This is a genomic window from Enterobacter cloacae complex sp. GYL001 (assembly GCF_049237125.1).
GTDB lineage: Bacteria > Pseudomonadota > Gammaproteobacteria > Enterobacterales > Enterobacteriaceae > Enterobacter > Enterobacter hormaechei_C.
Genome location: NZ_JBMKGW010000011.1, coordinates 57,126 through 114,054 on the forward strand (window position 1 = coordinate 57,126; position 56,929 = coordinate 114,054).

Annotated in this window: 53 protein-coding genes and 4 tRNA genes (1 of these 57 running past the window's edge); 26 read left to right on the forward strand and 31 right to left on the reverse strand. The window is 54.9% G+C overall.

The genetic code is table 11. The annotated features are described in order from the left end of the window. Together dapF and lptM are read right to left on the reverse strand one after the other, a co-directional pair. A protein-coding gene (dapF, locus tag ACOTWU_RS17960) for a diaminopimelate epimerase (protein ID WP_040117068.1) crosses the window boundary here: on the reverse strand, positions 1 to 214 show its 5' end (the start). Its footprint begins 611 nt before the window's first position; only the first 214 of its 825 coding nucleotides appear in the window; it begins with the start codon at positions 212 to 214; its stop codon lies off the left edge, out of view. Positions 215 to 249: 35 nt separating this feature from the next. Then, complete coding sequence (lptM, locus tag ACOTWU_RS17965; protein ID WP_003860815.1) at positions 250 to 453, reverse strand: LPS translocon maturation chaperone LptM; 204 nt, start codon at positions 451 to 453, stop codon at positions 250 to 252. A 135-nt stretch (positions 454 to 588) separates the two neighbouring features. Here lptM and cyaY point away from each other — a divergent pair, with 135 nt between their 5' ends. Further along, a complete protein-coding gene (cyaY, locus tag ACOTWU_RS17970) occupies positions 589 to 909 on the forward strand; it encodes an iron donor protein CyaY (protein WP_006812374.1) in 321 nt (106 codons plus the stop codon). A 91-nt stretch (positions 910 to 1,000) separates the two neighbouring features. On the opposite strand, the gene cyaA is transcribed toward cyaY, so the two are convergent. After that, on the reverse strand, positions 1,001 to 3,544 hold the full coding sequence (gene cyaA / locus ACOTWU_RS17975) for a class I adenylate cyclase (protein ID WP_017383591.1): 2,544 nt from the start codon (positions 3,542 to 3,544) through the stop codon (positions 1,001 to 1,003). 350 nt (positions 3,545 to 3,894) lie between these two features. Between cyaA and hemC the strand changes: the two genes are divergently transcribed. The 4 genes from hemC to hemY are packed head-to-tail and all read left to right on the forward strand — an operon-like array spanning position 3,895 to position 7,989. Next, positions 3,895 to 4,836, forward strand: a complete 942-nt coding sequence (hemC, locus tag ACOTWU_RS17980) for a hydroxymethylbilane synthase (protein ID WP_017383592.1) — start codon at positions 3,895 to 3,897, stop codon at positions 4,834 to 4,836. Next, a complete protein-coding gene (gene hemD, locus ACOTWU_RS17985; RefSeq protein ID WP_017383593.1) occupies positions 4,833 to 5,573 on the forward strand; it encodes a uroporphyrinogen-III synthase in 741 nt (246 codons plus the stop codon). The genes hemC and hemD overlap by 4 nt, the downstream gene beginning before the upstream one ends. 20 nt (positions 5,574 to 5,593) lie before the next feature. Next, positions 5,594 to 6,787, forward strand: a complete 1,194-nt coding sequence (gene hemX / locus ACOTWU_RS17990) for a uroporphyrinogen-III C-methyltransferase (RefSeq protein ID WP_040117067.1) — start codon at positions 5,594 to 5,596, stop codon at positions 6,785 to 6,787. Positions 6,788 to 6,789: 2 nt separating this feature from the next. After that, complete coding sequence (gene hemY / locus ACOTWU_RS17995; protein ID WP_026080629.1) at positions 6,790 to 7,989, forward strand: protoheme IX biogenesis protein HemY; 1,200 nt, start codon at positions 6,790 to 6,792, stop codon at positions 7,987 to 7,989. Between the two features lie 537 nt (positions 7,990 to 8,526). Here the strand turns inward: hemY and ACOTWU_RS18000 are convergent. The 17 genes from ACOTWU_RS18000 to trxA form a co-directional block, all read right to left on the reverse strand. Then, positions 8,527 to 8,603 (reverse strand) — tRNA-Pro (locus tag ACOTWU_RS18000). A gap of 44 nt (positions 8,604 to 8,647) precedes the next feature. Then, positions 8,648 to 8,734, reverse strand: a tRNA-Leu gene (locus ACOTWU_RS18005). A 21-nt stretch (positions 8,735 to 8,755) separates the two neighbouring features. Then, positions 8,756 to 8,831: transfer RNA gene (locus ACOTWU_RS18010), tRNA-His, on the reverse strand. Between the two features lie 67 nt (positions 8,832 to 8,898). Continuing rightward, positions 8,899 to 8,975: transfer RNA gene (locus ACOTWU_RS18015), tRNA-Arg, on the reverse strand. Between the two features lie 102 nt (positions 8,976 to 9,077). Further along, positions 9,078 to 10,463 (reverse strand): bifunctional threonine/serine APC transporter ThrP, encoded by a 1,386-nt coding sequence (thrP, locus tag ACOTWU_RS18020; RefSeq protein ID WP_017693946.1) that lies wholly within the window; start codon positions 10,461 to 10,463, stop codon positions 9,078 to 9,080. A gap of 197 nt (positions 10,464 to 10,660) precedes the next feature. Continuing rightward, positions 10,661 to 11,401, reverse strand: a complete 741-nt coding sequence (gene wecG, locus ACOTWU_RS18025; protein WP_015570015.1) for a lipopolysaccharide N-acetylmannosaminouronosyltransferase — start codon at positions 11,399 to 11,401, stop codon at positions 10,661 to 10,663. Between the two features lie 12 nt (positions 11,402 to 11,413). After that, positions 11,414 to 12,766: an ECA oligosaccharide polymerase gene (gene wzyE, locus ACOTWU_RS18030; protein WP_017693948.1), complete on the reverse strand. Its 1,353-nt coding sequence runs from the start codon at positions 12,764 to 12,766 to the stop codon at positions 11,414 to 11,416. Further along, the gene (locus tag ACOTWU_RS18035) at positions 12,763 to 13,842 is read right to left on the reverse strand and encodes a TDP-N-acetylfucosamine:lipid II N-acetylfucosaminyltransferase (RefSeq protein ID WP_040117065.1); all 1,080 of its coding nucleotides are present in this window, start codon (positions 13,840 to 13,842) and stop codon (positions 12,763 to 12,765) included. Before ACOTWU_RS18035 ends, wzyE begins: the two co-directional genes overlap by 4 nt. After that, the gene (wzxE, locus tag ACOTWU_RS18040) at positions 13,839 to 15,089 is read right to left on the reverse strand and encodes a lipid III flippase WzxE (RefSeq protein ID WP_023302897.1); all 1,251 of its coding nucleotides are present in this window, start codon (positions 15,087 to 15,089) and stop codon (positions 13,839 to 13,841) included. The genes ACOTWU_RS18035 and wzxE overlap by 4 nt, the downstream gene beginning before the upstream one ends. Before the next feature lies 1 nt (position 15,090). Beyond that, positions 15,091 to 16,221, reverse strand: a complete 1,131-nt coding sequence (rffA, locus tag ACOTWU_RS18045; RefSeq protein ID WP_126499011.1) for a dTDP-4-amino-4,6-dideoxygalactose transaminase — start codon at positions 16,219 to 16,221, stop codon at positions 15,091 to 15,093. Between the two features lie 4 nt (positions 16,222 to 16,225). After that, positions 16,226 to 16,903: a dTDP-4-amino-4,6-dideoxy-D-galactose acyltransferase gene (rffC, locus tag ACOTWU_RS18050; RefSeq protein ID WP_045341205.1), complete on the reverse strand. Its 678-nt coding sequence runs from the start codon at positions 16,901 to 16,903 to the stop codon at positions 16,226 to 16,228. After that, positions 16,900 to 18,162: a UDP-N-acetyl-D-mannosamine dehydrogenase gene (gene wecC / locus ACOTWU_RS18055; RefSeq protein ID WP_126499010.1), complete on the reverse strand. Its 1,263-nt coding sequence runs from the start codon at positions 18,160 to 18,162 to the stop codon at positions 16,900 to 16,902. Before wecC ends, rffC begins: the two co-directional genes overlap by 4 nt. Next, a complete protein-coding gene (wecB, locus tag ACOTWU_RS18060) occupies positions 18,159 to 19,289 on the reverse strand; it encodes a non-hydrolyzing UDP-N-acetylglucosamine 2-epimerase (protein WP_045343866.1) in 1,131 nt (376 codons plus the stop codon). The genes wecC and wecB overlap by 4 nt, the downstream gene beginning before the upstream one ends. Before the next feature lie 56 nt (positions 19,290 to 19,345). After that, positions 19,346 to 20,392, reverse strand: a complete 1,047-nt coding sequence (gene wzzE / locus ACOTWU_RS18065) for an ECA polysaccharide chain length modulation protein (RefSeq protein WP_017693953.1) — start codon at positions 20,390 to 20,392, stop codon at positions 19,346 to 19,348. 13 nt (positions 20,393 to 20,405) lie between these two features. After that, the gene (gene wecA, locus ACOTWU_RS18070) at positions 20,406 to 21,509 is read right to left on the reverse strand and encodes a UDP-N-acetylglucosamine--undecaprenyl-phosphate N-acetylglucosaminephosphotransferase (RefSeq protein ID WP_001050933.1); all 1,104 of its coding nucleotides are present in this window, start codon (positions 21,507 to 21,509) and stop codon (positions 20,406 to 20,408) included. 242 nt (positions 21,510 to 21,751) lie between these two features. Next, positions 21,752 to 23,011 carry a transcription termination factor Rho gene (gene rho / locus ACOTWU_RS18075; RefSeq protein ID WP_001054528.1) on the reverse strand — a complete coding sequence of 420 codons (1,260 nt, stop codon included), beginning with the start codon at positions 23,009 to 23,011 and terminating at the stop codon, positions 21,752 to 21,754. A gap of 341 nt (positions 23,012 to 23,352) precedes the next feature. Further along, on the reverse strand, positions 23,353 to 23,682 hold the full coding sequence (gene trxA, locus ACOTWU_RS18080) for a thioredoxin TrxA (RefSeq protein WP_006812392.1): 330 nt from the start codon (positions 23,680 to 23,682) through the stop codon (positions 23,353 to 23,355). Between the two features lie 144 nt (positions 23,683 to 23,826). Here trxA and rhlB point away from each other — a divergent pair, with 144 nt between their 5' ends. Further along, positions 23,827 to 25,095 (forward strand): ATP-dependent RNA helicase RhlB, encoded by a 1,269-nt coding sequence (rhlB, locus tag ACOTWU_RS18085; protein WP_006812393.1) that lies wholly within the window; start codon positions 23,827 to 23,829, stop codon positions 25,093 to 25,095. Between the two features lie 5 nt (positions 25,096 to 25,100). Then, the gene (gppA, locus tag ACOTWU_RS18090) at positions 25,101 to 26,585 is read left to right on the forward strand and encodes a guanosine-5'-triphosphate,3'-diphosphate diphosphatase (protein ID WP_126499009.1); all 1,485 of its coding nucleotides are present in this window, start codon (positions 25,101 to 25,103) and stop codon (positions 26,583 to 26,585) included. Positions 26,586 to 26,636: 51 nt separating this feature from the next. Here gppA and rep read toward each other — a convergent pair whose 3' ends face one another. After that, positions 26,637 to 28,661 carry a DNA helicase Rep gene (rep, locus tag ACOTWU_RS18095; protein ID WP_015570023.1) on the reverse strand — a complete coding sequence of 675 codons (2,025 nt, stop codon included), beginning with the start codon at positions 28,659 to 28,661 and terminating at the stop codon, positions 26,637 to 26,639. Positions 28,662 to 28,746: 85 nt separating this feature from the next. Here rep and ppiC point away from each other — a divergent pair, with 85 nt between their 5' ends. Beyond that, on the forward strand, positions 28,747 to 29,028 hold the full coding sequence (gene ppiC / locus ACOTWU_RS18100) for a peptidylprolyl isomerase PpiC (RefSeq protein WP_006812396.1): 282 nt from the start codon (positions 28,747 to 28,749) through the stop codon (positions 29,026 to 29,028). A gap of 54 nt (positions 29,029 to 29,082) precedes the next feature. Here the strand turns inward: ppiC and cysE are convergent, their stop codons facing one another. The 5 genes from cysE to ACOTWU_RS18125 all read right to left on the reverse strand — a co-directional run bounded on the left by cysE (position 29,083) and on the right by ACOTWU_RS18125 (position 32,192). Next, the gene (cysE, locus tag ACOTWU_RS18105; RefSeq protein WP_022646641.1) at positions 29,083 to 29,904 is read right to left on the reverse strand and encodes a serine O-acetyltransferase; all 822 of its coding nucleotides are present in this window, start codon (positions 29,902 to 29,904) and stop codon (positions 29,083 to 29,085) included. A 75-nt stretch (positions 29,905 to 29,979) separates the two neighbouring features. Beyond that, positions 29,980 to 30,999 carry an NAD(P)H-dependent glycerol-3-phosphate dehydrogenase gene (gene gpsA / locus ACOTWU_RS18110; RefSeq protein ID WP_006812398.1) on the reverse strand — a complete coding sequence of 340 codons (1,020 nt, stop codon included), beginning with the start codon at positions 30,997 to 30,999 and terminating at the stop codon, positions 29,980 to 29,982. Continuing rightward, a complete protein-coding gene (gene secB, locus ACOTWU_RS18115; RefSeq protein WP_014168079.1) occupies positions 30,999 to 31,466 on the reverse strand; it encodes a protein-export chaperone SecB in 468 nt (155 codons plus the stop codon). Before secB ends, gpsA begins: the two co-directional genes overlap by 1 nt. Before the next feature lie 31 nt (positions 31,467 to 31,497). Then, on the reverse strand, positions 31,498 to 31,749 hold the full coding sequence (grxC, locus tag ACOTWU_RS18120) for a glutaredoxin 3 (protein ID WP_003860837.1): 252 nt from the start codon (positions 31,747 to 31,749) through the stop codon (positions 31,498 to 31,500). Positions 31,750 to 31,760: 11 nt separating this feature from the next. After that, entirely contained in the window at positions 31,761 to 32,192 is a 432-nt protein-coding gene (locus tag ACOTWU_RS18125) for a rhodanese-like domain-containing protein (protein WP_017383604.1), read from the reverse strand. A gap of 248 nt (positions 32,193 to 32,440) precedes the next feature. On the opposite strand from ACOTWU_RS18125, the gene gpmM reads away from it, so the two are divergent. The 3 genes from gpmM to ACOTWU_RS18140 are packed head-to-tail and all read left to right on the forward strand — an operon-like array spanning position 32,441 to position 36,214. Beyond that, the gene (gene gpmM, locus ACOTWU_RS18130) at positions 32,441 to 33,985 is read left to right on the forward strand and encodes a 2,3-bisphosphoglycerate-independent phosphoglycerate mutase (protein ID WP_126499007.1); all 1,545 of its coding nucleotides are present in this window, start codon (positions 32,441 to 32,443) and stop codon (positions 33,983 to 33,985) included. A 33-nt stretch (positions 33,986 to 34,018) separates the two neighbouring features. Next, on the forward strand, positions 34,019 to 35,278 hold the full coding sequence (envC, locus tag ACOTWU_RS18135; RefSeq protein WP_026094345.1) for a murein hydrolase activator EnvC: 1,260 nt from the start codon (positions 34,019 to 34,021) through the stop codon (positions 35,276 to 35,278). A 3-nt stretch (positions 35,279 to 35,281) separates the two neighbouring features. Next, positions 35,282 to 36,214 carry a divergent polysaccharide deacetylase family protein gene (locus ACOTWU_RS18140; RefSeq protein WP_045142438.1) on the forward strand — a complete coding sequence of 311 codons (933 nt, stop codon included), beginning with the start codon at positions 35,282 to 35,284 and terminating at the stop codon, positions 36,212 to 36,214. Positions 36,215 to 36,225: 11 nt separating this feature from the next. Here ACOTWU_RS18140 and ACOTWU_RS18145 read toward each other — a convergent pair whose 3' ends face one another. Continuing rightward, the gene (locus tag ACOTWU_RS18145; protein WP_126499005.1) at positions 36,226 to 37,026 is read right to left on the reverse strand and encodes a glycosyltransferase family 2 protein; all 801 of its coding nucleotides are present in this window, start codon (positions 37,024 to 37,026) and stop codon (positions 36,226 to 36,228) included. 206 nt (positions 37,027 to 37,232) lie between these two features. On the opposite strand from ACOTWU_RS18145, the gene ACOTWU_RS18150 reads away from it, so the two are divergent. Beyond that, positions 37,233 to 38,438, forward strand: coding sequence for a glycosyltransferase (locus tag ACOTWU_RS18150; protein WP_047737347.1), 1,206 nt, complete (start codon positions 37,233 to 37,235; stop codon positions 38,436 to 38,438). 15 nt (positions 38,439 to 38,453) lie between these two features. After that, positions 38,454 to 39,368: a hypothetical protein gene (locus ACOTWU_RS18155; RefSeq protein ID WP_015570028.1), complete on the forward strand. Its 915-nt coding sequence runs from the start codon at positions 38,454 to 38,456 to the stop codon at positions 39,366 to 39,368. 26 nt (positions 39,369 to 39,394) lie between these two features. Here ACOTWU_RS18155 and tdh read toward each other — a convergent pair whose 3' ends face one another. Both tdh and kbl read right to left on the reverse strand, forming a co-directional pair. Further along, positions 39,395 to 40,423 (reverse strand): L-threonine 3-dehydrogenase, encoded by a 1,029-nt coding sequence (tdh, locus tag ACOTWU_RS18160; RefSeq protein WP_017383610.1) that lies wholly within the window; start codon positions 40,421 to 40,423, stop codon positions 39,395 to 39,397. A gap of 9 nt (positions 40,424 to 40,432) precedes the next feature. Further along, complete coding sequence (kbl, locus tag ACOTWU_RS18165; RefSeq protein ID WP_015570030.1) at positions 40,433 to 41,629, reverse strand: glycine C-acetyltransferase; 1,197 nt, start codon at positions 41,627 to 41,629, stop codon at positions 40,433 to 40,435. A gap of 213 nt (positions 41,630 to 41,842) precedes the next feature. Here kbl and rfaD point away from each other — a divergent pair, with 213 nt between their 5' ends. The 6 genes from rfaD to ACOTWU_RS18195 are packed head-to-tail and all read left to right on the forward strand — an operon-like array spanning position 41,843 to position 48,028. Then, on the forward strand, positions 41,843 to 42,775 hold the full coding sequence (gene rfaD, locus ACOTWU_RS18170; protein ID WP_003860858.1) for an ADP-glyceromanno-heptose 6-epimerase: 933 nt from the start codon (positions 41,843 to 41,845) through the stop codon (positions 42,773 to 42,775). Positions 42,776 to 42,777: 2 nt separating this feature from the next. Next, complete coding sequence (rfaF, locus tag ACOTWU_RS18175) at positions 42,778 to 43,824, forward strand: ADP-heptose--LPS heptosyltransferase RfaF (protein ID WP_015570031.1); 1,047 nt, start codon at positions 42,778 to 42,780, stop codon at positions 43,822 to 43,824. 3 nt (positions 43,825 to 43,827) lie between these two features. Continuing rightward, on the forward strand, positions 43,828 to 44,811 hold the full coding sequence (gene rfaC / locus ACOTWU_RS18180) for a lipopolysaccharide heptosyltransferase RfaC (RefSeq protein WP_039269342.1): 984 nt from the start codon (positions 43,828 to 43,830) through the stop codon (positions 44,809 to 44,811). A gap of 3 nt (positions 44,812 to 44,814) precedes the next feature. Next, complete coding sequence (locus tag ACOTWU_RS18185) at positions 44,815 to 45,924, forward strand: glycosyltransferase family 9 protein (RefSeq protein ID WP_017693958.1); 1,110 nt, start codon at positions 44,815 to 44,817, stop codon at positions 45,922 to 45,924. 5 nt (positions 45,925 to 45,929) lie between these two features. After that, positions 45,930 to 46,829, forward strand: coding sequence for a glycosyltransferase family 2 protein (locus ACOTWU_RS18190; protein ID WP_045338664.1), 900 nt, complete (start codon positions 45,930 to 45,932; stop codon positions 46,827 to 46,829). Then, positions 46,817 to 48,028: an O-antigen ligase family protein gene (locus tag ACOTWU_RS18195; RefSeq protein ID WP_015570034.1), complete on the forward strand. Its 1,212-nt coding sequence runs from the start codon at positions 46,817 to 46,819 to the stop codon at positions 48,026 to 48,028. The genes ACOTWU_RS18190 and ACOTWU_RS18195 overlap by 13 nt, the downstream gene beginning before the upstream one ends. 26 nt (positions 48,029 to 48,054) lie before the next feature. Here ACOTWU_RS18195 and ACOTWU_RS18200 read toward each other — a convergent pair whose 3' ends face one another. Next, positions 48,055 to 49,008 carry a polysaccharide deacetylase family protein gene (locus tag ACOTWU_RS18200; protein ID WP_023302886.1) on the reverse strand — a complete coding sequence of 318 codons (954 nt, stop codon included), beginning with the start codon at positions 49,006 to 49,008 and terminating at the stop codon, positions 48,055 to 48,057. 150 nt (positions 49,009 to 49,158) lie between these two features. On the opposite strand from ACOTWU_RS18200, the gene rfaQ reads away from it, so the two are divergent. The 7 genes from rfaQ (at position 49,159) to coaD (ending at position 56,051) form a co-directional block, all read left to right on the forward strand. After that, a complete protein-coding gene (gene rfaQ, locus ACOTWU_RS18205; protein ID WP_060460063.1) occupies positions 49,159 to 50,229 on the forward strand; it encodes a putative lipopolysaccharide heptosyltransferase III in 1,071 nt (356 codons plus the stop codon). After that, positions 50,226 to 51,353 carry a glycosyltransferase family 4 protein gene (locus ACOTWU_RS18210; protein WP_015570036.1) on the forward strand — a complete coding sequence of 376 codons (1,128 nt, stop codon included), beginning with the start codon at positions 50,226 to 50,228 and terminating at the stop codon, positions 51,351 to 51,353. The genes rfaQ and ACOTWU_RS18210 overlap by 4 nt, the downstream gene beginning before the upstream one ends. A gap of 2 nt (positions 51,354 to 51,355) precedes the next feature. Next, positions 51,356 to 52,456, forward strand: a complete 1,101-nt coding sequence (locus tag ACOTWU_RS18215) for a glycosyltransferase (RefSeq protein ID WP_040117054.1) — start codon at positions 51,356 to 51,358, stop codon at positions 52,454 to 52,456. 11 nt (positions 52,457 to 52,467) lie between these two features. Continuing rightward, entirely contained in the window at positions 52,468 to 53,457 is a 990-nt protein-coding gene (locus ACOTWU_RS18220; protein ID WP_015570038.1) for a glycosyltransferase, read from the forward strand. 66 nt (positions 53,458 to 53,523) lie between these two features. Beyond that, positions 53,524 to 54,798 carry a lipid IV(A) 3-deoxy-D-manno-octulosonic acid transferase gene (waaA, locus tag ACOTWU_RS18225; protein ID WP_003860874.1) on the forward strand — a complete coding sequence of 425 codons (1,275 nt, stop codon included), beginning with the start codon at positions 53,524 to 53,526 and terminating at the stop codon, positions 54,796 to 54,798. Beyond that, complete coding sequence (locus ACOTWU_RS18230) at positions 54,798 to 55,568, forward strand: glycosyltransferase family 2 protein (protein ID WP_015570039.1); 771 nt, start codon at positions 54,798 to 54,800, stop codon at positions 55,566 to 55,568. The genes waaA and ACOTWU_RS18230 overlap by 1 nt, the downstream gene beginning before the upstream one ends. 3 nt (positions 55,569 to 55,571) lie before the next feature. Next, positions 55,572 to 56,051, forward strand: coding sequence for a pantetheine-phosphate adenylyltransferase (coaD, locus tag ACOTWU_RS18235; protein ID WP_015570040.1), 480 nt, complete (start codon positions 55,572 to 55,574; stop codon positions 56,049 to 56,051). A 2-nt stretch (positions 56,052 to 56,053) separates the two neighbouring features. Here coaD and mutM read toward each other — a convergent pair whose 3' ends face one another. Then, the gene (gene mutM / locus ACOTWU_RS18240; protein ID WP_003860879.1) at positions 56,054 to 56,863 is read right to left on the reverse strand and encodes a bifunctional DNA-formamidopyrimidine glycosylase/DNA-(apurinic or apyrimidinic site) lyase; all 810 of its coding nucleotides are present in this window, start codon (positions 56,861 to 56,863) and stop codon (positions 56,054 to 56,056) included. Between the last annotated feature and the right edge of the window lie 66 nt (positions 56,864 to 56,929).

The window sequence follows — 56,929 nt, forward strand, 5'->3', positions numbered from 1 at the left end:
GGGAAACTTCGCTGCCGTCGGCGTTAAAAATGCGGTAGTGAAAGTCCAGGTCAGGATCGTAAGGCGGCTCCACCACCAGCAGCTGGTCAAACCCCACGCCCACGTGTCGATCCGCCAGACGACGGATCAGTTCCGGGGAGAAAAAGACATTCTGCGTTACCGCGTCGACGACCATAAAGTCGTTGCCAAGGCCATGCATTTTAGAGAACTGCATCATTTGCTCCATTGCGCGGGTACAGAACGTAATTGTCAAAGATTGACCTGAGTCGGGCCGCCGTTATTGCCGCGATCGTTGGTATCCGGCGTAGATGACTCGATACCACTTTGCACCGGTTTTGTCGGCGGTGGTGCGTTTTTATCCTCTGGCGGGAAGTACAGTGGTCCCTTCAGTCCACAGCCGGTCAGGCTAAACAGAGTGACAAGAACGACAAGCGTTCGGAAGACGTTTTTCATGTAGAGGTTGCCCGTAAGTTCAAATCTGTTTCTATCATCGCAGGAGAAGACACAAAAGCAAGAGTTTGCGGCTTTCCTGCAACGGGAATTATTTAGCGTTATACTGCCGCCATCACGAAAAACAGGAATAAAACCATGAACGACAGTGAATTTCATCGCCTTGCCGATACCCTGTGGATGACCATCGAAGAGCGTATCGACGACTGGGACGGCGACAGCGATATCGATTGTGAAATCAACGGCGGGATCCTGACCTTAAGCTTCGAAAACGGCAGCAAGATTATTATTAACCGTCAGGAGCCGCTTCACCAGGTGTGGCTGGCGGCGAAACAGGGCGGTTATCACTTTGATCTGAAAGGTGACGAGTGGGTCTGCGATCGCAGCGGCGAAACGTTCTGGGATCTGCTGGAACAGGCGGCGACGGCGCAGGCGGGCGAGGCAGTGAGTTTCAGGTAGTTGCGTTGCCCGGTGGCGGCTACGCCTTACCGGGCCTACAACGGCTCGGACCGTAGGCCGGGTAAGCGTTAGCGCCACCCGGCGAAAAGCCTCAGGAAAAATACTGCTGCAACAGCGGCGCAGTTTCCTGGTTAGCGGGCGCCGCAGGGGTAATCGCCTGCGTACGGAACGGGATCACCTGCGCTCGCCCATCCACATTCACAATCTGGTAGAACTGCGGCAGGTTGAAGTTGATAAAGCTTGAGCCGTAGGTAAAGCGATCGTGCGAGGACGAATAGAAGCGGCTGACGTCGCGCACCAGCTCCTCTTTGCTGCCTTCGCAGTGGTGATACACCTCGGCACGGTTGGTTTCATCCAGAATGTAGATGTTAAACCCGGCGTTATCGCCCGACTCTTCGAAGAAGAACTGAATAATCCCTTCACTCGCAAAGCCATCCACCACCTGCGGCAGCTTAACGTGGTTGGTTTCCACCTGAACCGACAAGCCATGCAGTTTGTTGTGTGAAATCGCGCCGTAGAATTCAATGGCGTTCTCCAGCTTCTGCACCGACACGTTCAGGCGCTCAAAGAACAGCCCCCAGGTCTGGCCGGAGACGCGCAACGCTTTAAAGCGCCCGGTTTCCTGTCGGGTGCTGGAGAGACGCAGTTCGATGCACTCAGACACCAGTTGCTGAACGCGGGTACGAATCAGGCCGCGCAGGTGCTGGCTGTAGCAGAACACCTCCACGCTGTCCGGCGGCGCGGCGTCCTGGTGCATCTTGCCGAGGATCGTTTTCAGCGCCTCGATCATCGCCTGCTCGCCGTTAAAGTGTAGGGTACGCACTTCGTTCCACGAGTTGCGGTACAGCAGATCCACGCTGCCCACCAGGCAGTTTTGCTGCTCGCCAAAGCTAAAGACGTCCAGCTTGCGGAAGTCAAAGTGAACCACCTGATTGCGGAAGGCCGCCGTCGGGTCGTATTCCAGGTTGACGATGATCGCCAGATGGCGAATCTCACACGGGCTGTAGAGCGCTTTTGGCGTCGGCGCAGGCAGACGCAGCGGGAAGTGGTGCGAGACATCCGCCACCATCTCCTGCAATTTGGCTAAATCGACCACCTCGTTGCCTTTGATAAACAACCGGGTACGTGAGGTGAGAAGGCCGTTAAACCAGGCCCAGGCCACCAGCTTGTTCAGGTAGCGGTTATACTCCAGCGGCTGATGGCTGATGATCGAATCCATGCTTGGCGCACGGTTGTACAGATACCACCCGGTGCGGTTCGCGCGGCCCGGCGGCACGTAGATAAAGGTCAGATTCGGTTCAGACAGGTCAGGCGAAATCTGTGGGTTAACCAGCGTTACCTTGCCCGGCAACGCTTCAAACGCGGCGTACAGTTTGCGGGTCAGCACCCCGATATCCTGTGGGCTGGCAGAAACGCTAAGGTTGTTACGGCGGGCAAAGCGGATCAGGTTGCGGTAGCTCTGCATCATCGCATCAAGCAGTTCGTTGTGCGCCTCACGCACCTGATCGATCTTCCAGTTGGCGCGGTTGTCGAGCATGGCGAGACGCTCTTCGTCCCATCCCCACTCTTTGACTAACTGGCTGACGACTTCACGACGCCAGCCCACGCAGGCGCGTTCGCGGCTCAGTTTTTCACAGACTTTGAGATAGAAACATCGACGCACCAGGTCAAGACGCGTGGCGTCCTCAATGGCTGTCAGGTATTCGGTGACGCGTTCCAGCATCATGCAGTAGGCATCAAGCCCGTAGGAGACGATCTCCCCGTCGTGCAGACGCTGTTTAATATCTTTCGCCAGCAGGCGCGGCGTGGGGTATTCCCAGGAGTAGGCTTCCAGCAGCAGGGTTTTCAGCACCGCTTTGTACGGTGAATCAATGCTCTTATAAAGCTGCCAGAGGCTTGCGCCAAAGTACTCTTCGGCGGACAGGGAGCTCAGGCCGCCCAGATCCAGCCACTCGTTTGGCGTCAGAACGCCCTGCGAGTAAAGCGACATGACGTAGTCGTCATAATTCTCTTCTTCATCGCACGGCACCATATTCCACAGAATACGTTTCCCGGCCAGGCGAACGGCAGTACGGTAAAACTCATCCAGCAACAGGATGTGCTGAGTCGAGCCGCAGTCTTCACCACCCAGACTGCCGCTTTCGTTATGGCGGAAACGATTTTCATCAATCAGGAAGAAGCTCACTTCCACGCCGAGCGACGCCGCCCAGCTCTCCAGCAGGCTGCATTTACGCTGCAACAGCTGGCGCTCTTCATTGTCGAGCCAGGACTGATGGCAGACCCAGATATCCAGGTCAGAAGAGCAACTTTGCCCAACCGATGACGTGCTGCCCATGGAGTAAACCCCGGTAATCGGCAGCTCGCCTTTCGGCGAATCCTGCGGCGGCATACCACGGTAGAGTTCAAGTTCAGTCAGGTAGTGCTGTTGGGTTTCATCAGGCGTGAAGAGGCAAATGCCCTGGGGAACGTTACCATCAAGGTAACCCGGCATCAGCGGATGGTGATAGTGCAACAATGTTGGCAGTAGACTGTATACCTGCTGGAAAGCAGGGCCCATGGCAGCAAGCGCGCGATCCACACGCAATTGATTGATGGCATCCAGTCTCTGTTTCAGAGTCTCAATATAGAGGTACAAGACGTATCGCCTGATGTTTCCGGGTGTCGCACGCCAGTCAGAACACAAAAAGCAGCGGACCCGCAGTATTTCAAAAAATAACCGTTACCCTTTTTTCGCCTTTTGCTTTTCTGGTGGTACAGACGAAAAAATGGTCTAAAACGTGATCAATTTAACACCTTGCCGGTTGACCGTAAAGAAAGATGCGCTACATACAAGTGTAGCACCGTTCTTGACGTGTAAATTCCTGAATACGGCGATGGCTGACGAGTACGCCGCCCTGTCCCTCTCACTCTTCATCAACCGTAAAACTGCCATCCGAGTGTCAACAATGTTAGGATGGTTAGCGATTGATAATGACGGTAACAAGCATGTTAGACAATGTTTTGAGAATTGCCACACGCCAAAGTCCTCTTGCACTCTGGCAGGCACATTATGTTAAGCAGCGCCTGGAAGCCTGCCACACCGGATTACGCGTTGAGCTGGTGCCAATGGTCACGCGTGGCGATGTCATTCTGGATACGCCGCTGGCTAAAGTGGGCGGAAAAGGTCTGTTTGTCAAAGAGCTGGAGCTGGCATTGCTTGAAAACCGCGCCGATATCGCCGTGCATTCGATGAAGGATGTGCCCGTTGAGTTCCCGGAAGGGCTGGGGCTGGTGACCATCTGCGAGCGCGAGGATCCGCGCGATGCGTTTGTCTCTAATCGCTATGACTCGCTCGATGCGTTGCCGGCAGGCAGCGTGGTCGGCACGTCAAGTTTACGCCGCCAGTGTCAGCTGGCTGAACGTCGCCCGGATCTGGTGATCCGTTCGCTGCGCGGGAACGTCGGCACACGCCTTGGCAAGCTGGATAACGGCGACTACGATGCCATTATTCTTGCGGTTGCGGGCCTGAAACGCCTGGGGCTGGAAGAACGCATTCGCGTCGCGTTGCCGCCGGAGCTGTCGCTGCCCGCCGTCGGCCAGGGTGCCGTCGGCATTGAGTGTCGTCTGGTTGATGCGCGCACTCAGGCACTGCTCGCGCCGCTGAATCATGACGATACCGCCGTTCGCGTAAAAGCCGAGCGCGCGATGAATACTCGCCTCGAAGGAGGCTGTCAGGTGCCAATTGGCAGCTATGCTGAATTAACTGACGGTGAGCTGTGGTTGCGTGCGCTGGTTGGCGCGCCGGACGGCTCACAGATGGTTCGCGGTGAACGTCGCGGCAAGCCGCAAGATGCCGAGGCACTTGGCGTATCGCTGGCGGAAGAGCTGCTGAATAACGGCGCGCGTGAAATTCTGGCTGAGGTCTATAACGGAGAGCCCCCTGCATGAGCATACTTGTCACCCGCCCTTCTCCCGCAGGAGAGCAGTTAGTGAGCCGTCTGCGCGCACTGGGGCAGGTGGCCTGGAGTTTTCCGCTGATTGAATTCTCCCCCGGTCGCGAGCTGCCTGAGCTCGCTGACCAGATGCGTCTCTTGCAGGAAGGCGATCTGCTCTTTGCGCTGTCGCAGCATGCCGTGGAGTTTGCCCATGCGCAGCTGCAACAGCATGCCGTTAGCTGGCCTCACGCCCCCCGCTATTTCGCCATCGGGCGCACCACGGCGCTGGCCTTACATACCGCGAGCGGAATCGATGTTCGTTACCCGTTAGATCGGGAAATCAGCGAAGTCTTGCTACAATTACCTGAATTACAAACCATTGCCGGAAAGCGCGCGCTCATTTTGCGCGGCAACGGTGGCCGCGAACTGCTGGGCGAAACGCTGCGCGAACGCGGCGCAGACGTGACGTTTGTGGAGTGTTATCAGCGCTGTGCGAAACACTATGATGGCGCGGAAGAAGCAATGCGCTGGCACGCCCGCGGTATTAATACGCTGGTGGTCACCAGCGGTGAAATGTTACAACAGCTTTGGTCGCTGATTCCGCTTTGGTATCGCGAAAACTGGTTACTCCGCTGTCGGCTTCTGGTCGTCAGTGAGCGTCTGGCGAACCACGCCCGGGAACTGGGCTGGCAGGATATTCGGATCGCTGAAAACGCCGACAACGATGCGCTGCTGCGCGCATTACAATAACTCTCAAATGGGAAGCCATAATGACGGAACACGAAAAATCCTCCGCCGTGGTTGAAGAGACCAGGGAGACTGTGGACACCACGTCACAGCCAGAGACGACAGACACAACCGTTGAGAAGAAAAACGGCAGCAACAAAACCAGCCTCACGCTGAGCGTGATTGCCATCGCGATTGCGCTGGCCGCAGGCGTGGGACTCTACGGACTGGTGAAGAAACAAGGCACCAACCAGACGGCCATCAGCGACGCGCTGGTTAACCAAATCACTGCCCTACAGAAAGCGCAGGAGACGCAAAAAGCTGAGCTGGAAGGCGTGATCAAACAGCAGGCTGCCGCCCTCGCCGACGCGAACAGCAAACGTGAAGAGTTGACCAAACAGCTGAGCGAAGTGCAGGAAAAAGTCGCCACAATTTCGGGAACCGATGCCAAAACCTGGCTACTTTCACAGGCCGATTTTCTGGTGAAACTGGCCGGGCGCAAGCTCTGGAGCGATCAGGATGTCACCACCGCCGCCGCGCTGCTGAAAAGCGCCGACGCAAGCCTGGCGGACATGAACGATCCGAGCCTCATCAACGCTCGCCGCGCTATTACGGAAGATATCGCCAGCCTGTCCGCGGTTTCTCAGGTCGATTACGATGGTATCATCCTTAAGGTAAATCAGCTCTCCAACCAGATTGATAACCTTCAGCTGGCCGATAACAACGACGATGACTCCCCGATGGATTCTGACGGCACCGAGCTGTCCAGCTCCCTGAGCGAATGGCGTATCAACCTGCAAAAGAGCTGGCAGAACTTTATGGACAGCTTTATTACCATTCGCCGCCGCGATGAAACTGCCGTGCCGCTGCTGGCGCCGAACCAGGACGTCTATCTGCGCGAAAACATTCGTTCCCGCCTGCTGGTGGCTGCCCAGGCCGTACCGCGTCACCAGGAAGAGACCTACAAACAGGCGCTGGATAACGTTTCAACCTGGGTACGTGCTTACTACGATACCAATGACGCAACCACGACCGCGTTCCTTGAGGATATCGACAAGCTGAGCCAGCAAAACATCACCATGAACGTGCCGGACAAGCTGGAAAGCCAGCCGATTCTGGAGAAGCTCATGCAGACGCGCGTGCGTAACCTGCTGGCCCAGCCGGGCGTTCCGGCAGAGCGTCCGGCTGAAGCACCTGCCGCCGCGCCAGCGCCTGAAAGCGCGCCGCAAGGAGAGTAATGATGCTAAAAGTCTTCTTACTCTTCATCCTGCTGATCGCCGGGATTGTACTGGGGCCGATGCTCGCGGGTCACCAGGGTTATGTATTGATCCAGACCGATAACTACAATATCGAAACCAGCGTAACGGGGCTGGTGATTATCCTGATCCTGGGTGTGGTCGTTCTGCTGGCAGTGGAGTGGCTCCTGCGTCGTATTTTCCGTACCGGCGTACATACGCGCGGCTGGTTCGTTGGCCGTAAGCGCCGTCGCGCCCGCAAGCAGACCGAGCAAGCGTTGCTGAAGCTGGCCGAAGGCGACTATCAGCAGGTTGAAAAGCTGATGTCGAAAAATGCCGACCATGCAGAACAGCCGGTTGTTAACTATCTGCTGGCCGCTGAGGCGGCGCAACAGCGTGGCGATGAGGCCCGCGCCAATCAGCATCTTGAACGCGCATCTGAGCTCTCTACTAAGGATCCGATTCCGGTTGAGATCACCCGCGTTCGTCTGCAACTGGCGCGCAATGAAAACCATGCCGCCCGTCACGGCGTTGACCGTCTGCTGGAAATTACCCCTCGTCACCCGGAAGTGCTGCGTCTGGCTGAGCAGGCATATATTCGGACCGGTGCCTGGGGCTCGCTGCTGGACATTATCCCTTCCATGGCGAAAGCCGACGTGGGCGATGATGAACATCGTGATGAACTTCAGCGTCTGGCCTGGATTGGCCTGATGGATCAGGCGCGCGCCGATCTCGGCAGCGACGGCCTGAAAACCTGGTGGAAAAACCAGAGCCGCAAAACGCGCCAGCAGGTTCCTCTTCAGGTGGCGATGGCAGAACATCTGATTGAGTGTGACGACCATGACACCGCGCAGGAGATCCTCCTCGACGGTCTCAAGCGACAGTATGATGACCGCCTGGTGATGGTCATCCCGCGTCTGAAAACCAACAATCCGGAACAAATTGAAAAAGCACTGCGCCAGCAGATCAAAACCGTGGGCGATCGTCCGCTGCTGTGGAGTACGCTGGGCCAGTCTCTGATGAAACACGGCGAGTGGCAGGAGGCGAGTCTCGCCTTCCGCGCCGCGCTGAAGCAACGTCCGGACGCATTTGATTACGCCTGGCTTGCTGATTCGCTGGACAAGCAGCATAAGCCGGAAGAGGCCGCAGCTATGCGCCGTGATGGGCTGTTATTGACGTTGCAAAATAACGGAACGCAGCAGTAATTAACAGGAGGCCAGATGGCCTCCTTTTTTATGCCCATAAAAAAACGCCTGCTATAAAAGCAGGCGTTAAAACAGGTCTGTAAGACAACATATTTGGTGCTTCACTCAACGTTGTGTCCATGGTGTCTGATGAGGCCGAAGCGACATCTGTCAGTGGACGATAAGCACCGTAAACGGCTCTGCGTCATTCCTGAGTTTATGAGGCCTTAAGGCGAACATAAGAGATGGAATGAGCATCTACACGCATATTATTGCATGTAATGTGCCAGGTTTACACGCAGAACTTTTACATCGCGCAACATTTTAAGATAAAAGGAAATTATGCTGTTAAGAACCGCCTGAAGCCATACAACATCGCGCTGAAGGCGGCGATATGTCGTCACCAGGAGACAGGTTAAGAAGTAAAATAATAAATTCTTTAATATTAACGGGTTATATGTCGCTGAATCGCGACAAGGATATAGAGTGTTGTCGGGGAAAGGCTACAGGATAAAAAACGCAGAAAACAAAAAACCCCGCCGAAGCGGGGTTCAAAATTGGTCGGCGAGAGAGGATTCGAACCTCCGACCCACTGGTCCCAAACCAGTTGCGCTACCAAGCTGCGCTACTCGCCGATGTACTGCTTTTTTGAATTTTTAGTTCAACTCATTAAAAGTCGTGGTGCGAGGGGGGGGACTTAAACCCCCACGTCCGTAAGAACACTAACACCTGAAGCTAGCGCGTCTACCAATTCCGCCACCTTCGCAATTCACAACTCTTTCAATAATGGGGTGGCTAATGGGATTCGAACCCACGACAACTGGAATCACAATCCAGGGCTCTACCAACTGAGCTATAGCCACCACTGTATTCTTTCACGCGGTTCTGACTACTTCTCAGACCACCGCAGCTCTAGCGCCGGGACTAAAATGGCGCGCCCGACAGGATTCGAACCTGAGACCTCTGCCTCCGGAGGGCAGCGCTCTATCCAGCTGAGCTACGGGCGCTTAGCGCCGTTGCGGGGCTGGATATTACGTACCTCCGTCCCCGCTGTCTAGTGCTTTTTTGAAAAAAATGCGCGTTTGGTTATGGTTTGCACATTTTGCCGCTTATTCCTCCACTTTATGGGCGGAGCCACGGCGGCCCAGGCCAAAAAGTTTATATGCAGCTGTGACGGCAGCCAGGAAGATCATCCCGACAAACAGCGACATGCGGGTATCTTCATTAAAGTACATTCCAATTAATACGCAAATCAGGAACGCCATCGTCAAATAGTTCGCATACGGGAACAGAATGGAGCGGAACGGATGGCTGGCGATCGCTTTTTTGTGCGCCTGTCGGAAACGCAGCTGGCTAATCAAAATGACAAACCACGGTACCATTCCCGGCAGCACGCTGGCGCTATAGACGTAAACAAACACGCGCTGCGGATTCGGGATGATGTAGTTCAGGCAAGAGCCAATCAGCAGAATCACAATCGACACCGCTACGCCCGCCACCGGTACACCCACGCGGGAGACTTTACCCATCACCGCCGGCAGCTGTTTGTTTTGCGAGAGCGCGTAAAGCATACGCCCGCAGCTGTACATCCCGCTGTTACAGCCGGAGAGCGCCGCCGTCAGCACCACAAAGTTGATAATGGCGGCCGCCGCCGTGATGCCAATCTTAGCGAAGGTTAAAACAAACGGGCTGCCGGTGGTGCCGATCTCGTTCCATGGGAAAATGGTCACGATAACGAAGATCGCGCCCACATAGAAAATCAGGATACGCCACAGCACCTTGCCTACCGCGCTACGCAGCGTGACCTGCGGGTTTTTCGCCTCACCTGCGGTAATGCCGATCAGCTCAACGCCCTGATAAGAGGCGACAACGATACAGAGTGCGGTCAGGAAGCCTTTCCAGCCGCCGGCAAAGAAGCCGCCGTGTCCGGTCAGGTTACCGAAACCAATCGCGTGCCCGCCGTTACCGAAACCAAAGAAGATGACACCCAGACCCACAACAATCATCACGATAATGGTGGTGACTTTGATCATCGCAAACCAGAACTCGATTTCACCGTAAAGGCGAACGGCGGCAAGGTTCGCCAGCGCCACAAGCCCTACGGCGATGAGCGCGGGTATCCACTGGGCCATCTCCGGGAACCAGAACTGCACGTAGACCCCGATGGCGGTGATCTCCGAAATCCCGACGGCCATCCACATAAACCAGTACGACCAGGCCGTGAGATAGCCAAAGAACGGGCTCATATAACGGTGGGCGTAAACGGCGAAAGAGCCCGTTACCGGCTCCAGAAACAACATTTCGCCCATTGAGCGCATGATGAAGAAGACGAACAGCCCGGCAATAATATACGCCAGCAGGACGGAAGGCCCCGCCCATTTCAGCGTGCTTGCCGAGCCCATAAACAGGCCAACGCCGATAGTCCCGCCCAGCGCGATCAATTCAATATGTCGAGCTTCCAGCCCACGCTGAAGCTCCGGTTTTTTCTCTGCCATAAATCCTCGGTTGTGTTTGCTGTTTCCCGACTTATTGCCGGGTATTGTTTTGAGGGGTACTGAAATACGGAGCGAATGGTTTCTTAAATTCTGGCAAATGGCAAACAATGCATTAAAAAAATGAATGCATTGTACAGAAATCCAGCAGTTTTACAGGGGGGGTTGCAGCGCGAACAGCAGATCGCGCTGCATATTGATTACATTTTCCCGGTGTAGTGCCAGGCGAGGTAGCGCAGCAGACGAATCTGTCGTTTGATACGCGTCGGTTGAGAGAGCAGGCGGTAGAGCCACTCCAGCCCCAGGTTTTGCCAGACTTTGGGCGCCCGCTTAACGTGGCCAGTAAAGACGTCGTAGGTGCCGCCGACGCCCATATAGAGCGCATCCGGGCTGACCAGACGGCAATCGCGCATCAGAATTTCCTGCCGCGGCGACCCCATGGCGACAGTGACAATTTTCGCCCCGCTGTCGCGCACGCGCTCATATAACGCCTGGCGATCTTCCGGCCTGAAATAGCCATCCTGGCTGCCCACGATGTTAACATTCCACTGGCTACGCAGCTTTTGTTCGGTCTGCGCCAGCACCTCTGGTTTGCCGCCAATCAAAAATACCGGCGTGCCTTCAGCGCCTGCGCGTTCCATAAGTCGCTCCCAAAGGTCAGCACCCGCCACGCGAGACACATTAGCGTCAGGAAACTTTTTACGAATTGAACGCACCACGCTAATACCGTCGGCATATTTAAACTCCGCGGCTTCAATCAGGCTTTTCACTTCCGCATTATCTTCAACCGCCAGCATTTTTTCTGCGTTGATGGCCACCAGCGTGCCCGATTTCATCTGCCCGTCCGCGAACAGGAAATCCAGCGCGTGTTGCATGTCACGCCAGCCAATAAGCTGTAGCCCACGCAGCGCATAACGCGGGGCTGAAGTTGTATCCGTCATGATAATCCCTACTCAGACTTGCGACAGCGTTGTGCTGCCCTGTGGCTCACGTCTGTGCACAAGCCCTGCACTGTCAAACAACCAGTACAGCAGTTTTGCCAGCAGCAGACAGAGACCGAAAACGACCATAAAAAACACCACGCGTGAGACGAACGAATCCAGCCCCTCGCGCGCCAGAACGATCATATTGAAAATGGCACCGAAACAGAAACTGTGCAAAACAGCGGCTTTGTAGCGGTTGGTCTCTTCATTACCCAGCGTATATAGCCAGTCGAACCATTTTATTATCAGCCCGACCGCGATCGCGCCCGGCAGGATAAACCACGTTCCGCCCATCACTACCAGCGAGCCAATCAGGGTTGGGGAAATCGCCAGGCCCGAATGGTTGTTCAGCACTTCCCAGGTAAAGTAGTTCGCCGTGTTCAGGACAATACCGGGACGGTCAGGCCACAGCCACGTTGGTATAAAGACATAGAAATCGCGAACAATCGGCGCCAGCCCCTGGAATTCGATTTTGTCGTAGTTTTGCAGCAACAATGCCAGGTTTTCCCAGGGCGAGAAGGTGTCGCGCGTCAGATACAGGAAGGTATAAAACGCTTCGTCGCCCGCCACGTTCAGTCCGTAGCGCTTCAGCGCCAGCCAGAACATCCCCACAATGCCAAAGACGCCTGCCGCCGCCAGCATCCACAGCGAGATCCAACCGCGAATAATGCCGATAAACAGGAAAATCGCGAAGGCGATAATGATGTTGGCGCGGGTGCCGCCGACGATCATGTAGGTCAGAATGCCAAATGCGACGGTGCTGACCAGGAAGAACAGCCAGGCTTTGCTGTCCTGACGCAGGAAAAAGACCACCAGCATCGCCGGAATGAAGAAATAGAAGAAACGCTTGAGCGCGACGCCGGAGACTTCGGCGGAGAAAATCTGGCTATAGGACTGCAACTTAAACAGTAAAAAGCCGTTATGCATGAAGAAAATCGCCACGCTGACGAGGGCGATGGTCATCAGCATAACCCACGTCAGATGGGTTTCTACCCGGTTCATGGTAAACAGCGGACGACGGGGTGTGGTGTCTTTCGCCGCGCGCAGGCGCGTTTTGTAGGTGACGTAATACACCGCGTAGAAGCAGGTCGCAGAGAGCAGCGCCTGCAACAAGATTTCCGGCGGAGCGACGCCAACATCAAAGCGGAACACAAGAATGCTGGTCAGCGGGAAGCCAAAGAAAAAGGTCAGCAAAAACAGCAGCGAGAAGAATACGTTGAAGTTAAAACGTACGCGCCGGAATTCAAACCAGGTGAGCGTGGCGATAAACAGCGTACTCAGCAGCCAGACCACCAGCAAGCCGCTAAATTGCAACTGGCTCATGCGTTGTCTCCTGAAGCAATACGCAGCGCGCGGTGCCACGGCGTGAGATAGTTCGGGCTGAAAAAGTCGATGCTATTTTTATCCACCAGCGTGAGCTGACGCTGCGCTTCCCGTACCACCTCGACATTAAGCGTGTCAGAGGTAAACAGCACCGGAATATGCTGTTCGGCCATGTCCTGCCAGAACGGGTTTTCGCGGTTGAGCACGCACGGTACGCCCGCCTGAATCAGCAGACACAGCGTACCAATCCCCTGCTGACGGGCAAAGATGAAATAGCCCAGATCGCATTTTCGCAGCAGCGCGAGATAGTCATCAAATTCCAGCTTATCGCTGAGAATGTGCAGATTTTCCGCGCTAAACAGCGCAAGCCCCTGCTGGCGAACTTCATCGATGTAGGCGTCGTTATTGGCGGGATAACCCATCGGCACCACCACGTTCACCGTATCGCCAAACTGCTGATGCACCGCCCGCAGCGCCGCGACATGCTCGTTACTGCGATCGCCGGAATTTCCCACCAGGATAGTCAGTTTGCCCTCACGAACCGCGTCATTCGCCAGGGTATTCAGCGCCGGATCCATACGGGTCGGAAAATAGAGCAGTTCCCCGCGAACCTTCGGGTGCTGTTTAGCAAAATAGTTGAGGTCGCCACGGGTAGCAAAAACGCAGCCCACGCGCGCCTGCGCCAGACGACGCAGCGGATAGAAAAGACGGAACTTCCAGCCACGGGAGACTTCGTAGAGATCCGCTCCCCAGATATGCCAGCTGAACTGGGAAGGTTTTATCCCGCCGCTTAACAGCGCCAGCCACAGGCCGGTATTGAACTGTCCGTGGAAGAAGAAACGCTGGCTTCGGTCCGCTTTGGCTTTCGCGACAACGGCTTTGGTCAGGGCCGCTTTGTCTGGCCAGAAGGTGATGTGCAATGCCGGACACGCCGCGCTCAGGCCGTTATCGCGTCCAACGACCATAAACTCGCGCGCATCGGGCGTGCCGGATGCCAGTTCATCGTTGAAGAACCGCAGAACGGTCTGGTTATGATGCGGGATATCCGATCCCAGTATGTGTATCAGTGCAGTCATGCGCGTTTACGCCAAAGTAAAAATACGCCGCAACAGGCAGCGAAATAAACGATATAAGTTGCCATATAGGCCTGAGCCGCCCCCAGCGCACCGTGGGTGGGGATCAGCCAGTGAGAAAATGCCGTCAGCAGCGTAAACTGGCCGATCTCTGCCAGGATATACAACCGCAGCGAAGCCTTCGCAATCACCAGATAGCCGAAAACGTATGCCCCCACTTTCAGCACATCGCCGACCAGTTGCCAGGCAAACAGATCGCGCATGGCGGTAAACTTCGCCGAAAACAGCAGCCAGATGGCGAAATCACGCAGTAACCAGACGGTAAAGCTGGCGATCGCAACCGCCGGCAACACAAAACGCAGGGAGCGAAAAATCTCGCGGGTAATATCCTGCCTGGAAGTCAGGCGCGATAAGGTTGGCAGTAAATAGACGCTAAAGGAAGCCGTAATAAATTGGAGGTAAGCATCTGAAATGCTGCTCACGCCCTGCCAGATCCCCACTTCATCCCAGCTGTAATGCGCTGCCAGCAGGTTTCGCATCATCACGTAGGCAACGGGAAGCGTTACCGAAGTGATGAGCGCCATCAGGGTAAACTTTCCTAGCTGCCCCGCCAGCATCTTGTCCCACTGCGGTTTCAGGTAATTCAGCGGGACATTGCCTCTGCGCATCAGCATAAACGCTGCCGGAATGACAACGAGCGCAGGCACCAGCGCCAGCCCCAGCAGCGCGCCTTCATAGCCGCCCAGCCGATAGCAAAAGTAGTAGGCGATAACGCCGATGATGCTGCCGAGGATCAGCGCCAGCGCATTCCCGGCGGCATCACGGAAGCCTTTCATCAGCGCCAGCAGCAGGTTTGCCCAGGCGATCCCCATCTGAACGAGCGCAACCAGGCGCACCAGCCCCTGATAATGCGTGTGTCCGAACAGCCCCTGGCTGATGGGTGCCGCCGCCAGCAAAAAGACGACGGCCAGCAACGTAGAGAAGCCCAGCACCATAGCAGAGGAGGTGCCCACCACCGTGCGGAGCTTTTCGGCATCGTCATGATGCTGCGCGACGTATTTGGTGACGCCATTGAATATCCCGGCTCCCGCCAGCACGCCAAGCACCGTGACCAGCTGGCGGAAGTTCCCTGCCAGCCCAACGCCTGACGGACCAAATGAGACGGCCAGCAGCTTGACGACCAGTAACCCGGCGCCAATTTTTACAAGCGTGGACGCTGCCGTCCACACCGACGCTTTTGCCAGAGACATATCAGGCGAAATAACTCAGAAGCGAATTGATCACCGTACGCTGGTTCACCGGCGCGAGGTTGTAGAACAGGGGCAGGCGGAGCAGACGTTCGCTCTCTTTGGTGGTGTAGCGGTCTTCACCGGCAAACATCCCGAAGGCTTCGCCAGCCGGGCTGGAGTGCAGCGGAATATAGTGGAATACCGCCATAATTTCCGCCTCTTTCAGCCAGGCAATCAGCTTGCTGCGATCGTCGTTATCGCGCTGCTTGATGTAGAACATGTGAGCGTTGTGGATGCAGTCTGCCGGAATAGTCGGCAGTTCAATACGTCCGGCTTTTGCCAGCGGCTCCAGCGCGTCGTAGTAGGTTTGCCACAGGGAGAGGCGTTGCAGATTGATGCGCTCTGCCGCTTCCAGCTGCGCCCAGAGATACGCGGCCTGCAAATCCGCCATCAGGTAGCTTGAGCCGATATCGCGCCAGGTGTACTTATCCACCTGACCGCGGAAGAACTGGCTGCGGTTGGTCCCTTTTTCACGGATCACTTCCGCACGCTCCACCAGGGCACGATCGTTAATCAGCGTCGCGCCGCCTTCGCCGCCTGCGGTGTAGTTTTTGGTTTCGTGGAAGCTAAAGCAGCCGATATGACCAATGGTGCCCAGCGCGCGCCCTTTGTAGGTGGACATCACGCCCTGCGCGGCGTCTTCCACCACAAACAGGTTGTGCTTTTTAGCGATGGCCATGATGGTGTCCATCTCACAGGCCACGCCCGCGTAATGCACCGGCACAATCGCCCGCGTTTTATCGGTGACCGCCGCTTCAATCAGCGTTTCGTCGATGTTCATAGTATCCGGACGGATATCCACAAACACGATTTTCGCCCCGCGCAGGACAAACGCGTTCGCCGTGGAGACGAAGGTGTAGCTCGGCATGATCACTTCATCGCCGGGCTGGATATCCAGCAACAGCGCCGCCATCTCAAGCGATGCGGTACAGGACGGCGTCAGCAGTACCTTGGCACTGTGAAAACGTTGCTCCATCCACTGCTGGCAGCGGCGGGTAAAACCGCCGTCACCACAGAGCTTGCCGCTGCCCATAGCAGACTGCATGTAATCAAGTTCAGTGCCCACAACGGGAGGCGCGTTAAATGGAATCATCTTGTCACCTGTATAACCAGTAGGCGGTGGCGTCGATGCTGGCACCACTCGCAATATAACGTTTAAGCGCAGCGGTGTTGCCCATCTGGGTTGCGACCCGCAGCGTCGATACCTGTTGTTGCTCCGCCCAGTGCAGCGCCGCCTGCATGAGTTTCTCGCCCATGCCGCGCCCGGCTAACAAACCGATGCGCGCCTCGTGCTCGTTGAGCCTGCGAAGCGAAACAAAACCCTGAATCTGCCCCCCGGCAGTACGGAACACCAGACAGACGTGGTCAAACGTGCCTTTGACCGCATTCTCTATCCACTGGGCATAAAAGCGGCCGCAGTCATCGGGCGCATACCAGGGCGCCCGGAAACGGCTCTGAGCGAAGGCCAGCGCCGCCATCTTGCGCAGCGCGGGGATATCCTGCTCCGTTGCAATTTCCGCGCCCGGTGAGGCGTGGAGAGCCACGGTAACAGAGAGATCAACCTCACCCTCGACCAGCCGGAATCCGTGCTGCTGGAGGGCGTCCAGCAGATCGGCGCGGTCCGCCGGGATCTTAGCCTGTACGCGCTGCCAGGCGCTGAAGTCTGCTTCCTGCAACGCAGGGGCATTGTCGCGCAGACGCACTATCGCTGAGGGACGCGCAAAGAATGCGCTTTCCCACTCAAGGGACTCCAGCACGCCGTTGAGGATACTCAACGCCACACGCCTTTGGTATCAACAACATACTGCTGACGTACGGCATCACCGGAAACCGCTTTGAACGCATTGTGATCCACCAGCAGCACCAGCACATCCGCCGTCGCCAGCGCGTCATCCAGGGCGGTAAGGGTGCAGTGACCGGCAAGTTTTGCCGGCAGCGCATGAATATTCGGCTCAACCACCAGCGTTTCACCGCTGTGCCAGGCAGCGATCATTTTGGCAATTTCCATCGCCGGGCTTTCGCGCAGATCGTCAATATTCGGTTTGAATGCCAGACCAAAGCAGGCAATTTTCAGCTCACTGGCGCGTTTGCCGCTGTCGGCCAGGCAATCCGCGACCGTGGCTTTGACCTGGTTGATGACCCAGTGCGGTTTGTGGTCGTTTACTTCGCGCGCGGTGCGAATCAGGCGTGCCTGTTCCGGGTTCTGCGCCACGATAAACCACGGATCGACCGCGATGCAGTGCCCACCCACTCCCGGCCCCGGCTGAAGGATGTTCACGCGGGGGTGACGGTTGGCAAGGCGAATAAGTTCCCAGACGTTAATCCCCTGATCGGCGCAAATCAATGACAGTTCATTCGCAAACGCGATGTTAACGTCGCGGAAGCTATTTTCGGTCAGTTTGCACATCTCGGCGGTGCGGGAGTTGGTCACCACACATTCGCCTTCAAGGAAAATTTTATACAGCTCGCTGGCGCGCGCGGAGCAGACTGGCGTCATGCCGCCAATCACGCGGTCATTTTTAATCAGTTCCACCATCACCTGGCCGGGCAGTACGCGCTCAGGACAGTAGGCGATATTGATATCGGCCTCGTCGCCCGCCTGCTGCGGGAAGCTGAGATCGGGACGCGCCTCGGCCAGCCACTGCGCCATCTGCTCGGTAGCCCCAACAGGTGAAGTGGACTCAAGGATAACCAGCGCCCCTTTCTTCAGCACAGGCGCAATGGATTTTGCCGCCGCCTCGACGTAAACCATGTCAGGCTCATGATCGCCTTTAAAGGGCGTTGGAACCGCAATCAGGTACGCATCGGCTTCTACCGGCGTGGTGCTGGCGCGCAGGAAGCCACCATCCACCGCCTTTTTCACCACACGATCGAGATCGGGCTCCACGATATGAATTTCGCCACGGTTGATGGTTTCCACCGCGTGCGCGTTGATATCTACGCCAACGACCTGCTTTTGACGAGAGGCAAAGGCCGCCGCAGTAGGCAGCCCGATATAGCCAAGACCAACAACAGAGATGGTAGAAAAACTCATAGCGTTACCCGATTGTGTTTAAGTGCGTGCAAAATACGACCACAAGCCTGCCCGTCACCGTACGGATTGTGGGCCCGGCTCATCGCCTGATACTCTTCATCGTCATGCAGTAAGCGCGTGACCTCTTCGACAATACGACGCGGATCCGTTCCCACCAGACGCACGGTACCGGCAGTAACCGCTTCCGGGCGTTCGGTGGTTTCACGCATCACCAGTACCGGCTTACCGAGGGAGGGCGCCTCTTCCTGAATGCCGCCAGAATCGGTCAGGATCAGCCAGGCGTGGTTCATCAGCCAGACAAATGGCAAATAGTCCTGCGGCTCGATCAGAAGCACGTTTTCCACGTGGCCCAGGATACGGTTGACCGGTTCGCTGACGTTCGGGTTGAGGTGCACCGGATAGACAATCTGCACATCATCGTTCTGCGCGGCGATTTCAGCCAGCGCGTGGCAAATTTGCTCAAAGCCACGGCCAAAGCTTTCGCGGCGGTGGCCCGTCACCAGAATCGTTTTCTTGCCGTTGTTCAGGAACGGATAGCGCGCAGCAAGTTCTGCCTGAAGCTCGCTGTTAGCCAGCACGCGGTCACGCACCCAAATCAGCGCATCAATGACCGTATTGCCGGTGACGAAGATCTTGCTGTCGCTGATATTTTCGCGCAGCAGGTTTTGGCGTGAGTTCTCGGTTGGCGCAAAATGGTACATCGCCAGGTGACCGGTGAGCGTACGGTTGGCCTCTTCCGGCCACGGGGAATAGAGATTGCCGGTACGCAGACCCGCTTCTATATGACCAACGGGGATACGCTGATAGAACGCGGCCAGGCTGGTCGCCACGGTGGTGGTGGTGTCGCCGTGCACCAGCACCACATCCGGCTTGAACGACTCCAGAATAGGCTTTAATTCTTGCAGAATACGGCAGGTGATTTCCGTCAGTCCCTGTCCCGGTTTCATTATATTGAGATCGTAATCCGGGACGATAGAAAAGAGGGTTAAGACCTGATCGAGCATCTCACGGTGCTGGGCAGTCACGCACACTTTCGCTTCAATATCAGGATCTCTGGCCAGCGCATGAACCAGAGGCGCCATCTTGATGGCCTCCGGCCTGGTGCCAAATACGGTTAGTACTTTCACATCGATTCTCTTCGATTAGACGATGAAGGCCGCAGCCTTCATCGTAGACGGCGTTCTTAGTTTGTGCGGCGACGCAATAACGCTACGCCAGCGCCAGTCAGTGCGCCCACAATCCCCCACATGATCATCAGGAATGCGCGACGCGGACTATCGCGTTTTACAGGCTCTTCAGGCGTTCTTAAATAACGATAGGTCTGAAAACGCGGGTCCAGCGTTGGACCGACGTTGAGCGTATTGAGCATGGCGCGGTTTTGGTCGTAATCAAGGTCAAAGTCAGGGCCAACGGCCTGGATATTTTCCAGACGTGCCTGAAGCATTGGGCGACCAAGAAGGAACATTTCTGAATCCGGGAGTTCGTCAGCCGGAACATCCGTTTCGCTACGGGAAATATTGTGCTGTTCCGCAATCTTCAGCGCCTGCTCAATATTATGTACGCGACGGGCGAAGATAGCCTTAGCGACCTCTTCCTGACGTTTGACCTGCGCTTTCATCTGAATAGTACGCGCAGCCCAGGCGCCTTTCAGCTCGTCATTCAGATGACTGGCCGCGCGCTGGCTGGCAAAAGCAACGTACTGACGCAACAGGTTATTGGCGTCCGGCGCCGTTTCCGCAATCAGCTTCACGCTGTCGCTAACGTTACGGAGTACATCGCCAGGCATAAACTGAATGTTATTAATCAGGTCATCCAGCAGCGCGGCATCCGCTTTGCTGTTACCGACCATACGCTGCTTGTAGTAGTCCGTCTGGGACCAGAAATCGCGACGTGTATCCCACGACGCCAGCTGCATCACAAACTCTTTGTAGGATTCATCCATCACCGAAGCCTGATCCGGGGTCGCCAGATTGGCCTTGATATCAAGATTACGCAGGAATTGCTGCTGGGAGTAGTAGCCTCCAAGCATATTCACCGTTGGTCGGTCTGTGATCGCCGTGGCGCTCCACTCTTGTTTTGCAAAGAAGGTGTAGGCAAGCGCTAACAGCGCGAACCCCAGGGCAATCCCCACAATCCACAGTTTGCCCTGCCATAACACGCGAAACAAACCACGAATATCCAGCTCGTTCTCAGTGCCCACTGATTTCGCTCCCGCCAACGGTTGAGTCATCATAGTCCCGGTTTTACTTAGTTAATGTTGTGTTTTTGCCACTGTTCCGACGCATCCTGCGTTTTAAACGTTTAATAAAACGCGCGACTTTCCATGCACGCTTGATGCAGTAACCGTACATGAAAAATGCTAGCAAGAATAATACCAACATTACCCATTCAGGAATGAAATGTGCGTATTCCGCGGCTACGCCAATCGCAGCCAGAATAGCAGCCGCAAGCGTAATCAACACAAATGCCTGACGAGACGTGAAGCCGGCGCGCATAATCAGGTGATGAATATGCTGCCGATCGGGAGAAAACGGGCTCATCCCTTTACGCAGACGGCGGTACATTATAGCGACCATGTCCATCAGCGGGATGGCGATAATCCAGAGAGCCGTTACCGGGCTGATAGGGTGCGTTTTACCCTGCGTGGTTTCCAGCAGGACCCAGATAACCGTAAAGCCAATCAGGGTACTGCCCGCATCGCCCATAAAGACTTTATAGCGACGCCCTAACACACCCAGATTCAGGCAGATGTAAGGCAGGATGGCGGCAATCATGGCAAAGCACCACATTGACAGGCTGTACTGGCCGTCAAACCATAAGATGATGCCGATAGCGCCAAACGAAACAGAGGACAGCCCACCGAGCAGACCGTCTATACCGTCAACCATGTTAAAGGCGTTGATAGCCGCCCACACGGCAAACAGCGTCAGGAAGAAGCCGAATGGCCCAAGCACCAGCTCCCAGGGACCAAACACGTAGCCCAGGCTTCTTAGATAGAGGCCGCCTACCACCATCATAATGATGCCAATGGCCGCCTGTACCGTCGCGCGGAACTTCACGCTGATATCAAAACGATCATCAAGGGCGCCGACCAGTACCAGCACACCGGCACATGCCAGGTAGAGTGCGGCATGGGGGATATAGTAATCCGCGATCCCGAATGTGAAACAGATGCCTGCGTATACCGAAATGCCGCCCACCAGCGGAATAAGCCCCTGATGACGTTTACGGAAGTTCGGTTTGTCCACTAACCCAATTCTTTTTGCTACCTTGCGCGCAATGAACAAAAAACAGGTTGTGAATAAAAAAATACTGATCAGCTCAGTTACAGCAGTGAGTAGATTCACAATGGATTGCTCTCAACAAATGTTAGTCCCGGAAGTATAACCATGAAGCCTCTGCCTCAGAAGGATTAAAGATGGCTCATCACAACTCCCTTTGTATGTTTTTCAATCAATTATTTCTTTGACTGTGCAAACCTTCTTATTGTCGCACCGACCGGTCAAAATTGGGAGTGTGTGGTAATAGCGTATAGTCCATAAATAAAAAACGCCACGTAAAAACGTGGCGTTTACTGGGATTATTTGCGTTACGAGCGTTTCATCATGTCGAAGAAATCGTCGTTCGTTTTGGTCATCGCCAGTTTGTTAATGAGGAATTCCATTGCGTCGATTTCGCCCATTGGATGGATGATTTTACGCAGGATCCACATTTTCTGAAGCTCTTCCTGAGTGGTAAGCAGCTCTTCTTTACGGGTACCGGAACGGTTGTAGTCGATCGCCGGGAAGACGCGTTTTTCTGCGATTTTACGAGAAAGGTGCAGTTCCATGTTGCCTGTACCTTTAAACTCTTCGTAGATAACTTCGTCCATTTTGGAGCCGGTATCGATCAGCGCCGTCGCGATAATGGTCAGGCTACCGCCCTCTTCCACGTTACGCGCCGCACCGAAGAAACGCTTCGGACGATGCAGGGCGTTAGCATCCACACCACCGGTCAGTACTTTACCGGAAGCCGGCACCACGGTGTTGTAGGCACGCGCCAGACGGGTAATGGAGTCGAGCAGGATGATCACGTCTTTCTTGTGCTCAACCAGGCGTTTCGCCTTCTCGATGACCATTTCCGCAACCTGAACGTGGCGAGAAGCAGGCTCGTCGAAGGTAGACGCAACCACTTCCCCTTTCACCAGACGCTGCATCTCGGTTACTTCTTCCGGACGTTCGTCAATCAGCAGCACCATCAGCACACAGTCTGGATGGTTGTAAGCAATGCTCTGCGCGATGTTTTGCAGCAGCATGGTTTTACCGGCTTTTGGCGGCGCCACAATCAGACCACGCTGGCCACGACCAATTGGCGATGCCAGATCCAGCACACGAGCGGTTAAGTCTTCAGTAGACCCGTTACCACGCTCCATGCGCAGACGAGAGTTAGCGTGCAGCGGCGTTAAGTTCTCGAACAGGATCTTATTGCGGGAGTTTTCCGGTTTGTCGTAGTTAACTTCGTTAACCTTCAACAGCGCAAAGTAGCGTTCACCCTCTTTTGGAGGACGAATCTTACCTGAAATGGTGTCACCAGTGCGGAGGTTGAAACGGCGGATTTGGCTAGGGGATACGTAGATGTCGTCAGGGCCGGCGAGGTAGGAGCTGTCTGCGGAGCGGAGGAAACCAAATCCGTCTTGCAGTATCTCCAGCACACCGTCGCCAAAGATATCTTCGCCACTCTTAGCGTGCTGCTTCAGGATGGCGAAAATGATGTCCTGCTTGCGCATACGAGCCTGGTTTTCCAGTCCCATATTTTCGCCGAGAGTGATCAGCTCAGAAACCGGCGTATTCTTTAATTCGGTAAGATTCATAATGGTGTGGGTTCTTAAACTCGGGGTGATTCTCGAACTTAATGTTGTGAATGGTATGGCAGGGTCATCCATGCCTGTTTAGCGGCCATCACCTCATGTCTGTTCGCTGTCTGGTCACAGGGAAAGAACGCAGAACTGAAACGACAAGACGGATTGAGTGACAAGCCCGGAATCTAGCAACTTCACGCACTGTTTAAGTTAACAACGGGAAGTATCGGGTAAAACAAGATTCAAACAACAAGATATGTTTAAAACGTAGTCATAGCTAACTTAGCACGACTAAAGCCGGGCGTCCAGAGCTCGCCGTTAATTAGGCGTTCTGGACGCTCAGCTGAGAAACCTTACGCCAGGTTAGCGTCCAGGAACTCTTTCAGTTGACCTTTGGACAGTGCGCCCACTTTGGTCGCCGCCACGTCACCGTTCTTGAACAGCAGCAGGGTCGGGATGCCACGGATACCGTATTTTGGCGCGGTGCCCGGGTTCTGGTCGATGTTCAGCTTGGCAACGGTCAGTTTGCCCTGATATTCGTCAGCGATTTCATCCAGAATCGGAGCGATCATTTTGCAAGGACCACACCATTCAGCCCAGAAATCAACGAGGATCAGCCCGTCAGCTTTAAGTACGTCCGTGTCAAAACTGTCGTCAGTCAGGTGAATAATTTTATCGCTCATATATAACTCCACAGGAATAAGCCTGGTACGTTGGTTTTGTCTCCACCAACGACGTGTTGATGTCGCATTAACCAACTAAAGGTTGACTTTATTTCACCGGATACGCTTTCGTAAAGCAATAGTAAGCTGATATTCTACCACACTATGAGCAAAACACATTTAACAGAACAGAAGTTTTCCGACTTCGCCCTGCACCCAAAGGTGATCGAAGCCCTTGAAACTAAAGGGTTTCATAACTGCACGCCCATTCAGGCTCTCGCCCTGCCGCTAACGCTGGCCGGTCGCGACGTTGCAGGGCAGGCGCAAACCGGTACTGGCAAAACGATGGCGTTTTTAACGTCAACGTTTCATTATTTACTTTCTCACCCGGCGATTGCAGACCGCAAAGTTAACCAGCCGCGCGCGCTAATTATGGCCCCGACGCGAGAACTGGCGGTACAGATCCACGCAGACGCTGAGCCCCTGGCGCAAGCCACCGGCCTGAAACTTGGCCTGGCCTATGGCGGCGACGGCTACGATAAACAGCTGAAAGTGCTGGAAAGCGGCGTCGATATCCTGATTGGGACCACCGGCCGTCTTATCGACTACGCCAAACAGAACCATATCAACCTCGGCGCAATCCAGGTCGTGGTACTTGATGAAGCAGACCGCATGTACGATCTGGGTTTCATTAAAGACATCCGCTGGCTGTTCCGCCGTATGCCTGCGGCAAACCAGCGTCTGAACATGCTGTTCTCCGCTACCCTGTCATACCGCGTACGTGAACTCGCATTCGAGCAGATGAACAATGCGGAATATGTGGAAGTAGAACCGGAGCAGAAAACCGGGCACCGCATTAAAGAAGAGCTCTTCTATCCTTCTAATGAAGAGAAAATGCGCCTGCTGCAAACCCTGATCGAAGAAGAGTGGCCGGATCGCGCAATTATCTTCGCGAACACCAAACACCGCTGTGAAGATATCTGGGGTCACCTGGCGGCAGATGGGCACCGTGTGGGCCTGCTGACCGGCGACGTGGCGCAGAAAAAACGCCTGCGCATTCTCGACGAATTTACTCGTGGCGACCTTGATATTCTGGTCGCGACCGACGTGGCGGCCCGTGGCCTGCACATTCCAGCCGTGACGCACGTCTTTAACTATGACCTGCCAGATGACTGTGAAGACTATGTACACCGTATCGGACGTACCGGTCGTGCCGGCGCAAGCGGTCACTCCATCAGCCTTGCGTGTGAAGAGTATGCGCTGAATCTTCCGGCCATTGAGACCTACATCGGTCACTCTATTCCACAGAGCAAATACAATCCGGACGCGCTGTTGAGCGAGCTGCCGCCACCTAAGCGCCTTACCCGTCCACGCTCCGGCAATGGTCCGCGTCGTTCCGGCGGTGCACCGCGTAATCGTCGTCGTTCAGGTTAAAAAATATGCTCAGCTCCACCTCGCTTTATGCGGCAATTGATCTCGGTTCGAATAGTTTTCATATGCTGGTTGTGCGCGAGGTGGCGGGAAGCATACAAACGCTGACGCGCATTAAGCGCAAGGTCCGCCTCGCGGCGGGCCTGAGCAGCGATAATCACCTCTCCCCGGAAGCCATGGAACGTGGCTGGCAGTGTCTGCGTCTGTTTGCAGAACGTTTGCAGGATATCCCGCTCAGTCAAGTTCGCGTTGTTGCCACGGCGACCCTTCGTCTGGCGGTTAACGCTGGCGATTTCATTGCCAGAGCACAGGAAATTCTGGGCTGCCCGGTGCAGGTCATCAGCGGTGAAGAAGAAGCGCGTCTGATTTATCAGGGTGTGGCGCATACGACCGGCGGCGACGATCGTCGTCTGGTGGTCGATATCGGTGGTGCCAGTACCGAACTGGTCACGGGCACAGGCGCGCAGGCGACGTCGCTCTTCAGCCTGTCGATGGGCTGTGTGACCTGGCTGGAACGCTACTTTACCGATCGAAACCTTGCCAAAGAGAATTTTGACGAGGCGGAAAACGCGGCGCGTGCGGTCCTGCGCCCGGTCATGGACGAACTGCGCTATCACGGCTGGAAAGTGTGTGTCGGCGCGTCCGGAACCGTTCAGGCGTTGCAGGAAATCATGATGGCACAGGGAATGGACGAGCGGATCACGCTTGCCAAACTCCAGCAGCTTAAACAGCGCGCCATCCAGTGTGGTCGTCTGGAAGAGCTTGAAATAGAAGGGCTGACGCTCGAACGCGCGCTGGTTTTCCCCAGTGGGCTCGCCATTCTGATCGCCATTTTTACTGAACTCAATATCCAGTGTATGACCCTGGCAGGCGGTGCGCTGCGCGAAGGTCTGGTCTACGGAATGCTGCACCAGTCGGTCGATCAGGACATCCGTAGCCGTACGCTGCGTAACGTTCAGCGCCGCTTTATTGTTGATATCGACCAGGCACACAGAGTGAGTCAACTGGCGTCACTGTTTGCCGATCAGGTGAAAAAAAGCTGGGATATTGAACCGTTAAGCCGCGATCTGCTGCTAAGCGCCTGTGCGCTACATGAAATTGGTCTCAGCGTGGAGTACAAGCAGGCACCGCTGCACGCGGCCTGGCTGGTGCGTAATCTCGATTTACCGGGCTATACGCCCGCCCAGAAGAAGCTGCTGGCCACCCTGCTGCTAAATCAGACTAACGCCGTCGATCTCTCTTCCCTTCACCAGCAGAACGCTGTACCGCCGCGCGTGGCGGAGCATCTGTGTCGTCTGCTTCGCCTGGCGATCCTGTTTGCCAGTCGGCGTCGTGATGATTTGCTGCCAGCCATTACGCTGGCGGCAGACGATGAGAAACTGACGCTGACGCTACCGGAAAACTGGCTTGAGGATCATCCGCTTGGGGCGGAACTGATTGAGCAGGAGTACCAGTGGCAGAGCTATGTGCACTGGGCGCTTGATGTGAAGTGACCCTTTGAAGCGTGCCGGGTGGCGGCTTCGCCTTACCCGGCCTGCAAATAGTTATCCCTTCTCTTTGGCTTTTGCCAGCATCGCGCGAATGTTTGCCACGTTTGCCTGCCCTTTGTGCATACGCTCTTCAGCGGTAATGACTTTACGCTCCTGCTCCCAGATAAGATCGTCCTGAGGCAACTCCAGCAGAAAACGGCTCGGCTCCGGGCGCACCAGCTCACCATACTGGCGGCGCTCTTTGCACAGCGTAAACGTCAGCTCTTTCTGCGCACGAGTGATCCCCACGTAGGCCAGACGGCGCTCTTCGTCGACGTTATCTTCATCAATGCTGCTCTGGTGCGGCAATAGGCCCTCTTCCATCCCCACCAGATAGACATAGGGGAACTCCAGCCCTTTCGAGGCATGTAACGTCATCAGCTGAACCTGATCGGCCTCTTCTTCGCTTTCGCCGCGCTCCATCATATCGCGCAGCGTGAAGCGGGTGACCACCTGCGTCAGGGTCATGGGCTCGTCAATCTCAGATCCTTCAAGCATTTCGGTCATCCAGCTGAAGAGCTGGTTAACGTTTTTCATCCGCATCTCGGCTGCTTTCGGGCTGGCAGAGGTTTCATACAACCAGGATTCGTAATCAATGCCGTGGATCAGATCGCGTACTGCCGCCACAGGCTCGCGCTCTGCCAGACGCTGCACCTCACCCAGCCAGTGGGTAAAGCGGGTTAAGGCGTCATAGCCGCGCCCGGTCAGGGTCTGGCTCAGCCCCATATCGAAGCTGGCGGTGAACAGGCTTTTGTTGCGGGTCATCGCCCATTCACCCAGTTTTTGCAGCGTCGCAGAGCCAATCTCGCGTTTCGGCGTATTCACGATGCGCAGGAAAGCGCTGTCGTCATCCGGGTTGGTCAGCACGCGCAGATAGGCCAGCAGATCCTTGATTTCGGGACGCGAAAAGAACGACGTACCGCCGGAGATTTTGTAGGGGATGCGGTTCTGCATCAGCATCTTTTCAAAGACGCGCGACTGGTGGTTTCCGCGATAGAGGATCGCGTAATCCTTGTATTCAGTTTTGTTGACGAAGTGATGGGCAATCAGCTCGCCCGTTACGCGCTCCGCTTCGTGCTCTTCGTTGTTGGCGCTGAGCACTTTCAGCTCGGTACCGTAACCCAGTTCGGAGAACAGGCGCTTCTCAAAGACGTGCGGGTTATTGGCAATCAGGATGTTCGCCGCTTTCAGGATGCGACCGGACGAACGGTAGTTCTGCTCCAGCTTAATCACCTGCAACGCCGGGAAATCTTTGCTCAGCAGCACCAGGTTTTGTGGTCGCGCGCCGCGCCAGGAGTAAATCGACTGGTCGTCGTCGCCTACCACAGTGAAACGCGCGCGTTGCCCTACCAGCAGCTTCACCAGCTCGTACTGGCTGGTGTTGGTATCCTGGTATTCATCCACCAGCAGGTAACGAATTTTGTTCTGCCAGCGCTCGCGTACCTCTTCATTCCGCTGAAGCAGCAGCGTCGGCAGCAGGATCAGATCGTCGAAATCCAGGACGTTGCAGGCTTTCATATGCGCGTCGTACAGTCCGTAGCAGTGGGCAAAGATGCGGTCGCGCTCGCCTTTGGCGCTTGCCGCTGCCTGGGCCGGCGTCATCAGATCGTTTTTCCAGTTCGAGATCGTCGAGATCAGCTGTTGCAACAGCACTTTGTCATCTTCGATCAGCCCTTCCGTCAGCTCTTTAAGCAGCGCCACCTGGTCGGTGTCATCGAAGAGAGAAAAGTTGGACTTCATGCCCAGCGCCGCGTATTCGCGCTTGATAATATCCAGACCCAGCGTGTGGAAGGTGGAGATCATCAGCCCGCGCGCCTCTTTACGGCCCAGCGTCTGGCCGACGCGCTCTTTCATCTCACGCGCCGCTTTGTTGGTAAAGGTGACCGCCGCGATATGGCGCGCCTGGTATCCACAACCCCGAATTAAGTGGGCGATTTTGTTGGTGATCACGCGTGTTTTACCGGATCCCGCTCCTGCCAGCACCAGGCAGGGTCCGGTGACGAATTCGACAGCTTGTTGTTGTCCGGGGTTTAAACGCATAAATGATCACTCAATGAAAGTCGGGAGAGGAGGAAAAACGCGTGGTAGTATACCGATCGTAAACTAGTCGACTCAAGGCACGATCATGGCAAAAACAGCAGCAGCACTGCATATCCTTGTTAAAGAAGAGAAACTGGCACAGGATCTGCTCGAACAGATTAAAAACGGCGCCGACTTCGGCAAACTGGCGAAGAAACACTCGATTTGCCCGTCAGGCAAACGCGGTGGTGACTTAGGCGAGTTCCGCCAGGGCCAGATGGTCCCGGCGTTTGATAAAGTGGTCTTCTCCTGCCCGGTGCTGGAGCCAACTGGCCCTCTGCACACACAATTCGGCTATCACATTATCAAAGTGTTATACCGCAACTAATCAAAAGCCCGGTGCATTGACTCACCGGGCTTTTTTATTTAGGTGTTCCGGCGTTCAGATACCGTCGCCGTATTCGAAGGTGTGATGAATACCGTTGAAGTGCTGATCCATATCCATCGACGGCTTATCGCTGTCTGGCTTACCGACGATGCGCGCCGGGACGCCAGCGGCGGTGGTGTGCGGCGGTACAGGCTGGAGCACAACCGACCCCGCGCCAATCTTCGCGCCGCGTCCGACTTCAATATTGCCGAGGATTTTAGCGCCCGCGCCAATCATCACCCCTTCACGAATTTTCGGATGGCGATCGCCGCTGGTTTTACCGGTACCGCCCAGCGTAACGGATTGCAGGATCGACACGTCATCTTCGATCACCGCCGTTTCACCAACAACAATGCCGGTGGCGTGATCGAGCATGATCCCGCGGCCAATTTTCGCCGCCGGGTGAATATCGACCTGGAAGGTCACGGAAACCTGGTTTTGCAGGAAGATGGCCAGCGCGCGGCGTCCCTCATTCCATAACCAGTGGCCGATGCGGTACGCCTGTAAGGCGTGGAAGCCTTTGAGATACAGCAGCGGCGTGGAGTATTTATCCACCGCCGGGTCTCGCGTGCGCACAGCCTGGATGTCGCAGGCGGCAGAAGCAATCATCTCCGGATCTGCGGCGTAGGCCTCTTCCACCACCTCGCGAATCGCAATAGCAGGCATGATAGGGGAAGCCAGTTTATTGGCGAGCATATAGCTCAGGGCGCTGCCGAGATTTTCGTGCTTAAGTAGCGTCGCGTGATAGAAACTGGCCAGCATGGGCTCACAGTCGGCCAACGCTCGGGCTTCGGCTTTAATATTATTCCAGACGATATCCAGTTCTTCACACGGCATTGCTTGCTCCAGACGATAGTTAATGACCAGCCAGTTCTGCGCTGGCTGGGTCATTCAGGTGACGATACTTCCCGGCTAATTGCTGCTGCGCTCGTCCTTGCGCGCACGACCTAATAAGGTCAATGCTGCCTCGCGCGCATTTTTTCCGCAATACAATACCTGATAAATTTCCTCGGTTATTGGCATTTCAACACCGAAACGGTGCGCCAGTTCGCGAACTTCTTTGGTATTGCGATAGCCTTCAACCACCTGACCAATCTTCTCCTGCGCGCTTTTTACATCGCTGCCCTGTCCGAGCATCATGCCAAAGCGGCGGTTACGGGACTGGTTATCGGTGCAGGTCAGCACCAGGTCGCCCAGCCCTGCCATTCCCATAAAGGTGGCCGGATCGGCACCCAGCGCTTCGCCCAGGCGGGACATTTCGGTCAGGCCACGGGTGATCAGCGCAGTACGCGCATTCGCGCCGAAACCGATGCCGTCAGACATCCCGGCCCCGATGGCAATGACGTTCTTCACCGCGCCGCCCAGCTGCACGCCGATAAAATCGGGGTTGCTGTACACGCGGAAGCTTTTGCCGCAGTGCAGCAGTTGCTGAAGATCGTCGGAAAATGCCTGGTCGGTGGACGCCAGCGAAATCGCCGTCGGCAAGCCCGCAGCCAGCTCTTTGGCAAACGTCGGCCCGGAGATCACCGCCAGCGGGATCGCTGTTCCCAGCGCTTCGCGGGCAACGTCCTGCAACAGACGTCCGGTTTCCGCTTCCAGCCCCTTCGTCGCCCACACAATACGCGCATCCGCACGCATCAGCGGCTTAATCTGACGCAAGACTTCGCCAAACACATGGCTTGGCACCACAATCAAAATATTGCGGCTGGCCGCCAGCGCGGTCGCGAGGTCGCTTTCCAGATACAGGGAGTCAGGGAACGGAACGTCCGGGAGAAACGCCACATTGCAGCGGTCGTGTTGCAACGTCGCGATATGTTTTGGATCGTGGCCCCACAGGACCACGTCGTGACCATTTCTTGCCAGGGTGATGGCAAGAGCGGTGCCGTAAGAGCCGGCACCGATCACAGTCATTGACGCATTAACAGTGCTCATCAGGCATCCTGATGTTGTTCGGTACCTTCGCCAGCCTGCTGCTGTAGATAGTTCATGAACAGCGCATCAAAGTTTACTGGCGCAAGGTTCAGTTGCGGGAATGTACCGCGAGAAACCAGGCTGGTGATGCATTCACGGGCATACGGGAACAGGATGTTCGGGCAGTATGCACCCAGGCAATGCGCCATCTGGTTGCCTTCGATGCCGCCGATGGAGAAGATACCGCCCTGCTGAACTTCGCACAGGAATGCGGTTTCTTCGCCCAGAGAGGCGGTCACGGTGACACGCAGTACGACTTCATACACATCATCCGCCAGCTGGGTGGATGCGGTATCCAGATCAAGTTTAACCTCTGGCTGCCAGTCTTTCTGGAAAACGTGCGGCGCATTTGGCGCTTCGAAAGAGACATCCTTGGTGTAGATGCGCTGGATCTGGAAAGTCATCTCGGTGTTGTTTTGTTCTGACATGGAAAAACCCTTTTTAATTGTCCTAAAGTCTCTAGCTCAGCAGCGGATCGAGTCCGCCACGAGCGTCGAGCGCATACAAGTCATCACAGCCGCCAATGTGCTGCGCATCAATAAAAATCTGTGGAACCGTTGTGCGACCACTGCGTTGGATCATCTCTTCGCGTTTAATCGCGTCACCATCGATCGGCAGTTCCTTGAACGTTACGCCTTTGCTGGACAGCAGCGCTTTCGCTCGGTGGCAGAACGGGCACGTTGCTTTGGTGTAGATCTCAATATTGGCCATCACTTAACTCCTTATTTACCGCGCACTAAAGGAAGATTCTCCCCGCTCCAGCCGGAGATGCCTTCTTTCAGCACCGTTACGTTTTCAAAGCCTGCTTTATGCAGTGCGCTGGCAGATTCCTGCGCCTGCATGCCAGTGCCGTCAACAACAATAATCGGCTGGGCTTTATGCTTCTCCAGCTCACCAATGTTGTTCGCTTTAATTTCCGCTGGCAGCAGGTTGATAGCACCTGCGATGTGGCCCTTGCGGAAATCGTCGCGCTGACGCAGATCGACAACCACGGCGTCCTCTTTGTTGATCAGACGTGTCGCTTCACCGCGGGTGATCACCTTAATTTTAGACGTCAGTCCCTTAAATGTGGTGAACAGTACAGCGACCAGCAGGCCAATCCACGCGATGCTCAGAACCGGGTGGCGGCTAACGAATTGCATAATTTCTTGCATGGGGGGTAACAACTCCCGACTAAGTGATTAAAAAAACCAGGACAGGAGTATACCTGTGCGCTGTGGCAAATACAGCCAGCGACATAAAGCTAATCTATTTTCTGCGGCATGCCACGTAAAAAAAGCCTCAAAATGGCCTGAGAACAGCATTGCCCCCGCGCTTTCTTTGATCTTCTGCGGCTATTTTATCGATTCAGCTGTAGTAAAATTACGCAAATTTTTTGTCTCTTGAGCATGAGGTTGTCGCAATGTCGGTTTCTAAAAAACCTATGGTACTGGTGATTCTGGATGGCTATGGCTACCGTGAAGATCAACAGGATAACGCCATTTTCAACGCCAAAACCCCGGTTATGGATGCGCTATGGGCAAAACGTCCCCACACCCTGATTGATGCGTCTGGCCTGGAAGTGGGTCTGCCGGATCGTCAGATGGGCAACTCTGAAGTGGGTCACGTTAACCTGGGTGCGGGCCGTATCGTTTACCAGGACCTGACGCGCCTGGACGTTGAAATCAAAGAACGTACATTCTTTGCCAACCCAACGCTCACCGGAGCGGTTGATAAAGCCGTTGCCGCAGGCAAGGCCGTTCACATTATGGGTCTGCTCTCTGCGGGCGGCGTTCACAGCCACGAAGATCACATCATGGCGATGGTAGAACTGGCCGCTGAGCGCGGTGCGGAAAAAATCTATCTGCACGCCTTCCTGGATGGTCGCGATACGCCGCCACGCAGCGCAAAAGGTTCTCTTAAAGCGTTTGAAGATAAATTTGCCGCACTGGGCAAAGGCCGCGTGGCGTCCATCGTTGGCCGTTACTATGCCATGGACCGCGACAACCGCTGGGACCGCGTTGAGCAAGCCTATGATCTGCTGACCCTGGCAAAAGGTGAGTTCCAGTTCCCGACCGCCGTTGAAGGCCTGGAAGCGGCTTACGCGCGTGATGAAAACGACGAATTTGTGAAGGCAACCGTGATCCGCGCTGAAGGCCAGGCCGATGCCGCCATGGAAGATGGCGATGCGCTGATCTTCATGAACTTCCGTGCTGACCGCGCGCGCGAAATCACCCGCGCCTTCGTCAACAGCGATTTCGACGGTTTCGCCCGTAAGAAAGTGGCGAAGATCGATTTCATCCAGTTGACCGAGTATGCAGCGGATATCAAAGCCCCATGCGCGTATCCACCCGCTTCCCTGGAAAATACTTTCGGCGAGTGGATGGCGAAAAACGATAAAACGCAGTTGCGCATCTCCGAAACTGAGAAGTATGCGCACGTGACCTTCTTCTTTAACGGCGGCGTAGAAGAGCCGTTTAAAGGCGAAGACCGCATCCTGATTAACTCGCCGAAAGTCGCCACTTACGATCTCCAGCCAGAAATGAGCTCTGCGGAGCTGACCGAAAAACTGGTGGCCGCGATCGAAAGCGGTAAATACGACACCATCATCTGTAACTATCCGAATGGCGACATGGTGGGCCACACCGGCGTGATGGAAGCAGCCGTTAAAGCGGTTGAAGCGCTGGACTACTGCGTTGAGCAGGTTGCGAAAGCGGTTGAATCCGTGGGCGGCCAGCTGCTGATCACCGCTGACCACGGTAACGCAGAACAGATGCGTGACCCGGCAACCGGTCAGGCGCATACCGCCCATACCAACCTGCCTGTTCCACTGATTTATGTGGGTGATAAATCAGTGAAAGCTGTGGAAGGCGGCAAGCTTTCCGACATCGCGCCAACCATGTTGTCGCTGATGGGTATGGAAATCCCTGAAGAGATGACTGGCAAGCCGCTGTTCATCGTGGAATAATCGCTCCCCATGAGGGGAAAGGCGATTTTTTCAATCACATGGGTCGTGAAGCCGCTTCGGTTATCAGTCAGACCTCTGCTTTGCGCCAGCGCACTCAGCGCTGGCGTATTGCTGTGCGCCGCATCCGCCCACGCGGATGACCGCGATCAGCTTAAATCCATTCAGGCCGATATCGCCGCCAAAGAGCGTGCGGTACGTCAGCAGCAACAGCAGCGCGCCACCCTGCTCGCCCAGCTTAAAAAGCAGGAAGAGGCCATTTCCGCCGCCGCGCGTAAGCTGCGTGAAACACAAAACACCCTTGCCCAGCTCAATAAGCAAATCGATGAAATGAACGCGTCGATTGCGAAACTGGAGCGTCAGCGCGATGCCCAGGAGCGGAACCTTGCTGCACAGCTTGATGCTGCTTTCCGTCAGGGTGAGCACACAGGCCTTCAGTTGATCCTCAGCGGTGAAGAGAGCCAGCGTGGTCAGCGTTTACAGGCCTATTTCGGCTATCTTAACCAGGCGCGTCAGGAGACCATTGCGCAGCTGAAACAGACGCGCGAAGAAGTCACCACGCAAAAAGCCGAGCTGGAAGAGAAACAGAGCCAGCAGCAAACGCTGCTCTACGATCAGCAGGCGCAGCAGGAGAAGCTTGAGCAGGCCCGCAATGAGCGTAAGAAGACGCTCGCCGGGCTGGAGTCCTCTATCCAGGCAGGACAAAGCCAGCTGAGCGAAATGCGCGCCAACGAATCCAGACTGCGTAACAGCATTGCCCGGGCAGAAGCCGCGGCCAAAGCGCGCGCCGAAAAAGAAGCGCGCGAAGCGCAGGCGGTGCGTAATAAGCAGCAGGAAGCCTCCCGGAAAGGCACCACCTACAAACCGACTGAAAATGAACGTTCCCTGATGTCGCGTACCGGCGGCCTCGGCTCCCCGCGTGGTCAGGCTTACTGGCCCGTTCGCGGTACGATCCTGCATCGCTATGGCGAACAGTTGCAGGGTGAGCTACGTTGGAAGGGGATCGTTATCGGAGCGTCTGAAGGTAGCGAAGTGAAAGCCATCGCCGATGGCCGCGTGATCCTGGCCGACTGGCTACAGGGTTATGGGCTCGTGGTGGTGGTTGAACACGGTAAAGGCGATATGAGTCTTTACGGCTACAACCAGAGCGCGCTGGTCAGCGTTGGCACCCAGGTGCGCGCGGGTCAACCCATTGCCCTTGTGGGCAGCAGTGGCGGTCAGGGCCGCCCGTCACTCTATTTCGAAATTCGTCGTCAGGGTCAGGCGGTCAATCCACAGCCGTGGTTGGGAAGATAGGTTTTGCTTCAATTTCGTCGAATTGTTGTTTCCGTAGTCAGCGCACTGGCGCTGGCTGCACCGGTTTATGCAGGCAAACTCGCGATTGTGATTGATGACTTCGGTTATCGACCACACTATGAAAATCAGGTGCTGGCGATGCCGTCAGCCATCTCTGTCGCCGTCCTGCCTAATGCGCCTCACGCGCATGAAATGGCGACCAAAGCGCACAATGGCGGCCATCAGGTCCTCATCCATCTGCCGATGGCCCCCCTCAGCAAGCAGCCGTTGGAAAAAGATACCCTGCGCCCGGACATGAGCAGCGACGAGATCGATCGCATCATCCGCGATGCGTACAATAAAGTGCCGTATGCCGTGGGTCTGAATAACCATATGGGCAGCGCGATGACCTCCAGCCTGTACGGTATGCTGAAAGTGATGCAGGCGCTGGAGCGTTACAATCTCTATTTCCTCGACAGCATGACCATCGGCAACAGCCAGGCGATGCGTGCCGCTCAGGGAACGGGTGTAAAAGTCATCAAGCGCAAAGTATTCCTGGACGACTCCCAGAACGAAGCGGATATCCGCGTGCAGTTCAACCGCGCGGTACAGCTGGCGCGCCGTAACGGTTCGGCGATTGCCATTGGGCATCCGCATCCGTCTACCGTTCGCGTTTTGCAGCAAATGTTGTCGGGCTTACCCGCCGATATTACGCTGGTGCGTCCGAGCGATCTGCTCAATGAACCTCAGGTGGATACTTCTCGTCCGGGTAGCGCGCAACCACCCGCAACGCAGCCGCGTAATCCATTCCGCGGCGTGAAGAACTGCACGCTGAAACAGCCGCCTGAACCGGTCTATGCAACCCGCTTCTTCTCGGTGATTGGCGAAAGCATCAGCAGCAGTACACTGGTTAAATACGTCCAGCAACAGTGGCAGGGTTGGGGAAAAAAAGCCTGATCGGCTAACGCCTATTCTGCCAGATAAGAGTCCGACTGCTCTTTTGCAACGGACTCTCTCTTTTCCCGATCCTGATACCAGGCCTTGAAATACTTCAAAAAACTGTACGCCGTGGCATAAAACCCTGTCACCACACCTACTTTGCCCTGACGCCAGGCACCGCTAAACAGATACCATTTGAAAAATGCGCCGATAGCGCTGATCGCGCCGCGACCAAGAGAGGGACGTATCGTCTGATATTGAACCAGGCGAGTGGTATATCCGTTTAATTTATTAAAAAGTTCATGCAGCGAATGAAACGTCTCATGTCTGACATAACCTGGAATACGTTCAGAACGGAGAAAACCTTCAACCTGATCGTCTACTGGCCGGTTATTAAATCGCGACTGCGTACGGTTAAAAAGACGCACCGGATAATCCGGTGATGAGACGGGATAAATCGTTCGGACATTTTCTCCCAAAACAAACCAGTGATGACATATCCGCCACGCCATATCCAGTTCGGGTTCATCGCCCATTTTTAATTCTAAAATAGCATCAACGGTTTCTTGATCGAGTATTTCGTCACTGTCCATGCACAGCACCCAGTCGTTATGCGCATGGGATACGGCATGGTTCATCTGCTCGCCGTGCCAGCTATATTTTTTGAATATGGGCGACAATCCATAACTCTGGCAAATATATATCGTCGAGTCTGTACTTCCGGAATCCACTATAACGAATTCATCTGCTATTTTTAAAAGAGGAGGAATAACATCGTGCAACGTTCTTTCGGAGTTAAACGTTAATAAGCAGACCGTTATTTTAAACATATTTTCACTCTCTCAATAACAACATAAAATTTTTGCACTCATACTATCGAATTGAGAAGAGGCGATTAAAGTCTTAAATCGCACTTTTAAAATAAGCGTGTTTAAAACCTTTGCTTATAAAAAGGCAAATGAATACAAAAAATCTATTTTATTTCAGTAAATTCTTTATAATGCGGTCAGATGAAGGGTAGCATACGGATTCAGACATGCCGCAAAAACGTAAAATCCTCCTCCTGGACACGGGCAAAGAATGGGGGGGAGGTACCAACAGTATGCTTGAGCTTCTGAAGCGAATCAACCGCGACAAATTCGACATTACCTGTTGTTTTTACAGGGATTATAGTCGTGCTGAAGGTCAAACGATTGGCCAGGTGCTCAATAGCATTAGGATCCCGCTACTCGTTATCCCTCAACGTAAGCAACCGGCATGGGCAAAACTACTGAAAGAAGCGGGACGTGGTCTGCTGTTTTTCTCGCGTTCAGCGCGCAAAGCTTTTACGCGGCATATCGATACCCTGTGGCGCATTCGCCCCAACGTCAGCAAGATCGAGACCATTTTCAGGGAAGGTGGATTCGATACGCTGTATATGAACAACCAGCCAGGCTCTAACGAAGAAGGGTATCTGGCGGGCGCAAACCTGCATGCGCGGATAATCCAGCACTGCCGGATTGAACCGGTGCTGACCCCGCCGCTGGTGAAGCTGGTCAATGCCCATGCCACAAAAATCATCGCCGTCTCGCACGGCGTTGAACGCGTGTTGCTTCAGCATGGCGTCCGGCCAGCGCTGTGTACCACGGTCAACAATGCTATCGACATCCACCAGCCTTTGCCCGACCGACGCGCGATGCGCCAGCGCCTGAACATTGATGACGACACGTTTGTGTTCGGCAGCATTGGCTCGCTAATCCCTCGCAAAGCCAACCACCATACGCTGGAGGCGCTGGCACAGTTCAGCCAGAGGCACCCGCAGGCAAAATGGAAGATGGTGTTGGTCGGTGAAGGGGCGGAGCGCGGCGCACTGGCGGCACAGGCTGACGCGCTGGGTATTGCTGAGCACGTCATTTTTACCGGTTTCCAGAACACGCCTTTTGACTATCTCGCCACCTTTGACGCATTTATTCTGGCCTCGAAGAGCGAAGGCCTGCCGCGCGTCGTGCTGGAGGCGATGCTGCTGAATATTCCCGTGATTGGTTCAAAGGTGACCGGCACGGCAGAATTGATCGATCATGAGTCGACCGGCCTGCTGTTTCCCTGGAGCGACGTGTCGCAACTTGCTCAACATCTGGATAATATCTGGCAGGATCCTGCTCTGCGCGCCCGGCTCGCCGCTGCCGCACACCAGAATGTCTGCAACATGTATGCCATTGAAAGCTATGTTAACGGTGTCGAGGCCGTTCTTGGCGCGCAATAACCAAACGAGAAGAACATGTTTAAATTCCTGAATGCTCGCTACCGCCACATTACCGGGCGTCATAACATTCCTTACGCTTCCCTTCCGGTCACGCGCGATCTCGTTGCGGTGGATTCCATTGTGATCCCGTGTACGGGCGCGGATTTCGTCGAAGAGGCGTTATTGTCAGCGACCTTTGCAGAGCGTTATGCCACCGACGTCAGCGAGATTGTTATCGTCAGCGATCAGCCTGAATCCGCTTTCGGCGAGCTGCCGCCAAAAACCCGCGTTGTTACCCTCACGCTTCCAAAACGTGAAGAAGGTTACCGCTATAAGCAGATCTACCTCAGTCGTCTGGTGAAGCTTAACGCTCCGTTGCAGGCGCGCGGTGAAGGTGTGCTGATGATCGACTCCGATCTCAACCTGCTTAAAATGCCAGAGATCAACATGGCGGATATGCACATCTACTCCAGCTTCCGTCAGGGCAAAATGATTGCCAAGCTGGACGGCGCGCCAGCGGAGAAAGTGCCGGCATATTACAAAGAAACGGTGCGTCCGTATCTGGTCGATCACGTTAACGGCGCGTTTCTTGCCGCCACCAAAAAGACCTGGCGCCGTATCTGCCCGCTGTGGCTGACGCTGTTCCAGGATACCTGGGAGCTGATGGACGACACGCAGCCGCCGACCGATCAGCTGCCGCTCGCTGCGCTGCTGGACATGCTGGATGTAAAAACGGTTAACCTGGGCGACTGGATGAACTGGCCGGTCTCCAAGAAGATCGGCGGTCAGGAAGCCGTTGTGCCGAAAGAGGTGATTGGCGCGCACGGTGGTTTCCCGCTTTCCGAATGGCAGAAGTATCTGGAATCGCCGGATAACAAACTGCTGTTCAAAGGCCAGGATTACACCCGCAAGGTGCGTTACCTGACGGACGAAGAGAAAAAGAATCAGTAAAAAAGGGGCCGCTGGCCCCTTTTTAATTACTTATCCCAGCTCAGGATCACTTTCCCTGACTGGCCGGACCGCATTGCGTCAAAGCCCTGCTGGAACTCATCGATGGAGAAACGGTGAGTGATAATCGGGGACAGATCCAGACCGGACTGGATCAGCGCGGCCATCTTGTACCAGGTTTCGAACATCTCACGGCCATAGATGCCCTTAATGAACAGCCCCTTGAAGATGACTTTGTTCCAGTCAATGGACATATCTGACGGCGGAATACCCAGCATCGCGATACGGCCACCGTGGTTCATGGTGTCGAGCATGGTGCGGAACGCCGGTGGCGCGCCGGACATCTCCAGACCCACGTCAAAGCCTTCGGTCATGCCCAGCTCTTCCATCACATCGGTCAGGCTCTCTTTCGAGACATCCACCGCGCGGGTGACGCCCATTTTGCGCGCCAGCGACAGGCGGTATTCGTTCACGTCGGTGATCACCACGTTGCGCGCACCCACATGCTTCGCCACGGCTGCCGCCATAATGCCGATGGGGCCCGCGCCGGAAACCAGCACGTCTTCACCCACCAGGTCGAAGGAGAGCGCCGTGTGTACCGCGTTGCCGAACGGGTCGAAGATGGAGGCCAGATCGTCAGAGATATTGTCCGGGATTTTGAAGGCGTTAAACGCCGGGATCACCAGGTATTCCGCGAAGCAGCCCGGACGGTTCACGCCCACGCCGACGGTGTTGCGGCACAGGTGGGTACGCCCACCGCGACAGTTACGGCAGTGACCGCAGGTAATGTGGCCTTCACCGGAGACGCGATCGCCAATGTTGAAGCCTTTTACTTCCTGGCCGATACCCACCACTTCGCCGACATATTCGTGACCGACAACCATCGGTACCGGAATGGTTTTCTGCGACCACTGGTCCCAGTTGTAGATGTGAACGTCAGTACCGCAGATGGCGGTTTTACGAATTTTGATCAGCAGATCGTTATGACCGACTTCCGGCTCCGGCACGTCGGTCATCCAAATCCCTTCTTCCGCTTTCAGTTTGGATAACGCTTTCATCATACGTCCTCAGGCAATGACGCCCAGCTGTTTGCCGATGCGGGTAAAGGCTTCCACCGCACGTTCAATTTGTTCAGGCGAGTGCGCCGCAGACATCTGGGTGCGGATACGCGCCTGACCTTTTGGTACCACCGGGAAGAAGAACCCGGTCACGTAAATCCCTTCTTTCTGAAGCTCACGAGCAAATTTCTGCGCGACAACCGCGTCGCCCAGCATCACCGGAATGATCGCGTGATCGGCACCGGCCAGGGTGAATCCTGCGGCACTCATTTTTTCGCGGAACAGGCGGGCGTTAGCCCACAGGCGGTCGCGCAGCTCAGCTCCGGATTCCACCATCTCCAGCACTTTAATGGAGGCAGCCACAATCGCCGGCGCCAGGGAGTTGGAGAACAGATACGGGCGGGATCGCTGGCGCAGCCACTCGACCACCTCTTTACGCGCGGCGGTGTAGCCGCCAGACGCGCCGCCGAGCGCTTTGCCCAGCGTACCGGTGATGATATCCACGCGGCCCATTACGTCGCAGTATTCGTGGGAGCCACGACCGTTTTCGCCGACAAAACCGACCGCGTGAGAGTCATCCACCATCACCAGCGCGTCGTATTTATCCGCCAGATCGCACACGCCCTTCAGGTTGGCGATCACACCGTCCATGGAGAACACGCCGTCGGTGGCGATCAGGACGTGGCGAGCCCCCGCTTCACGGGCCTCTTTCAGGCGCGCTTCCAGCTCCACCATGTCGTTGTTGGCGTAGCGGAAACGCTTCGCTTTGCACAGGCGTACGCCGTCGATGATGGAGGCGTGGTTCAGGGCGTCGGAGATAATCGCGTCTTCTGCGCCGAGCAGGGTCTCAAACAGACCGCCGTTGGCGTCGAAGCAGGAGGAGTACAGAATCGCGTCTTCCATTCCGAGGAAGTTCGCCAGCTTTTGCTCAAGCTGCTTGTGGCTGTCCTGCGTACCGCAGATAAAGCGAACGGAGGCCATACCGAAACCGTGGGTGTCCATGCCGTTTTTCGCCGCGGCAATTAGCTCAGGGTGATTCGCAAGACCTAAATAGTTGTTCGCGCAAAAGTTGATCACATGGCTGCCGTCGGCAACGGTGATGTCCGCCTGCTGGGCAGACGTGATAATACGCTCTTCTTTGAACAACCCTTCCGCACGTGCGGTATCGAGGTCGCTGTTTAACTGTTTGTAAAAATCACCACGCATTGCAATTCTCCAGACTCGGCAAATTTTGGCACATATTACCCAAACCAATAGTTCATGACGAGATGACGCAGTATCTCTTCTCGTTTTTGCAGCATAAATCACGCGTACCCCTGCTGCATATCGGTGAATGGCTGAAGCCTGAGCATTGTGATGATATGATAAAGAGATTAGCGTTCGGGATATTCCCCGACTCATACTTCAAAGGTTACAGTTATGATCATCGTTACTGGCGGCGCGGGCTTTATCGGCAGCAATATTGTTAAGGCCCTCAATGACAAAGGCATCACCGACATTCTGGTGGTGGACAACCTGAAAGACGGCACCAAGTTCGTGAACCTGGTGGATCTGAACATCGCTGACTACATGGATAAAGAAGACTTCCTTATCCAGATTATGGCGGGTGAAGAGTTCGGCGAGATCGAAGCCATCTTCCACGAAGGTGCGTGCTCCTCCACCACCGAGTGGGACGGCAAGTACATGATGGATAACAACTATCAGTACTCCAAAGAGCTCCTGCACTACTGCCTGGAGCGTGAAATTCCGTTCCTGTACGCCTCTTCCGCGGCAACTTACGGTGGGCGCACTTCAGATTTCATCGAATCCCGCGAATATGAGCAGCCGCTGAACGTTTACGGTTACTCCAAGTTCCTGTTTGATGAGTACGTACGTCAGATCCTGCCAGAAGCGAACTCGCAGATTGTCGGCTTCCGCTACTTCAACGTCTACGGGCCGCGCGAAGGCCACAAAGGCAGCATGGCGAGCGTGGCGTTCCACCTGAACACCCAATTAAATAACGGCGAAAGCCCGAAACTGTTCGAAGGCAGCGACGGCTTCAAGCGTGACTTCGTCTACGTGGGCGATGTGGCGGCAGTAAACCTGTGGTTCCTGGAAAATGGCGTGTCCGGCATTTTCAACCTGGGCACCGGCCGCGCGGAATCCTTCCAGGCGGTGGCAGACGCGACGCTGGCGTACCATAAGAAAGGCAGCATCGAGTACATTCCGTTCCCGGATAAGCTGAAAGGCCGCTACCAGGCATTCACCCAGGCGGACCTGACTAACCTGCGCGCCGCAGGCTACGACAAGCCGTTCAAGACCGTTGCCGAAGGCGTAACGGAATATATGGCCTGGCTGAACCGCGACGCATAAGCATGAAAATTCTGGTGATCGGCCCGTCATGGGTGGGCGACATGATGATGTCGCAAAGTCTCTATCGCACGCTCAAGGCGCGTTATCCCCAGGCGATAATCGACGTGATGGCACCCGCATGGTGCCGTCCGCTGTTATCGCGTATGCCGGAAGTGAACGAGGCGATCCCGATGCCGCTCGGACACGGGGCGCTGGAAATCGGTGAACGCCGCAAACTCGGCCACAGCCTGCGCGAGAAACGCTATGACCGCGCGTACGTGCTGCCTAACTCCTTCAAATCCGCCCTTGTGCCCTTCTTTGCGGGCATCCCGCACCGTACCGGCTGGCGCGGTGAAATGCGCTACGGCCTGCTGAACGACGCCCGGGTGCTGGATAAAGAGGCCTGGCCGCTGATGGTGGAGCGCTACGTGGCGCTGGCCTACGACAAAGGCGTGATGCGCAGCGCGAAAGATCTGCCGCAGCCGCTGCTGTGGCCGCAGCTCCAGGTAAGCGATGGGGAGAAATCCCACACCTGCAACGCATTTGGCATTTCGTCCGAACGCCCGATGATTGGGTTTTGCCCTGGCGCAGAATTCGGTCCGGCAAAACGCTGGCCGCACTATCACTATGCAGAGCTGGCGAAACAGCTTATCGACGAAGGCTATCAGATTGTGCTGTTTGGCTCGGCGAAAGATCATGAGGCGGGCAATGAAATTCTCGCCACGCTGAGCACCGAGCAACAGGCATGGTGCCGCAACCTGGCCGGGGAAACGCAACTCGAGCAGGCGGTTATCCTGATTGCCGCCTGTAAGGCCGTGGTCAGTAACGACTCTGGCCTGATGCACGTCGCCGCCGCGCTGGATCGTCCCTTGGTCGCGCTGTATGGCCCAAGCAGCCCGGACTTTACGCCGCCGCTGTCGCACAAGGCGCGCGTGATCCGTTTGATCACCGGCTACCACAAGGTGCGCAAAGGCGATGCCGCAGAAGGTTACCATCAGAGCCTGATCGACATTACCCCGCAGCGTGTTCTCGAAGAACTCAACGCACTGCTGTTGAGTGAAGAAGGATAACGGATGCGGGTATTGATCGTTAAAACCTCCTCAATGGGTGATGTTCTGCATACGCTGCCGTCGCTGACGGACGCCATGCGGGCCATTCCCGGCATCCGTTTTGACTGGGTGGTGGAAGAAGGCTTCGCGCAGATCCCCACCTGGCATGAAGCGGTTGATCGCGTGATCCCGGTGGCCATTCGCCGCTGGCGCAAAGCGTGGTTCTCCGCACCGATTAAAGCCGAACGCAAAGCCTTCCGCGAAGCGGTGCAGGCCCGGCGTTACGACGCGATCGTCGACGCCCAGGGGCTAGTGAAAAGCGCCGCGCTGGTCACGCGTCTGGCGCACGGCGTAAAGCACGGCATGGACTGGCAAACCGCCCGCGAACCGCTGGCGAGCCTGTTCTATAACCGTCGCCACCATATTGCGAAGCAGCAGCACGCCGTGGAACGTACCCGTGAGCTGTTCGCTAAGAGTCTCGGCTATGCAAAACCCGACCTCCAGGGTGACTACGCCATCGCACAGCATTTTCTGCGCGAAACGGACAAGGATAGCGCGCCCTATCTGGTCTTCCTGCATGCCACAACGCGCGACGATAAGCACTGGCCGGAAACGCACTGGAGAAGGCTGATTGAACTAATGCAACCTTGCGGTATCCATATTAAACTCCCGTGGGGCGCTGAACATGAGCGGCAGCGAGCGGAACGTCTGGCAGCAGGTTTTTCCCACGTCGAGGTGTTACCCAAACTCACGCTGGCGCAGGTTGCCGCACAGCTGGCGGGCGCTAACGCCGTCGTTTCTGTGGATACAGGGTTAAGCCATTTAACCGCCGCACTGGATCGTCCTAATATCACGATTTTCGGCCCGACCGATCCGGGGTTGATCGGGGGTTACGGTAAAAACCAGCATCAGATGGTCAGCCCTACGCAACAAACGAAGGATATTAGCGCAGATGCTATTTTTTCATTTTTACAGGGCAGCCATCGGCTTTCCAACAGGGATATTTAACCCATGAGTTATGTATTTCTGCTGATTTTACTCTTTCCGGTGAAACTCATCCGGAAGCTGTTTCGAAAGGACACGGGCAAGAACCTTGTCATTCAGACAGCCAAAATCGGTGACTTTATTAATGCGACGCCTCTTCTGGCATATCTGCAAAAAAGCGATGTGTTGATCAGTCGCAGCGTTGGCGCGCTGGCGAAGCATGATGAGACTATTGAGCAGATCTATTTTATTGAGCAGCATAAGCGCAACCTGTGGCGTAAACTGTGCTTCGCGTGCAGGATCATGAACCGCTACGACAACGTCTACCTGCTACAGCCCAACAGCGTGAACCTCTTTTTTGCCGCCGTCTGCAATGCCAAAAACAAACAGTTTTTAAGCATTTACACGCGCAGGTGGTATCACGGGATTTTCTATCTCGCAGCCGACGGCACCGTTGAGCATGGCAAAAAAACGCTTTCGGTGACGAACTACCTGAAACTGGCCGACCGCTCGCTCACGTGGCAAGACTCTCCCAAGCACGCCACAAAGCCACTCTTCAAGCCGACGACCTGGCCGGCCATTCTTGATAAACCTGGCGTTATCCGCATCGGCATCAGTATTGCGGCGGGCAATAAAGCCAAAACCGTCCCTCCGGTTATCTGGAAGCGGATTGTTGATCAACTCGCTGATTTACCCTGCGAGTTTTATGTCTTCGGCGCGCCAAACGAACAGTCGTGGATGGACGATATCACCCGTCTTTACGGTGACATCCCCAATTTTATCAATCTTATTGGCAAAATTTCGCTGGAAGAGCTTCCCTGGGCCATTTCTAAGATGGACTGCTATATCGCGTCTGACTCGGGGAATGTCTACATCGCAGACGCCGTCGGCGTGCCGGTGGTCCTGCTGTTTGGACCGTGTTGTCACTATGAACAGCGTCCGCTTGGCAATGTGATGCTGATCGGGAATGACGATAACATTTGTTCTTATGTGTTTGAAACGCGCTATTACTTCCCGCAAGAGCGGGAAGCGCTATTCTCTGTCACTGACTCCGCGTTACACGATCTTCAGCAGTTTATCCGTACATTACCAAAAGCCCGCTCACTGGCTAGCGCTACCGACGCTCAAGGAAACTAATTTTTATGGCTTTTTTAAGCGTCATTATTGCTGCGCATAACGCTGAAGCTACGCTGCACGCCACGCTTTCAAGCCTGCTGGCAGCAACCGATCAGGATACTGAAGTCATTATTTTCAATGACAGTTCTGAGGATGCCACGCAGGCAATAATTGAAGAGTGGTCGCCGAAATTTCCTCAGATCATAACGCGCACCGTGAACTTTCGTAACGTAGGCCGGGTAAGAAACAGCGCTGTCGCGCTGGCATCGGGTGAGTATATTACGATGCTCGACAGTGACGATTGCTTAAAGCCGGGCAGCCTCAGGGACGCAATGGCCTACCTGAAAGCGCAACGTCCGGATATGTTACTGACACGTTTGCTTGAGATTCGCGATCCCCGGAGAATGACTTCAGACTGGCAGGGATTTAATCCTGTGCCATTGTCACAACATGAAGCAATTGCTCGTTTCTTACGTCATAAAGACTTTCAGGCACATCTCATTGGCCAGTTTATTCATCGTAGTCTTTACGAGAAAAATCCCATACCTCCGATGTTATGTTATGAGGATTTCGCTGTCTTCCCGGGAATGTTGATGCAATCGAGTAAAATAGCCTATCAGCGCCAGGGGCATTATTATTACATCAAGCGTCGCGACAGTTTGTCGAGCAGTCTGGACGCCAGCAAAATTTCAACGCTTGTCGAATGCACGTTACAGATGGAAAGAACATTTCCGTCACGCTACAAACATCTCGTCAATTGCCACTGGTTTGATATTTACAGCAACCATCGGTCCTGTCTGACAGACCAACAATTGCAGCTCGTGAAACAACGCGTAAAGACCATGTATACATTGTCTTTTTTCCTGTCCACCGATGTTCGTTTTAGCTACAAAAAAAGGGTTATTGAGGCGTTATGGAAAAAATAAAACCACGGCTATATCAACTGACGATCGCTTTAAGCCTCATCTCCTTGATATTGGCTTTAGTCAGTTCTGGGAAGCAAAGAGAATTTTTCTATATCGCTATTTACGTCAGTATTATTGGCCTGGCTTTCGAATATAAAAAAATCACTCTGCGACCTTTTACTATAGCACTGCCCATTCTGCTGATTGGGTTACTTAACCTCGGCTGGTACTTACTCTATGAGTATCATAACGAGGGCCTCAACCTTTACAGCGACTACCTCGGTGCCAGCAAAAAGTTAATTTTAGCGAGTGTCCTGATTTTCTATATCGACCGCTTTAAGTTTTATATCGATAAGGATACCTTCAGGAAATTCTTCTTCTTCGCAACGGCCCTGGGGTTTGTGCTCGCCACAGGGTATGGCTTGTGGCAGGCCTCGCAAGGTATGACTCGCGTTGAGATGGCAATTAACCGTGCCACCGTTTCAGCTTATGTTTATTCTGTCCTGTCACTGGCTTTCGTATACAGTCTTTACCTTCAACAGAACGTGAAGCTGTATGTTGTTGCGGGCTTCACTATATTAATCTCTTACTTCGTCATACTGTTGACGGGGACCCGCGCTGCGATGGGTTTATATCTGCTTCTGGCGATTGTGCTCACGCTTTATCATTTCAGAAAGATTCATCTTAAATCAGCCCTCATCTTTTTATGCATTGTTGCAGGCGTTGTAATCGTTAGCTACAAGCCATTGATTTCGCCAAAAATACAACAAACCCAACGTGAGGTTGAACGTTATCAACAAGGTTTTGACCGCACCTCACTCGGCGCACGTTTTTCGATGTGGACTATCGGGATCGAGAATGGTCTTGCCCATCCGTTAGGGCAATCGCTGGAAGAGCGTGAAGCGTGGACCCGACACTACATTAAAGACGGCCATCCTCACCTTGGCAGTGCACTCGAATACATCAAAGTCCACCTGCATAATGAATTTATTGAGAAATACTCTTTGCAGGGGATCCCCGGCGTAGCGGTAATGCTCTTTTTCTTCGTTTCGATGATTGTGTATGCCCTACGAAACAGAAACGCACTGCTGCTGACGTCGATGCTTCTTTTGCTTTTGTATGGACTGACGGATGTCATACTGCTCAGTTCAGAAGCCTTAATCTTCTTTATGATTTTGTTTGCGCTAAGTACACCTTTCTCACAAACAAAACAGCAATAACAAATATGCCCGCCTGGCGGGCATAACTATTTTTTGTACTGGTAAAACTCCGCCAGCGTCATCCCCACGGTCTTATCTGATAACCAGGTAAAGAGCTGCTCCAGATCCTGATACAGCCCCTCAATCGCGGCCTCGTCTTTAAAAGTAGGGCTCCCGCCAGGCATAAATTCCGACGAATGCAGCATAAACTCCACGTAGTCATTCCCCTGAGCCAGGCACTGCTGCGCAACCTTAATCATCTCCGCCGCATTTCCTCCGGACGGACGTAACCAGTTAACTGACGGAGAACGGTATTTACCGCGCAGACGATCATAACCCTGCTTCAGGGAATTCAGCCATGCCGGGTGTTTATACTGGATGCTCATCGGCACTTCGAGGAGAGGGCTGTTTCCCGGCCGGGAAATGTCGTCTACGTCCAAAAAGTAGGCACGATCGGGAAAATGCTGGTAATTCGTTCCGCCATTACCCTGCGGGGCACCTTTCGCGTTACGCCAGTTCACGCGCGGCGTAACGGAACAATCTACCTGATACCCCAGCTCAATCAGCAACTGGGCGTAACGGCTGTCGAATGCCCAGCGCCCGGCGCGATGGCTGAGCATTTTTGTCTGGAAAGTCTCTTCCAGTAAGCGGGTCATGAAGAGCACTTTCTCACGCATGACCTCGTCTGAAAACTCAATCAGATAAGGCTGCCAGCGCCAGTCATCACCGGTCAGATCGTGTTCCGGAGGGCTATTCCAGGCATGGAGATGCATTCCCACCTCACCCTGGCCGCGGGCTATGACCTCTTTCGCGAACTCAATGAATACCGGTTCGACTGCCATCTCGTAGTTGGTCAGCCAGACGGGCTTAAAGCCGAAGCGTTCACAAAGCGCCTGAAACCGCGCCAGGTAGCGCGCGTTTTCCGTTTTGATCACCCGGTGGTTCTGCCAGAGATTATCCCCTTCGGTATCGATCGTGATGATAAACGCTGGTTTTTTCATAATGAGCCCGCAAGACAAAATAGTTAGCGCTATGTTACGCACGCCCGAAAGCAGGAGTAAACCCTTCCAGGGAAATTCCTGACATTATGGAGAAAGAGTGCAAGTCGTTACCAGGTCTATTAGAATTGCCAATAGTACAACGCCGATAAGATGATGATGAATAACTTACCTGACACGCCTGATTTGCGCATTTTACTGATCAAACTTCGCCATCATGGTGACATGTTACTCACCACCCCCGTCATCAATTCATTACGCCAGAAATGGCCTGACGCCCAAATCGACGTGCTTCTCTATGAAGAGACGCGAGACATGCTCGCCGCGCATCCGGCAATCAGGACGATCTATGGTATCGATCGTAAATGGAAGCAGCTGGGGACGCTGAAGCACCTGCAAAAAGAGTGGCAGTTGCTTCGTGCTTTACGTGCTCAGCATTATCATCTGGTGATCAATCTTGCCGATCAGTGGCGCAGCGCGATTGTTACCCGCTTCACCGGCGCACCGGTTCGGCTCGGGTTCGCTTTTAACAAGCGCAATAATGCCTTCTGGCGTTTTTGTCACAGTGAACTGGTCTCGGTCGCCAGCCATCAGTCGCTGCACACCGTTGAACAAAATCTCTCCATACTGTCAGCGCTGCCGGTAATGGCCAACCCTACCGTGACCATGGCTTACAGCGCGGATGACTGGCGCCATGCTCACCAAAAGCTGTCGCAAAAGGGCGTGGGAGACCGCTACATCGTTATTCAACCCACTTCACGCTGGTTCTTTAAGTGCTGGGATGAAGGCAAAATGGCGCAAACTATCGCCGCGTTGCAACAGGACGGCCACACTATCGTCCTCACGGCGGGACCGGACAAGAAAGAGCTGGCGATGATTGACCGCATTCTTGCCGCCTCCCCGCAGACGGGTGTTGTATCGCTGGCAGGGCAGTTAACCCTGCGCCAGCTGGCCTCGCTAATCGATCACGCGATCCTGTTCATTGGCGTTGACTCCGTACCCATGCACATGGCCGCCGCTCTTCAGACGCCCTGCGTGGCGCTGTTTGGCCCGTCAAAATTGACGTTCTGGTCGCCATGGCAGGTTAACGGAGAGGTCATCTGGGCAGGTAACTACGGCCCGCTTCCCAACCCTGACGCCATTGATACAAAAACGACGGAACGTTATCTCGACGCCATCCCCGTTGATGTTGTCGTCTCCGCCGCAAGGAGATACCTGCAATGAAGCTTCATCGTCTGGCCATTGTGCGCCAAAAATATCGTCCGGATGGGGGAGCAGAACGTTTTGTCTCCAGGGCACTTACCGCGCTGAGCAATCAAAATCTTGAGCTCAACGTCATCACCCGCGAGTGGCAGGGCGAAAAGCAGGACGACTGGCATATTCATATTTGCGATCCCCGAAAGTGGGGCCGCATCAGCCGTGAGCGCGGCTTTGCACACGCCGCGCGCGCGCTGTGGCAGCAACAGCAGTTTGATATTGTCCAGAGCCACGAACGTATTCCGGGCTGCGATATTTACCGCGCCGGGGATGGTGTACATCGACGCTGGCTGCTACAGCGTACGCGTATTCTCCCCGCCTGGCGCGCGAAGCTGCTTATGCACGATCGCTATCACCGCTACGTGATGCACGCAGAACGTGAAATGTACCAGGCTCCCGAGTTGAAAGCCGTTATCTGTAATGCGGAGATGATCAAGCGCGAAATCGTCGAAGACTTTGATATTGACGCAAAAAAGATACATGTGATTTATAATTCAATAGATTCCAGCCGCTTCGTTCCGGCAGAAGAGAGGCAACGCGCTGTACTGCGTCAGCAATTTGGCTTACCCGCTGATGCCGTCATTTTCTGCTTCGTGGGTTCAGGGTTTGAACGTAAGGGGCTGGCAAGCGCTATTCGGGCTATAGCAGGAACCTCGGCGTGGCTGGTTGTGGTCGGTCAGGATAAAGCGGAAAGCCGTTATCGCGACCTCGCCCGTTCATTAGGCTGTGAGGGGCAAATCCGTTTCCTGGGGATGCAAAAAGAGACGCTGCCATTTTATCAGCTTTCTGATGGTTTACTGCTGCCGACGCTGTATGATCCTTTCCCTAACGTCATACTTGAAGCGATGGCCTGTGGTTTGCCCGTCATTACGTCAGAGAGTTGCGGTGGTTCAGAATTTATTGAGCAAGGCCAGAACGGGTTTTACTGTGATGCACTTGATATCCACACATTGAAGGAGGCCGTCATGTCCATCCCTTCACTGGAAAAAAATAACAATATGGGGCTTGCGGCGCGTGAACGCGTCAGAGAAGCAACCCCTGAAAAACTATCAAGTCAGCTTATTTCGCTTTATCAAAAATTACTGGATTAATAATGCGCATCCTAATGATTATTGATGGTTTACCCGGTGGAGGAGCCGAAAAAACGGTTCTCACCCTCTCCAGCGGACTGACAGAACTGGGGCATCAGGTCACCCTTTTCTCCTTACGGAAGGTGTGCGACTACGCCATTCCGGAAGGCATCGATTTTCAGGTTGTGCAGGATACCTGTAAAAAACCCTGGCGGAAGCTGACCGAGATCCCGCGTCGCGCCCGTTTGCTGGATCGCGCCATCGAGCAGGCAGAACGCAGCGGTAAATTTGACGTCGTGTTCTCACATCTGCATAAAACCGACCGTATCGTGGCGCACAGCCGCGTGCTGGATCGGGATAAGGTCTGGTTCTGCGTACACGGGATGTTCTCCTTCTCCTATTTGCGCCATCGCAGCGGGATTTCTCGCTGGTTTAAGCATTATAAGATCCGTCATACCTATGAAAACCGCAACGTGGTGGCGGTATCCGGCGCCGTGCTGCACGATCTGTCTGAAGTACTCGCGATCCCCCTGCGGCGCAAAGCGGTTATCCATAACCCCTTTGATATCCCTGAAATTCAGCGTCTGGCGGAAGCGCCCTTTGAGATGCAGGGGCAGGATTACATTATCCACGTTGGCCGTTTTCATGAACACAAACGTCACGACAGGCTGCTGCGGGCGTTTGCGCTGAGCAAGATCGACGCATCGTTGGTGTTGATGGGCAAAGGTTCTGACGCGAAAATAAATCAGCTCAAACAGCTTGCCGCTAAGCTGGGAATTGAAAACAAGATCGTCTTCCGCCCGTTCGAAACCAACCCCTACCCGTGGATCAAAGGGGCACGCCTTTTAGTGTTAAGTTCCGACTGCGAAGGTTTTGGTAATGTACTGGTAGAGTCCATTATCTGTCAGACCCCACCGGTGAGTACAAACTGCCCTGGCGGCCCTGCTGAGATCCTTACTGGCCCCCTGGCGCGTGGTCTGACAGCGTTAACCGACGAATCACTTGCGAAAACACTGGCAGAACTGTATGCCTCTCCGCCGGTTGTTGATCGCGAAACGATCGCATCGTTCGGTATCAACGCCATTTGCCAGCAATACATTGCTTTGGTCGACAACCAAAAATAATCAGGTTTCATATGCAAAATTCAGCGCCTTTATTAAGCGTGGTGGTGGCCGTTTATAACGGTGAAGCTTTTCTCGATCAGTTCTTTACCTGCCTTGTAAATCAACACATCGACAGTATGGAAGTCATCATCGTGAATGACGGTTCCACTGACCGCTCGATGCAGATTGTCGAAAAATGGCGCGAAAAGCTGCCACAGATGCAGGTTATTGAACAACCTAATCAGGGCGTGTCCATCGCGCGTAATACTGGCCTGGCCGTTGCGACCGGGCAGTATCTCTCTTTCCCGGATATTGATGATGTCTTCAAACCCGGCATGTACCAGCGTCTGCTGGATATGGCCGTCACGCAGAACCTGGATGTCGCCACCTGCAATGGCAACTACGTCTGGGAAAATAACAAAAAACCGTCTCGCCCTATCTTCCCTGAAGATAAGCTCGCCTCAACGGGCGTCATGAATGGCGCGGCATGGTTAAAAAAGGCGCTGGATTCTCGTAAGTTCCTGCATGTGACCTGGCTGAATATCTATCGTCACGATTTTATTCGTCAGCACGGCTTCCGTTTCGAGCCAGGCCTGCGCCATCAGGATATCCCGTGGACGACTGAGGTGCTGCTTGCCGCGGAACGCGTTCAGTACACCAGCGAACGCTTTTACGACTACTACATTCACTCCGCCTCGGTATCGCACACCCCGGATAATGACGACACGCTGATTCGCTCTGCGCGCCATTATATGAAGATCCTGAAGATGCTTGATGCCATTAACCAGCGCTACCCGGATAAAGTGAAAAATATCCCGGCCTGTTACTGGCAAATCGCTAAAGAGGGTCTGGGAATTATTCATACCTTCGACAACATGAAGGATGAGGCGAAGAAATCAATGATAATCAAAGAGTTCTTCGACACCGGGATCTGGAAGCTCATCTGGAAAAGTGCCAAAAGCCCGCGTTTGCGCTGGCGCCTGGGCCGGCGCTACTTCCGTTTAAAACGGTATCTGGCATAAGAGATAGCTTTAGCACGCTTAAATGCTTAGAATTTCCCGGCCGAAACTAAAAAAACGGATAATCGCTTGGAATTGTTGTATACCGCCCTGCTCTACATCATTCAGCCACTGGTGTGGCTGCGACTGTTGCTTCGTAGCCGTAAAGCGCCTGCGTACCGTAAACGCTGGGCCGAACGTTATGGCTACTGCCGCAATAAAGTGGCGCCGGACGGTATTCTGCTGCATTCCGTGTCAGTCGGGGAAACGCTGGCCGCCATTCCACTGGTGCGTGCCCTGCGCCACCGTTATCCGTCACTGCCCATCACCGTCACCACGATGACGCCAACCGGCTCAGAGCGCGTGATGTCTGCCTTCGGTAAAGACGTGCATCACGTCTACCTGCCGTACGATCTCCCCTGCGCCATGAACCGTTTCCTGAATACCGTGCGCCCTAAACTGGTGATCGTCATGGAAACCGAACTGTGGCCGAATATGATTTCCGCCCTGCATGCCCGTAAAATTCCTTTGGTTATCGCCAACGCGCGTCTGTCGGAACGCTCGGCGAAAGGGTACGGCAAGCTGGGTAAATTTATGCGTCGCCTCCTCAGCAAAATCACGCTGATCGCCGCGCAGAACGAAGAAGATGCCGCGCGCTTTATCGCCCTCGGCCTGAAGCGCAACCAGCTTGCGGTCACGGGTAGCCTGAAGTTCGATATTTCCGTCACCCCTGAACTCGCCGCCCGTGCGGTAACACTGCGTCGTCAGTGGGCGCCGCGTCGCCAGGTCTGGATTGCCACCAGCACCCATGACGGCGAAGAAGCCATTATTCTTCAGGCTCACCGCCAGCTGCTGGAAAAATTCCCTGATTTACTGCTGATTCTGGTTCCTCGCCATCCTGAGCGTTTTAAAGATGCCCGCGAGATGGTGCAAAAAGGCGGTTTCAGCTTCACCCTGCGCAGCAGCGGCGAAATCCCCTCTGGCAGCACGCAGGTGGTGATTGGCGATACGATGGGCGAACTGATGCTGCTGTACGGGATCGCCGATCTTGCTTTCGTTGGCGGAAGCCTGGTGGAGCGCGGTGGTCATAACCCGCTGGAGCCGGCAGCCCACGCCATTCCCGTGCTGATGGGGCCACACACGTTTAACTTCAAAGATATCTGCGCGAAATTGCAGCAAGCCGATGGCTTAATCACCGTGACCGACGCGGATTCGGTGGTCAAAGAGGTCTCTACCCTTCTGACTGACGAAGATTACCGCCTGTGGTACGGTCGTCACGCCGTTGAAGTCCTGCATCAGAACCAGGGGGCGCTGACCCGTCTGCTGCAACTTCTGCAACCTTACCTGCCGCAGCGGAGCCACTAATGTCAACGCGTCTGTCGGTCGTGATGATCGCCAAAAACGCCGCCGACCTGCTTCCGGATTGCCTGGCCTCTGTTGCCTGGGCTGACGAAATCGTCATTCTCGACTCCGGAAGTACGGACAACACGGCGGACGTTGCCCGTGCAGCCGGAGCAAAAGTCTTTACCGACACCGACTGGCAGGGCTACGGTATTCAGCGCCAGCGTGCGCAGGGTTACGCCACGGGCGATTACGTGTTGATGATCGATACCGATGAGCGCGTCACCCCGGAACTCCGACAGGCCATTCAAACGGTGCTTGCCGCGCCACAGCCCGGCGCGGTCTACAGTATCGCGCGTCGTAACTATTTCCTGGGCCGCTTTATGCGCCACAGCGGCTGGTACCCCGACCGCGTGATGCGCCTCTATGCGCGCGAGCGTTATCAGTACAACGACAACCTGGTCCATGAATCTCTGGCCTGCGATAGCGCTCAGGTCATCCCTCTGACGGGCGATCTGCTTCATCTGACCTGCCGCGATTTCGCCAGCTTCCAGCGGAAACAGCTGAACTATGCCACCGCCTGGGCACAGGAGCGGCATACGCGCGGCAAGAAGGCCACGCTGACCGGCATCTTCACCCACACGCTGGGCGCGTTTCTGAAAACGCTGCTGCTGCGTGGCGGCGTGCTGGACGGCAAACAGGGCTGGTTACTGGCCGTAGTGAATGCCCAGTATACTTTCAACAAATACACCGAGCTGTGGGCGCTGAACCGCGGCTACTCAGAGAAAACGTGAGCCATGAGCACAAAAGCGATTTATCCGGGTACCTTCGATCCGATCACTAACGGTCATCTTGATATCATCACCCGTGCGGCGTGTATGTTCGACAAGGTGATTCTGGCCATTGCCGCCAGCCCGAGCAAAAAGCCGATGTTCGACCTGAACGAACGCGTGCAGCTTGCCACCGATGCGATTTCGCATCTGTCGAATGTTGAGGTCGTCGGATTCAGCGACTTGATGGCAAACTTTGCCCGTGACCGGCAGGCCAATATCCTGATCCGCGGTCTTCGCGCGGTAGCAGACTTCGAATATGAGATGCAGCTGGCACACATGAACCGCCATCTGATGCCGGAGCTGGAGAGCGTATTCCTGATGCCCTCCAAAGAGTGGTCCTTCATCTCTTCCTCACTGGTGAAAGAGGTGGCGCGCCATCACGGGGACGTTACCCACTTCCTGCCGGTTAACGTCCACCAGGCGTTGATGGAAAAGCTAAAGTAACCCTACTTCTGGCACTGACGGCAGTAAAACGTGGCGCGCTGAGCGTGCTTCGTGGCAATAATCGGCGTCCCGCAGGCTCTGCACGGCTCACCCTTACGGCCATAAACCTGCAACTCCTGCGCAAAATAGCCCGGCTTCCCGTCGCTTTGCAGGAAATCCTTCAGCGTCGTCCCGCCCTGCTCAATTGAGCGCAGCAGTACCGCTTTAATTACTCTGACCAGCAGCTCGCACTCCTGCGCCGACAGCGAGGAGGCCAGCCGATCGGGATGGATCCCGGCGGCAAACAACGATTCGCTGGCATAGATATTTCCCACGCCCACCACCAGCTTGTTATCCATCAGCCAGGGTTTAATCGGGGTTTTCTTTTTCGCGCACTTCTCTTTGAGATAATCCGCGTTAAACGCCTCTGACAGCGGCTCAGGTCCGAGATGCGCCAGCACGTTGTGTCCTTCCAGCTCTTTGGTCCACAGCCATGCGCCAAAGCGACGCGGGTCGGTGTAACGCAGCACTTTGCCGTTACTCATCACCAGATCAACGTGGTCGTGCTTTTCCGCAGGCAACTCTTCGGTGAGGATGCGCAAGCTTCCCGACATGCCCAGATGGATAATGATCCAGCCGTCAGGCAGCTCCAGCAGCAGGTATTTCGCGCGGCGCTGCACGCTCAGGACGGGTTTGTCGCTTAACGCGTGGATCTCATCGGACACCGGCCAGCGCAGACGCCCGTTGCGAACGACAGCATGAAGAATAGTCGCGCCAACCAGATGGGGCTCAATGCCGCGGCGGCTGGTCTCTACCTCAGGTAATTCAGGCATGGTTCCTCCGTTGAGATGCAGAATGCAAAAAACCCCGCAGTTGCGGGGTTTTTCAATACAAGGAGA

Coding starts and splice junctions, on each gene's coding strand:
- lptM (WP_003860815.1), bottom strand. CDS start 453: ATGAAAAACGTCTTCCGAACGCTTGTCGTTCTTGTCACTCTGTTTAGC.
- cyaY (WP_006812374.1), top strand. CDS start 589: ATGAACGACAGTGAATTTCATCGCCTTGCCGATACCCTGTGGATGACC.
- hemC (WP_017383592.1), top strand. CDS start 3,895: ATGTTAGACAATGTTTTGAGAATTGCCACACGCCAAAGTCCTCTTGCA.
- hemD (WP_017383593.1), top strand. CDS start 4,833: ATGAGCATACTTGTCACCCGCCCTTCTCCCGCAGGAGAGCAGTTAGTG.
- hemX (WP_040117067.1), top strand. CDS start 5,594: ATGACGGAACACGAAAAATCCTCCGCCGTGGTTGAAGAGACCAGGGAG.
- hemY (WP_026080629.1), top strand. CDS start 6,790: ATGCTAAAAGTCTTCTTACTCTTCATCCTGCTGATCGCCGGGATTGTA.
- thrP (WP_017693946.1), bottom strand. CDS start 10,463: ATGGCAGAGAAAAAACCGGAGCTTCAGCGTGGGCTGGAAGCTCGACAT.
- wecG (WP_015570015.1), bottom strand. CDS start 11,401: ATGACGGATACAACTTCAGCCCCGCGTTATGCGCTGCGTGGGCTACAG.
- wzyE (WP_017693948.1), bottom strand. CDS start 12,766: ATGAGCCAGTTGCAATTTAGCGGCTTGCTGGTGGTCTGGCTGCTGAGT.
- ACOTWU_RS18035 (WP_040117065.1), bottom strand. CDS start 13,842: ATGACTGCACTGATACACATACTGGGATCGGATATCCCGCATCATAAC.
- wzxE (WP_023302897.1), bottom strand. CDS start 15,089: ATGTCTCTGGCAAAAGCGTCGGTGTGGACGGCAGCGTCCACGCTTGTA.
- rffA (WP_126499011.1), bottom strand. CDS start 16,221: ATGATTCCATTTAACGCGCCTCCCGTTGTGGGCACTGAACTTGATTAC.
- wecC (WP_126499010.1), bottom strand. CDS start 18,162: ATGAGTTTTTCTACCATCTCTGTTGTTGGTCTTGGCTATATCGGGCTG.
- wzzE (WP_017693953.1), bottom strand. CDS start 20,392: ATGACTCAACCGTTGGCGGGAGCGAAATCAGTGGGCACTGAGAACGAG.
- rho (WP_001054528.1), bottom strand. CDS start 23,011: ATGAATCTTACCGAATTAAAGAATACGCCGGTTTCTGAGCTGATCACT.
- trxA (WP_006812392.1), bottom strand. CDS start 23,682: ATGAGCGATAAAATTATTCACCTGACTGACGACAGTTTTGACACGGAC.
- rhlB (WP_006812393.1), top strand. CDS start 23,827: ATGAGCAAAACACATTTAACAGAACAGAAGTTTTCCGACTTCGCCCTG.
- gppA (WP_126499009.1), top strand. CDS start 25,101: ATGCTCAGCTCCACCTCGCTTTATGCGGCAATTGATCTCGGTTCGAAT.
- rep (WP_015570023.1), bottom strand. CDS start 28,661: ATGCGTTTAAACCCCGGACAACAACAAGCTGTCGAATTCGTCACCGGA.
- ppiC (WP_006812396.1), top strand. CDS start 28,747: ATGGCAAAAACAGCAGCAGCACTGCATATCCTTGTTAAAGAAGAGAAA.
- cysE (WP_022646641.1), bottom strand. CDS start 29,904: ATGCCGTGTGAAGAACTGGATATCGTCTGGAATAATATTAAAGCCGAA.
- gpsA (WP_006812398.1), bottom strand. CDS start 30,999: ATGAGCACTGTTAATGCGTCAATGACTGTGATCGGTGCCGGCTCTTAC.
- secB (WP_014168079.1), bottom strand. CDS start 31,466: ATGTCAGAACAAAACAACACCGAGATGACTTTCCAGATCCAGCGCATC.
- grxC (WP_003860837.1), bottom strand. CDS start 31,749: ATGGCCAATATTGAGATCTACACCAAAGCAACGTGCCCGTTCTGCCAC.
- ACOTWU_RS18125 (WP_017383604.1), bottom strand. CDS start 32,192: ATGCAAGAAATTATGCAATTCGTTAGCCGCCACCCGGTTCTGAGCATC.
- gpmM (WP_126499007.1), top strand. CDS start 32,441: ATGTCGGTTTCTAAAAAACCTATGGTACTGGTGATTCTGGATGGCTAT.
- ACOTWU_RS18145 (WP_126499005.1), bottom strand. CDS start 37,026: ATGTTTAAAATAACGGTCTGCTTATTAACGTTTAACTCCGAAAGAACG.
- ACOTWU_RS18150 (WP_047737347.1), top strand. CDS start 37,233: ATGCCGCAAAAACGTAAAATCCTCCTCCTGGACACGGGCAAAGAATGG.
- ACOTWU_RS18155 (WP_015570028.1), top strand. CDS start 38,454: ATGTTTAAATTCCTGAATGCTCGCTACCGCCACATTACCGGGCGTCAT.
- tdh (WP_017383610.1), bottom strand. CDS start 40,423: ATGAAAGCGTTATCCAAACTGAAAGCGGAAGAAGGGATTTGGATGACC.
- kbl (WP_015570030.1), bottom strand. CDS start 41,629: ATGCGTGGTGATTTTTACAAACAGTTAAACAGCGACCTCGATACCGCA.
- rfaD (WP_003860858.1), top strand. CDS start 41,843: ATGATCATCGTTACTGGCGGCGCGGGCTTTATCGGCAGCAATATTGTT.
- rfaF (WP_015570031.1), top strand. CDS start 42,778: ATGAAAATTCTGGTGATCGGCCCGTCATGGGTGGGCGACATGATGATG.
- rfaC (WP_039269342.1), top strand. CDS start 43,828: ATGCGGGTATTGATCGTTAAAACCTCCTCAATGGGTGATGTTCTGCAT.
- ACOTWU_RS18185 (WP_017693958.1), top strand. CDS start 44,815: ATGAGTTATGTATTTCTGCTGATTTTACTCTTTCCGGTGAAACTCATC.
- ACOTWU_RS18190 (WP_045338664.1), top strand. CDS start 45,930: ATGGCTTTTTTAAGCGTCATTATTGCTGCGCATAACGCTGAAGCTACG.
- ACOTWU_RS18195 (WP_015570034.1), top strand. CDS start 46,817: ATGGAAAAAATAAAACCACGGCTATATCAACTGACGATCGCTTTAAGC.
- ACOTWU_RS18200 (WP_023302886.1), bottom strand. CDS start 49,008: ATGAAAAAACCAGCGTTTATCATCACGATCGATACCGAAGGGGATAAT.
- rfaQ (WP_060460063.1), top strand. CDS start 49,159: ATGATGATGAATAACTTACCTGACACGCCTGATTTGCGCATTTTACTG.
- ACOTWU_RS18210 (WP_015570036.1), top strand. CDS start 50,226: ATGAAGCTTCATCGTCTGGCCATTGTGCGCCAAAAATATCGTCCGGAT.
- ACOTWU_RS18215 (WP_040117054.1), top strand. CDS start 51,356: ATGCGCATCCTAATGATTATTGATGGTTTACCCGGTGGAGGAGCCGAA.
- ACOTWU_RS18220 (WP_015570038.1), top strand. CDS start 52,468: ATGCAAAATTCAGCGCCTTTATTAAGCGTGGTGGTGGCCGTTTATAAC.
- ACOTWU_RS18230 (WP_015570039.1), top strand. CDS start 54,798: ATGTCAACGCGTCTGTCGGTCGTGATGATCGCCAAAAACGCCGCCGAC.
- coaD (WP_015570040.1), top strand. CDS start 55,572: ATGAGCACAAAAGCGATTTATCCGGGTACCTTCGATCCGATCACTAAC.
- mutM (WP_003860879.1), bottom strand. CDS start 56,863: ATGCCTGAATTACCTGAGGTAGAGACCAGCCGCCGCGGCATTGAGCCC.